This is a genomic window from Bartonella queenslandensis (assembly GCF_018155095.1).
In the GTDB taxonomy this organism is placed as follows: Bacteria; Pseudomonadota; Alphaproteobacteria; order Rhizobiales; family Rhizobiaceae; genus Bartonella; species Bartonella queenslandensis_B.
In genome coordinates this window covers 288,358-337,866 of record NZ_NAAI01000001.1, presented here as the reverse complement: position 1 = coordinate 337,866, position 49,509 = coordinate 288,358, and the positions used below count along the sequence as shown (strand labels likewise).

The 49,509-nt window shown below is 35.2% G+C and carries 39 protein-coding genes and 1 tRNA gene (1 of these 40 only partly in view); 19 read left to right on the top strand and 21 right to left on the bottom strand.

The window, feature by feature from the left end; all coding sequences use genetic code 11:
- Window positions 1–878 precede the first annotated feature (878 nt).
- The 3 genes from B5V81_RS01245 to B5V81_RS01235 all read right to left on the bottom strand — a co-directional run bounded on the left by B5V81_RS01245 (window position 879) and on the right by B5V81_RS01235 (window position 4,015).
- The gene (locus tag B5V81_RS01245; RefSeq protein WP_212111393.1) at window positions 879–1,184 is read right to left on the bottom strand and encodes a hypothetical protein; all 306 of its coding nucleotides are present in this window, start codon (window positions 1,182–1,184) and stop codon (window positions 879–881) included.
- A gap of 559 nt (window positions 1,185–1,743) precedes the next feature.
- Window positions 1,744–2,589: a hypothetical protein gene (locus B5V81_RS08705; RefSeq protein WP_244979318.1), complete on the bottom strand. Its 846-nt coding sequence runs from the start codon at window positions 2,587–2,589 to the stop codon at window positions 1,744–1,746.
- A 1,135-nt stretch (window positions 2,590–3,724) separates the two neighbouring features.
- Complete coding sequence (locus tag B5V81_RS01235; protein WP_212111391.1) at window positions 3,725–4,015, bottom strand: hypothetical protein; 291 nt, start codon at window positions 4,013–4,015, stop codon at window positions 3,725–3,727.
- Between the two features lie 246 nt (window positions 4,016–4,261).
- Between B5V81_RS01235 and B5V81_RS01230 the strand changes: the two genes are divergently transcribed.
- From B5V81_RS01230 to B5V81_RS01220, 5 genes are read left to right on the top strand one after another with little or no spacing between them, the layout of a single operon-like run.
- On the top strand, window positions 4,262–5,929 hold the full coding sequence (locus B5V81_RS01230) for a peptidase domain-containing ABC transporter (RefSeq protein ID WP_212111389.1): 1,668 nt from the start codon (window positions 4,262–4,264) through the stop codon (window positions 5,927–5,929).
- A complete protein-coding gene (locus B5V81_RS09025) occupies window positions 5,919–6,050 on the top strand; it encodes a hypothetical protein (RefSeq protein ID WP_280527995.1) in 132 nt (43 codons plus the stop codon). Before B5V81_RS01230 ends, B5V81_RS09025 begins: the two co-directional genes overlap by 11 nt.
- Before the next feature lie 12 nt (window positions 6,051–6,062).
- Window positions 6,063–7,244 (top strand): HlyD family type I secretion periplasmic adaptor subunit, encoded by a 1,182-nt coding sequence (locus B5V81_RS01225; protein ID WP_342356077.1) that lies wholly within the window; start codon window positions 6,063–6,065, stop codon window positions 7,242–7,244.
- Window positions 7,244–7,372 carry a hypothetical protein gene (locus B5V81_RS09020; protein WP_280527994.1) on the top strand — a complete coding sequence of 43 codons (129 nt, stop codon included), beginning with the start codon at window positions 7,244–7,246 and terminating at the stop codon, window positions 7,370–7,372. The genes B5V81_RS01225 and B5V81_RS09020 overlap by 1 nt, the downstream gene beginning before the upstream one ends.
- Window positions 7,324–7,707: a toxin-activating lysine-acyltransferase gene (locus B5V81_RS01220; protein ID WP_342356076.1), complete on the top strand. Its 384-nt coding sequence runs from the start codon at window positions 7,324–7,326 to the stop codon at window positions 7,705–7,707. The genes B5V81_RS09020 and B5V81_RS01220 overlap by 49 nt, the downstream gene beginning before the upstream one ends.
- A gap of 241 nt (window positions 7,708–7,948) precedes the next feature.
- On the opposite strand, the gene B5V81_RS01215 is transcribed toward B5V81_RS01220, so the two are convergent.
- Window positions 7,949–8,023 (bottom strand) — tRNA-Gln (locus B5V81_RS01215).
- A 1,324-nt stretch (window positions 8,024–9,347) separates the two neighbouring features.
- Between B5V81_RS01215 and B5V81_RS01210 the strand changes: the two genes are divergently transcribed.
- Window positions 9,348–9,950 carry a superoxide dismutase gene (locus B5V81_RS01210; protein ID WP_212111383.1) on the top strand — a complete coding sequence of 201 codons (603 nt, stop codon included), beginning with the start codon at window positions 9,348–9,350 and terminating at the stop codon, window positions 9,948–9,950.
- 81 nt (window positions 9,951–10,031) lie between these two features.
- Here B5V81_RS01210 and B5V81_RS01205 read toward each other — a convergent pair whose 3' ends face one another.
- On the bottom strand, window positions 10,032–12,125 hold the full coding sequence (locus B5V81_RS01205) for a S9 family peptidase (protein WP_212111382.1): 2,094 nt from the start codon (window positions 12,123–12,125) through the stop codon (window positions 10,032–10,034).
- An 849-nt stretch (window positions 12,126–12,974) separates the two neighbouring features.
- On the opposite strand from B5V81_RS01205, the gene B5V81_RS01200 reads away from it, so the two are divergent.
- Entirely contained in the window at window positions 12,975–13,412 is a 438-nt protein-coding gene (locus tag B5V81_RS01200) for a Ros/MucR family transcriptional regulator (protein ID WP_039760295.1), read from the top strand.
- A 108-nt stretch (window positions 13,413–13,520) separates the two neighbouring features.
- Here B5V81_RS01200 and B5V81_RS01195 read toward each other — a convergent pair whose 3' ends face one another.
- Complete coding sequence (locus B5V81_RS01195) at window positions 13,521–13,931, bottom strand: SufE family protein (RefSeq protein WP_212111381.1); 411 nt, start codon at window positions 13,929–13,931, stop codon at window positions 13,521–13,523.
- Window positions 13,932–14,124: 193 nt separating this feature from the next.
- Complete coding sequence (locus B5V81_RS01190; RefSeq protein WP_212111380.1) at window positions 14,125–14,424, bottom strand: DUF5330 domain-containing protein; 300 nt, start codon at window positions 14,422–14,424, stop codon at window positions 14,125–14,127.
- Window positions 14,425–15,535: 1,111 nt separating this feature from the next.
- Between B5V81_RS01190 and B5V81_RS01185 the strand changes: the two genes are divergently transcribed.
- Window positions 15,536–16,378 (top strand): peptidoglycan-binding domain-containing protein, encoded by an 843-nt coding sequence (locus B5V81_RS01185; protein WP_212111379.1) that lies wholly within the window; start codon window positions 15,536–15,538, stop codon window positions 16,376–16,378.
- A gap of 1,760 nt (window positions 16,379–18,138) precedes the next feature.
- On the opposite strand, the gene ppdK is transcribed toward B5V81_RS01185, so the two are convergent.
- The 3 genes from ppdK to B5V81_RS01170 form a co-directional block, all read right to left on the bottom strand.
- Entirely contained in the window at window positions 18,139–20,805 is a 2,667-nt protein-coding gene (gene ppdK / locus B5V81_RS01180; RefSeq protein ID WP_212111377.1) for a pyruvate, phosphate dikinase, read from the bottom strand.
- A gap of 178 nt (window positions 20,806–20,983) precedes the next feature.
- The gene (locus tag B5V81_RS01175) at window positions 20,984–21,640 is read right to left on the bottom strand and encodes a DsbA family protein (RefSeq protein ID WP_212111375.1); all 657 of its coding nucleotides are present in this window, start codon (window positions 21,638–21,640) and stop codon (window positions 20,984–20,986) included.
- A gap of 84 nt (window positions 21,641–21,724) precedes the next feature.
- Window positions 21,725–22,225: a DUF721 domain-containing protein gene (locus B5V81_RS01170; protein WP_212111373.1), complete on the bottom strand. Its 501-nt coding sequence runs from the start codon at window positions 22,223–22,225 to the stop codon at window positions 21,725–21,727.
- Between the two features lie 205 nt (window positions 22,226–22,430).
- On the opposite strand from B5V81_RS01170, the gene mutY reads away from it, so the two are divergent.
- Window positions 22,431–23,486: an A/G-specific adenine glycosylase gene (gene mutY, locus B5V81_RS01165; protein WP_212111371.1), complete on the top strand. Its 1,056-nt coding sequence runs from the start codon at window positions 22,431–22,433 to the stop codon at window positions 23,484–23,486.
- Window positions 23,487–24,239: 753 nt separating this feature from the next.
- On the opposite strand, the gene B5V81_RS01160 is transcribed toward mutY, so the two are convergent.
- Window positions 24,240–25,328 (bottom strand): site-specific DNA-methyltransferase, encoded by a 1,089-nt coding sequence (locus B5V81_RS01160; RefSeq protein WP_439330050.1) that lies wholly within the window; start codon window positions 25,326–25,328, stop codon window positions 24,240–24,242.
- Window positions 25,329–25,699: 371 nt separating this feature from the next.
- Here B5V81_RS01160 and B5V81_RS01155 point away from each other — a divergent pair, with 371 nt between their 5' ends.
- The 7 genes from B5V81_RS01155 (at window position 25,700) to B5V81_RS01125 (ending at window position 36,306) form a co-directional block, all read left to right on the top strand.
- The gene (locus B5V81_RS01155; RefSeq protein ID WP_212111369.1) at window positions 25,700–26,395 is read left to right on the top strand and encodes an HAD family hydrolase; all 696 of its coding nucleotides are present in this window, start codon (window positions 25,700–25,702) and stop codon (window positions 26,393–26,395) included.
- A gap of 1,935 nt (window positions 26,396–28,330) precedes the next feature.
- Window positions 28,331–28,687, top strand: a complete 357-nt coding sequence (locus tag B5V81_RS01150; RefSeq protein ID WP_212111368.1) for a hypothetical protein — start codon at window positions 28,331–28,333, stop codon at window positions 28,685–28,687.
- Between the two features lie 172 nt (window positions 28,688–28,859).
- On the top strand, window positions 28,860–29,222 hold the full coding sequence (locus tag B5V81_RS01145) for a hypothetical protein (RefSeq protein ID WP_212111367.1): 363 nt from the start codon (window positions 28,860–28,862) through the stop codon (window positions 29,220–29,222).
- 216 nt (window positions 29,223–29,438) lie between these two features.
- A complete protein-coding gene (locus tag B5V81_RS01140) occupies window positions 29,439–29,801 on the top strand; it encodes a hypothetical protein (protein ID WP_212111366.1) in 363 nt (120 codons plus the stop codon).
- Window positions 29,802–30,266: 465 nt separating this feature from the next.
- Complete coding sequence (thrC, locus tag B5V81_RS01135) at window positions 30,267–31,664, top strand: threonine synthase (protein WP_212111365.1); 1,398 nt, start codon at window positions 30,267–30,269, stop codon at window positions 31,662–31,664.
- Between the two features lie 83 nt (window positions 31,665–31,747).
- On the top strand, window positions 31,748–33,022 hold the full coding sequence (locus B5V81_RS01130) for a M16 family metallopeptidase (protein WP_212111363.1): 1,275 nt from the start codon (window positions 31,748–31,750) through the stop codon (window positions 33,020–33,022).
- 398 nt (window positions 33,023–33,420) lie between these two features.
- Window positions 33,421–36,306: an EAL domain-containing protein gene (locus B5V81_RS01125; RefSeq protein ID WP_212111361.1), complete on the top strand. Its 2,886-nt coding sequence runs from the start codon at window positions 33,421–33,423 to the stop codon at window positions 36,304–36,306.
- 397 nt (window positions 36,307–36,703) lie between these two features.
- Here the strand turns inward: B5V81_RS01125 and B5V81_RS01120 are convergent, their stop codons facing one another.
- On the bottom strand, window positions 36,704–37,288 hold the full coding sequence (locus B5V81_RS01120) for a YqgE/AlgH family protein (protein WP_212111359.1): 585 nt from the start codon (window positions 37,286–37,288) through the stop codon (window positions 36,704–36,706).
- 71 nt (window positions 37,289–37,359) lie between these two features.
- Between B5V81_RS01120 and B5V81_RS01115 the strand changes: the two genes are divergently transcribed.
- Window positions 37,360–38,238, top strand: a complete 879-nt coding sequence (locus B5V81_RS01115) for a protein-disulfide reductase DsbD domain-containing protein (RefSeq protein ID WP_212111357.1) — start codon at window positions 37,360–37,362, stop codon at window positions 38,236–38,238.
- A gap of 25 nt (window positions 38,239–38,263) precedes the next feature.
- Here the strand turns inward: B5V81_RS01115 and rnhA are convergent, their stop codons facing one another.
- The 4 genes from rnhA to B5V81_RS01095 form a co-directional block, all read right to left on the bottom strand.
- Window positions 38,264–38,731 carry a ribonuclease HI gene (gene rnhA, locus B5V81_RS01110; RefSeq protein ID WP_212111355.1) on the bottom strand — a complete coding sequence of 156 codons (468 nt, stop codon included), beginning with the start codon at window positions 38,729–38,731 and terminating at the stop codon, window positions 38,264–38,266.
- 5 nt (window positions 38,732–38,736) lie between these two features.
- Complete coding sequence (locus B5V81_RS01105; RefSeq protein WP_212111353.1) at window positions 38,737–39,696, bottom strand: homoserine kinase; 960 nt, start codon at window positions 39,694–39,696, stop codon at window positions 38,737–38,739.
- Window positions 39,696–40,751, bottom strand: coding sequence for a 4-hydroxy-3-methylbut-2-enyl diphosphate reductase (gene ispH / locus B5V81_RS01100; protein WP_212111352.1), 1,056 nt, complete (start codon window positions 40,749–40,751; stop codon window positions 39,696–39,698). Before ispH ends, B5V81_RS01105 begins: the two co-directional genes overlap by 1 nt.
- A 159-nt stretch (window positions 40,752–40,910) precedes the next feature.
- A complete protein-coding gene (locus B5V81_RS01095; protein ID WP_212111350.1) occupies window positions 40,911–41,846 on the bottom strand; it encodes a heme o synthase in 936 nt (311 codons plus the stop codon).
- A gap of 417 nt (window positions 41,847–42,263) precedes the next feature.
- Here B5V81_RS01095 and B5V81_RS01090 point away from each other — a divergent pair, with 417 nt between their 5' ends.
- Window positions 42,264–42,827, top strand: coding sequence for an invasion associated locus B family protein (locus tag B5V81_RS01090; RefSeq protein ID WP_212111348.1), 564 nt, complete (start codon window positions 42,264–42,266; stop codon window positions 42,825–42,827).
- 110 nt (window positions 42,828–42,937) lie between these two features.
- On the top strand, window positions 42,938–44,362 hold the full coding sequence (gene tldD, locus B5V81_RS01085) for a metalloprotease TldD (protein WP_212111341.1): 1,425 nt from the start codon (window positions 42,938–42,940) through the stop codon (window positions 44,360–44,362).
- Between the two features lie 548 nt (window positions 44,363–44,910).
- Here the strand turns inward: tldD and B5V81_RS01080 are convergent.
- The 5 genes from B5V81_RS01080 to ribB form a co-directional block, all read right to left on the bottom strand.
- Window positions 44,911–46,164 carry a class I SAM-dependent RNA methyltransferase gene (locus B5V81_RS01080; protein WP_212111339.1) on the bottom strand — a complete coding sequence of 418 codons (1,254 nt, stop codon included), beginning with the start codon at window positions 46,162–46,164 and terminating at the stop codon, window positions 44,911–44,913.
- Window positions 46,161–46,904: a TlyA family RNA methyltransferase gene (locus tag B5V81_RS01075; RefSeq protein ID WP_212111337.1), complete on the bottom strand. Its 744-nt coding sequence runs from the start codon at window positions 46,902–46,904 to the stop codon at window positions 46,161–46,163. Before B5V81_RS01075 ends, B5V81_RS01080 begins: the two co-directional genes overlap by 4 nt.
- 16 nt (window positions 46,905–46,920) lie before the next feature.
- On the bottom strand, window positions 46,921–48,828 hold the full coding sequence (gene dxs / locus B5V81_RS01070; RefSeq protein ID WP_212111335.1) for a 1-deoxy-D-xylulose-5-phosphate synthase: 1,908 nt from the start codon (window positions 48,826–48,828) through the stop codon (window positions 46,921–46,923).
- A gap of 249 nt (window positions 48,829–49,077) precedes the next feature.
- The gene (locus B5V81_RS01065) at window positions 49,078–49,332 is read right to left on the bottom strand and encodes an exodeoxyribonuclease VII small subunit (protein ID WP_212111333.1); all 255 of its coding nucleotides are present in this window, start codon (window positions 49,330–49,332) and stop codon (window positions 49,078–49,080) included.
- 7 nt (window positions 49,333–49,339) lie between these two features.
- Window positions 49,340–49,509 carry the final stretch of a 3,4-dihydroxy-2-butanone-4-phosphate synthase gene (gene ribB, locus B5V81_RS01060; RefSeq protein ID WP_212111331.1) on the bottom strand. 937 nt of this gene lie beyond the right edge of the window, so only the last 170 of its 1,107 coding nucleotides appear in the window; its start codon lies off the right edge, out of view; its stop codon occupies window positions 49,340–49,342.

Sequence of the window (49,509 nt, the reverse complement as noted above, 5' to 3'; positions counted from 1 at the left end):
TAACTAACCCTAATTTAATAGATTTTTTCCAATTAGGAAATTGTAGTTTAGAATAAAGTATATTTATAATTAAAAAAATGTTTGTTGCAAGTAATGCATTTTTAATATTAAACAAAATATCATTCATAATATTTTCCAATTAAATTAAGAATATCATACACATTATTATGATATATAAAAACTATTTATATAAAACTTAACTAAAGAAAATAAAATTAAAAATAAACTAAAAAATAAAATTATTCTTATTAATGACTTTTTTTTAATATTTTTTTCACTATATCCCTTAGAGACATAATACAATTCAAACAAAGATATAAATATGCTTAAACAACAAACTGCAAAAAATAATTCAGAAAAGATATTTAAAATATACATAACACATAAAATTTCTAATAACATATAATTATAATAAATTTATTAATAAAATATATTCTTCCAATATTTATAGACATATTTACTAATATATTTCTATAATATTAACATAAATTAAATATATATTAAAAAACTAATATATAATATATTTAAACGAAATATAAATAAAACAAAACGCCAAAAAGAACAAAAAAAACAAACCAAATATCTTAAGCGATCCCTTTATACTATTTTTCCAACTATCACCACTGTATCTATAAATTAATGTAAATAAAAATATAAAAATAAATGTTGAATACAACAAATCAAAAAAATTATTCATGAATAGTGAAATAGTATTATCACCAATATACATAATAAACATCCAAAATTAAAAATTTTACATAAAATATTATAATGATATATATCTATAAAATACACATTATAAACGAAATTAGACATATATTTAATGTATATGTCTAAAAAATTGATTTTAAAATATATTATTAAGAATTATTTACAAATCAAAAAAGGTGAATGCGACCACCACACTCCTGAAACTTTCTCACAAGCCCTATAATAATCCCTGCATTGGCGCCAAATTTATAACCTGTGTATCCACCCACTGCAGCGCCTGTAATCGTACCCCATATACCACCTCGCGAGCCCCTTAATCCTCCATACAGAGCTCCCGCAGCTCCTCCAAAGGCTCCTACCTCTGTCTTCTTTGTCATCGCAGCATGGAAATAATCCTTAACACCACATGCCGTAGATGAACTTGATGAATGTGAACTGCTGTGTGAATCATGTGATGAGCTTGAACTACCCATTTTAATCCTCTTTAGTATTTTAAAAAGTAATTATTAAAATACGTATCAGAGCGATAAAATTAAAATGGTTAGCATGCGGTTTAGACAACTATCAAATATAATTTTAAAAATAACAATAAAAATACTACGTAAACAATAAATACATTTTATTTACGCTATATTCATACAAAATTTATATTTTAATTGATAAATAATAAAATAATTATAATAATTTAATTCTATACTATTTTAAAATTCCCATATATTTAACTAATAAACTTCCAGAATAATATATTATAAAAAATATAATTGTTGATAATATTATTCTTTTTATACTCCAGTTCTCACCTTTAAATCTATTGAAAAAAAACATGAAAAATCCAAATGCAATTGCTGTCACTAAGGAGCTAATAAAAGTATACATAACAAAGAATCCAAAATAAAATATCTATTATCATAAACAAAAATATCCCTGAAATCAGTTTAGCCATAGCTTTAAAGTATGTTTACAATATTAACTGATCTCAGAAATATCTTTATAGCTATTTTCTAAATAAATTAAAAACAGTGTCCCTCCACTTTACGGATGGCATTGATTGTATTTATCGATAAAACCGGTAGCAGCTCCTGTTAGTCCGCCGCCTACTGCTCCACCGAGCGCACCAACAGGACCTGCCGCTGAACCACCTACTGCTCCTATCCCTCCCTTTATGGCAGCTGATTCAACGTAATCGCCTACTTGACAGCTCGGATTTGGATGACATTGATTATACTTATCTACAAAACCGTTAGCTGCTCCTGTTAGTCCGCCGCCTACTGCTCCAGTGAACGCACCAACAGGACCTGCCACTGAACCACCTAATGCTCCTCCTACTGCTCCTATCCCTCCCTTTATGGCCGATGCTTCAACGTAATCGCCTACTTCACAGCTCGGATTCGGATGAAATTGATTGTACTTATCTACCAAGGCATCACCAGCTCCTCCTATTCCGCCGCTTACTGCTCCACCGAGAAATCCAGCACCTGCACCTCCTGGTCTAGCAATAGAACCCCCCGCTGCACCAGCACCACCTCCTAATACTAATCCTACAATGCCGCCTTTACCCGCTTCTTGAGCATAAGCGTCTGTATTATGATCATCTTCTGGAAAAAGCCAACTTTGGGGGCGTGAACTACTACTTGAATCACCAGCTCCTCCTATTCCGCCTCCTACTGCTCCACTGACAAAGCCAGAACCGACACCTCCCGGCCCAGAAAAAAGACCTCCGACTGCACCTGCAATACCTCCTATTAATTCTCCTACGATGCCGCCTGCACCTGCTGCTTGCGAATGAGCGCCTGCACTACAATCATCTTCTTTTGGGAAAAGCCAACTTTGGGGACGTGAACTACTACTTGAATCATGTGAAGAGCTTGAACTACCCATTTTAATCCTCCTTAGTATTTTAAAAAGTAATTATTAAAAAACGTATCAGATCGATACAGTTAAAATAGTTATCACGCGGTTTAGACAACTGTCAAATATATTTTTTAAAAATAACAATAAAATACTGTATAAATAACAAATAAATTTTGTTTATACTATATTAATACAAAATATATATCTTAATTAAGAAATAATACTATTTATAATATTGATAATAATATTAAAATCTCTGTATAACTGTAATCGGTAAATATTTTTTAAAGTTCAATATTAAATAAATTATTATAAAACTCATATCAAAACATTATCATATAAAGATAATAAATAATCATTGTTCATATAAATAACGTATACAAATAAAAACTGTTATAGAAAGTAATATAACAAATATAATGAAAAAAAATGTTCTTAAAAAAATTTTTTTCACAATTTCTTTGTTACTATAACCTTTAAATTTATACTGTAAAAACATTGCATAGAAAAATATAAAGAAAGCACACGTAGAAGATAATAATTCTGCAACAATATGAATAACATTACTCATAAAAAATCCAAATTAAAAATATATAAAAAAATAAACATTAATATATATTATTTCATATAAAAATTAATAAATTAAAATAATATAAAAAACGAATTTATTCTTAATTAATGATTTAATTTTAATATTTTTTTCACATAACTTAGATACATAATACAGTTTAAATAAATATACTTAAAAAAAATGAAAAAATAATTCATAAAATATAGATAACAAATAAATTTTTCAAATTAATCTATAATTATAAATTAATAATAAATAATCATTTTTCATATAAATAACGTATATAAATGAAAAATGTCATAGAAAATAATATAACGAACAAAAATATTCTTAATAAAATTTTTTTCCAAATTTCTTTTTTACTATAACCTTTAGATTTATAATATGAAAACAATGTACAGAAAAATATAAATAAAGCACCTATAGAAAATAATAATTCTACAATAATACGAATAAGATCGTTCATAAAAAAAATCCAAATTAAATATATAATTTTGTAAAATTATGCACCTAAACCTTCCTGTCAAGCTTGTAGACACATAATTATGCCTACAAGCTTGTTCATTTTAGAAATATCTGCTGATTTTTATATTAGCGATAACATCCATAGGCTGTATTTCCTATACCTGTAGCAAATCCTACTGCAGAGCCAACTCCTCCTCCTAATGATAGACCTTCCGCAGCGCCTATTGGTCCTCCAACTGACCACCCCATAACTCCACCAATTACCACTCCCATATCATGTCCCCTATGTCCCATTGAAAATCCTGCAGAGAGATAATCTCCAACAGTACACCCAGGTCGTGATCCACTGCTTGAAAAATTCATTGATGTAAAATTAGACCAACTATTAGATATGCTAGACCCAAATGAACCAAACATATAATTCCTCCTTTAAAAAAACGTATCATATCGATACAATTTAAATTGGTTAGCATGCGGTTTAGACAATTGTCAAATATATTTTTTTAAATAACAATAAAATTACTGCGCAAACAATAAATACATTTTATTTATACTATATTCATACAAAATGTATATTTTTTATTAAAAAATAATACTATTTACAATACTGTTAAAATATGAGACACAAAGCCCTCTTTCTCTTAAACAAAATCATAAAATCAAATGAATCATTCACAAGAAAAACTAGTATCCTTCTCTTGGTTCACAAGTACAACAAAGAAATATATTTATTATGTTATTGAACTCAGTTGTGTTGCCATTGTTTTGCGTTTACTGGGCTTGGTAAACCCTTTTATTTTTCAAGCAATTATTGATCGTATTCTCCCCTTTCAGCGCATTGAAAGTCTCTATGCTATCGTTGTCTTGATGGTTGCTATCATGCTGTTTAGCACAGCTCTTAGCACTCTATCAGGTTACCTAGGCGCTTATTTAGCCAATCGGCTTACATTAGAATTTGGACGGCGCATTTACAGCCATCTGTTAAGTCTCTCTTTGCCTGTGTTACGTCATTGGCAAGTGGGAGAATTGTTCACACGTATTGGAGAGGTTGATACAATTCGCGGTTTTTTAACAGGAACGATTGCCACAACCGTACTGAATGTTCTCTTCGCCATTATTTACCTTGCTGCACTCTTTTCTATTAGTCCGAAACTTACCTTTATTGTTCTTATCATTTTACCTTTACAAATGGGCTCTTTGGCATTAGTTGGTCCCTTTTTGCGCCGCCAATTACGCCGTGCTTTCACCCTGCAAGCTGCCCATAAATCACGCCTTATTGAAAGTTTTACCAATCTTGAAGCCATCAAAGCGCATGTAAAAGAAGCTGCTCATACGATACGGATGCAAGAAACTTTAGCCCGCAGTCTGGATCAAAGCCTCACAACCAGTAAATTTCATCTCTTAAATGGGGCTTTAAGCCATATTTTTGGTGACCTTTTTATTATTTTTATTATCTTTTTTGGCGCTCAAGCAGTGTTGCAAAACCAGATTACGCTAGGGCAACTTATTGCCTTTCATCTTCTTGCTGGCAATGTTTCTGGTCCCATTTTAAGTCTTGCCTCTTTATGGGAAGAATGGCAGCATTTGAAAATTTCTCGTCTTCGTTTGGGTGATATTCTTAACGCACCTTCAGAATGGGAAAAGGAAAAGCCACCCCTTCAACTCACCACCAAGCCCCATCTTGAAGCTAAAGATATCTGTTTTTCTTATGGAGAAACGCCTATTATCAACCATATTGATATCTATTTACAACCTGGTAAGCCTATTATGTTGCTTGGTCCTTCAGGCTGTGGAAAATCAACCTTTGCTAAACTCCTTTGTGGTCTTTACCCTCCAACAAATGGACAGATATTGCTTAACAACCAATCTTTACAAAATTTTGATATCCGTAGTGTGCGCAAAACAATTGCGTATTTTCCCCAAAGTCCTTGCCTTTTTTCCGGAACCATTCTTGAGAATATGCTTCTTGCCAAACCAAATGCTACAGAGGATGAAATTAACGCTGCCCTTTATGCGAGTGCTTGTCATGATTTGATTGCTCAATTGCCTCAAGGGCTTCATACCCAAGTCGGTGAACAAGGGGGCTTTTTATCAGGTGGTCAACGCCAACGTTTAGCATTGGCTTGTTTTTTTCTCATCGAACCACAACTTCTTATCTTGGATGAACCTACTTCCGCATTGGATGATACGATCAGTACTCAAATTGTCGAAAATTTATATAAACTTTCGCAAGATCGTATTGTTCTCGTTATTACTCACAAACGCGATCTTTTTCCCAAGCATGCAACCGTATTAAATTTCTTTGATCTGGAGGCAAAAAATGGCAGATAAGGCTCCTCATTTGCGCCCTTTGTCACCAACGCTTCATATGGTGGTTGCTGTTTTTGTCGCCTTATTCCTCTTTATTGTCATTGGTAGTTTTATCTCAAAAACAGAGATTGTTGCACGGTGACAAGAGGCAGTTATTCCTACCTCCTATGTTCAACTCGTCCAAGCGCAAAATACAGGACGTATTGAAAAAATTCTTGTAAAAGAAGGACAGTTCGTTCATCAAGGTGATCTCCTTATTCAATTAGATCCCCGTGAAGCCTTAAATGAGCGTGCACGTGTCCAAGCCGATATCACACAGCAAAGCCTTCAAGCGCAAATTGCCGCCGCTATTTTAGCTGCCTTGAGTGAACGAGATCCTTTGGATAAAGATTTTGTAACCAAAGGGCTAGCTTATCTGAAAATCTCTTCCTCCTGCAACAAAACAGCGGAAATAGATGGGGAAAAACTCATCCATGCACCTCTTCAATCATTACAAGATAAAGTAAAAACACTGAAAGCTCAAGCTGACCGCGTTGCACGCAGTGGTGCTGTTCTATATGCGCAATTGGACAAATTACAAGATGATCAACAATTAAGCCAAGAAAAACTCAAAGCTGCCAAAAGCCTGATGGAAACAAAAGTCATCAGCAACTCTCTTTATTTAGAACGTCTCCATGACTTTAAAAATGTAGAACATGAAATTTTAGTCAATAAAAGACGCTTGGAAGAAAATAATGCTGAAATAGAAGCGCTCCACCAACAAAGACAAAGTCTTATTTCCGATGAAATCGCCAGCTATCGGCAACTTTCTCGTGAAACAGAACTCTCTTTGCAAGGCTTAAAAGCTAAACTTGACAGCAGCCAATATCGTCTTGACCACTTATCGCTTTATGCACCTATTGATGGACGCATTGACGATTTAAGTATCCACACTTTGGGTGGCTTTGTAGAAGCCGGTAAAACACTCATGCGTATTGTCCTAGGCACAGGCGAACTCATTGTTGAAGCATTTTTTGATAATCGAGATATTGGTTTTTTAGAAAAAGGCCAACGTGCTTACGTAAAATTTTCTGCCTTTCCACCTGAACGTTACGGTGTTGTCTACGGTACAGTTATGAATGTAGGTGCAACCGCGCGCCATGAGCAAGAAATTAATGGTGCTTATGCTGTTTTAATCAAAATCGACCAAGATCACATCACTTTTAATCATCAAAAGCTTAAATTTATCACTGGTATGACCGTGACAGCTGATGTCATTACTTCAAAAAGGCGCCTCATTTCTTATTTCTTTGAACCTATCACAAAAATTTTAGAACAATCTTTAAAGGAAAGATAATGTCTGTGAATGAAAATCCAGAAACATCTCTCATAGATCCCATTACAGCTTTGGGAGCTATGGTCGTTTTAATGCTTCAATCCCTCTACATCTCCGCTGGAGAATCTGGGATATTGAACGAAACTTAGGACCAGCTTTACAGACTGGACAATACAAGCTCTATAAAAATGAGCGTGGAGAATTTTGCGCCTTTACCACTTGGGCTTTTTTAGATGAAAAAAATCATCAATCTATGTTTGAAAAGGGAGAATTTTTGTCCAATGCTAATTGGAAGGGAGGAAAATACATGTGGTTCATTGATTATGTAGCACCCTATGGTCATGCTTCTCGTATTGTACGCGATATGCAGCGAAACATATTTCCTGATCAGCATTATTGTTATGCTGTACGACGTAATGAAGACGGCGGAATACGAAAAATCACCCGTTGGTATTGCTATAGAACACAAAAACCATCTGAGTAGCTTTTAGATACTAAGCGGGCATAAATCATTCATCCTCCTTTTATAAAGAAAAATCTCTAAAAATGATTATTTTTTACTATAGCTATAGTATAAAGAAAGCCTTAAGATATTTAAAGCTAATCCGCTACAAATGGGTATTTTTTAGCTCACCAGATTTGATATGAATGGCAACAGACCGTTAAAATTAACCCACTCTCAAGTCAAGCTGTCATTGCTCCACCTTCATTGACTTCACTAGAGCTGGCTGGGGTACCTGGATTCGAACCAGGGAATGCCGGTACCAAAAACCGGTGCCTTACCGCTTGGCTATACCCCAAAAAGATACGCTTTATAATTACTCTTGCACCTTATAGCGATTCCTGTGATTGGACGCAATATCTGAAAATCAAAGACCTTACTTTTTTATCACAAAAATCTCTAACCCTTGTACGATACTGCATCGATACAAATCCGTTAAAAAAACTTATAGACAGTTATTCTTCTCACACAAGTCACACCATTTATCCATCAATTATCTTTCTCTTTTATTGATTTTCTAAGAGCATAAAATGAAAATCCCGTAATTTACTCATGTATTTAATAAATGAGTATATGCTCTACTTTTTTTGATATATTTGCATCTTATCTTGTTTAATTAAAAAAGATGAGAAAACTTTGTGTGTTGATGATTTTTCTATCTTCTTAACTGTATTTTTTTTGGGATTCCTCAATATAAAATAATTTCCCCTTCCTTAAAGATAGGTTGCTTTGATAATGCACAACAAGCATGATAAGTTCCTTTACAGAAAATTCTATTTTTAATCAATATGTGTAAACATTCAATTGTAATAAATCTTACAAAATGTTTTTTAAAATCTGTGCCAAAATCAGCAATATCTGAAAAAGATAAATATTGATTTATGATAATGATTAATCAGTTTGCATGTCTGAGTAACAACCTCAAATATCGTAATTTTTTTTCATTTCAAATCTTTTTATATTGAACCAATCAAAGCCATTCCCTCGCCTATTACAAGCGGTGATGTGGGTAAAAAACTATAAAAGACTAAGGAGTACAATGCCTCTTATGACCCATATCAAAACAAAAGCTGTTTTAACATTGGGAACCAGTAAAATATATGATATTACCGCTGTACTCTTCTATAAACGTAAAGATGGTGATATCCAGTAGCTTTTACGTTTTAATACTCATGAATAGCGCTATGAAATGAGATCAAGCGCATTGATAAATGTTCCCTTTAAAATAACACTTACATATTCCGTTGCAAGCACTATAATACTCCCATATCAATATGGTTGGAGAAGTTTTGCAAAAATTAAAAACAGTTTGTATAATATTTGAAAGAAATATTTTCAGGTACAAGAACAAGGGGTAAGAGCTATCTCCGTTTTTTTTATTCAAAAGGTCGTGATATTTTTTTTACCTGTTCATAGATGTTCAAAATTTCTCAGAAGCAATATATTATAAATCAATAATGTTTTGATTGGTTAAGAGTGTACGCTTAAAAATATCTTTATGAAGAGATGGTCATAAAAATTAATTAACATAAATTAAGTATACAATATTTGCTTTTAGGTGCTGCAAATGGCAAATTAGGCTTTTAAAGTAAACTTAACAATTAGAATCGAGGAGATTTTAAATGGCTTTTGAATTGGCTGCATTGCCTTATGATTACGATGCTCTTTCGCCCTATATGTCACGCGAAACGCTTGAATATCATCATGATAAGCATCACCTCGCTTATCTTACCAATACCAACAACCTTATAAAAGATACTGGCTTGGAAAATGAAAGCCTTGAAGAGATTATTAAAAAAAGTTTTGGAAAAAATATTGGTTTGTTTAATAATGCAGCGCAATATTACAATCATAACCATTTTTGGCATTGGATGAAAAAAGATGGTGGTGGTCAAAAGCTGCCCGAAAAATTAGCAAAAGCTATCGAATCTGATCTAGGGGGCTATGACAAATTCCGTGCTGATTTTATTGCTACTGCTGGTGCCCAATTTGGTTCGGGATGGGCATGGGTTGCTGTTAAAGATGGTAAGCTTGAAATTATGAAAACGCCTAATGGTGAAAATCCCTTGGTTCAAAATGCTCAACCTATTTTAGGTGTAGATGTGTGGGAACATTCCTATTACATTGACTACCGCAATGCTCGTCCAAAGTATCTCGAAGCTTTCGTGGATCATTTGATCAATTGGGACTATGTTTTAAAACTTTATGAAGATTGCGGATTGTAAGCTGTCTAGATAATTCTTTAGTGAATATAAGTCCCTATAATCCAGTAAATTATAGGGACTTACAAATAGAGAGATTATAAATTAGAAAAAATCTTTTCCTGCTATCTTTAGTATATATGCGTAGATATAAGCGACTTCTTCTAACTTTGAAAAACGTCCAGCCGCACCAGCGTGTCCTGCATCCATATTAATACGCAATAAAATTGCATTATCATCTGTTTTTAACGCACGCAATTTTGCTACCCATTTTGCAGGTTCCCAGTAAGTTACACGGGGATCTGTTAATCCTGCTATCACAAGCATAGGAGGATATTTTTGCGCTTTGACGTTATCATAGGGAGAATAAGAAGCGATAAGATTATAATCTTCTTGTGATTCAAGAGGATTTCCCCATTCAGGCCATTCAGGGGGCGTTAAGGGTAAAGAAGCATCGAGCATCGTTGTTAAAACATCAACAAAAGGGACATTGGCTATAATTCCAGCAAAATCCTGTGGCGCTATATTGGCAATAGCTCCCATCAACATTCCTCCTGCAGAACCACCATGCGCAATAAGCCGATCATGAGCTGTAAATTTATTATTTACAAGATAACGCCCACAAGCAATAAAATCAGTAAATGTGTTATGTTTAAAAAGATGTTTTCCTTTCTCATACCATTCAACCCCTTTTTCTTTTCCTCCACGAATATGGGCAATAGCATAAATAAAACCTCTGTTTACCAGAGAGAGTACATTACTATTGAAACTGGCAGGAATAGAAATTCCATAAGCACCATAACCGTAAAGCAGACAAGGTGCACAACCATTGAGAGGTGTCGTTTTATGATAAATAAGTGAAATAGGAATTTTTTCACCATCCTCTGCAATGGCCATGATACGTCGCGTTATATATTCATCTTTATTATGACCAGAGGGAATTATTTGCGTCTTTAACAATATTCGTTTGCGACTTTTCATCTCATAATCAAATACTTGATCAGGCGTTGTCATAGATGAATAAGAAAAGCGAATGGACTGACTATTATATTCCGCTGCACCCTGTAAACCTAAAGAATAAGCCTCTTCATCAAAAGCAATGGAATGGATTTGTTTCGTCGCACGCTCCATAACTTTTATACGAGGAAGTCCTTCAAAGCGTTCGAGCCAAATAAGAAAATCTTGATACGCATCATGGGATAGGATCAAACAACCAAGCTGATGAGACACCAGTTCTGACCAATTTTCTGATTGCGGCGCTTCATACGGTGCAACCATAATTTTAAAGTCCTTTGCGTTATCTAAATTGGTCAGAATATAAAAGACATCACCACCTTCTGTAAGTGAATATTCAACACCTTTTTGCCGTTTGCGTACACATTGAGGGACGCTCATAGGTGCTTCAGCAGGAATTAACCAGATCTCTGACGTTTCATGATCATGAATATTAATATAAATAACATCATGAAGCTTAGAACCGCTTACATTTAAGAAAAAACCTGGATTATCTTCACGAAAAATAAGCTTATCCTGTGATTGATCCGTATTTAAGCGATGATAATAGAGCTCTGAAGGTCGGTGATTTTTATCCACTCTTGTATAGAAAAAACCTTCAGATTGAGCATCCCACACAATTTGTCCGGATGTGTCAGTTATGGTGTCCGTAAAATCAGATAATGTTTCTAAATGACGAATTTTAGCTGTATAGAATTCTGATCCTTTATCATCATAGGTCCATACAACATATCTATGATCAGGAGATTCTTGAACTGAACCAAAATTGAAATATTCTTTACCTTCAGCTAAAAGATCACCATTCAGGTAAACATGTCGTTCTCCACCATTCCTTGGTGTCCGGAAATAATGTGGTTGTTGCCCTCCGGTAACATAAGAAAATCCGTAAGCAAAAGGTCCATTTTTTATAGGAACTGAACTATCATTCTCTTGGATCCTACTTTTCATTTCAGTAAAAAGCAAATCCCTTAAAGGCTTTGTATCAGCCATTTGAGCCACTTGATAAGCATTTTCTTTTTCGAGATGATGTCGAATATTGGGATCAAGACAGTTAGGATTTTTAAAAACATCTTGCCAGTTAGATGCACGTAGCCAATGATAAGGATCATCACGAAAAATACCATGATATACTTCTTTATGAGTGATTCTAGATGCTTTGGGAGGAGTTGTAAAAGTGTGGGTCATACACAATCCTATATTAAAAATATGTTAATAGCTTTTTTTATATGTTAGAATCACAATTATTAATGCAAGTGTAAAAATATAAGTTCTACGCACTTGCAAAAATAGCGTCGTGATAATCGTTACCATTAATATCTTTCTATTCATTAGCTGTCATAGCTATTGTTTTCTAGGGATAGAATACCACTTTTATAATGGAGGTGATGAGTAAAACAATATGAGTTATGAGGGGAAGAGTTTGTTTTTTTGAAACAGTATAAATAATATAATTTTATAGCAAGGAGTAAATATATATAAAGTATCAACATTATATAATAAAAAATAAAAAAGTATTTTATGTCATTTTGATGAAGAGTTGTATATTATAAATAGTGAAATACTGTCATGTTTATAATATATTATGTTTTTTTGTTATTAAATTTAATAATTATAAACCATAAAATAAATTTTACATTTATATAAAACATGCTTAATAAATTATAAGTATTTAAAACAAAAATAATGTTATACATGTTTTATTTTTATAATTCGTAATTTTATTTTTACTTTTTCAAAAAATAAATAAAATTTTATATTATATTTTTTTATATTTGTGATATATTACATGTTAGTTATGTTATGTTATAGAATATAAAATATATTTTAGCATGTAGAATTTTGTTTTTCTTATTGTATATTATGACAAAAAAGAGGTATTTATTTGATTTTTTTGTGTTTTGGCAATTTTATAGAATAATTGAATTGACAAAAAAGATTTTTGTACAATATGAAACTCATGTGCATGAGATTTTATGAGTATATGCACTACGTCTCGATTTTAAATTACTCGATTTTGAATTAAAGGAAACAAGAATGGAACATCGTGCAGTCTTAGAGACTGAAAGCAATTTAGTTATTACATTGGTTGCTGATATTGTTGCTGCCTACGTGAGTAATAATTCTATTCGACCGACTGAAGTGCCAAGTTTAATTGCTGATGTCCATGCTGCTTTTCGTAAGGCGGGGAATCTAGAGTTAACAGAGGTCGAAGCTGAAAAACAAAGGCCTGCTGTTAATCCAAAGCGTTCAGTATTTCCTGACTATCTTATTTGTCTTGAAGATGGAAAGAAATTTAAATCTCTCAAACGTCATCTCATGACACATTATGGAATGTTGCCAGAGGAATATCGTGAAAAATGGCAATTAGATAGCTCTTATCCTATGGTAGCGCCTAATTATGCAAAAACACGATCAGCTTTAGCTAAAGAAATGGGACTTGGACGCAAAAGCAAACGGAAAAAGGTTAAATAATCATATTTTGCGAAAAAATAGTTTCTGTATGAATTGATATATAGAACTGCTTGTTAGAGTGCTATTTTCTGTAAAGTTTTTTGTGTGTCGTAATGTTTAGAAAGGGAATTATATATAGCTTTCGTTACGAATTCGTTTGATCATTGATTTCAAACCATTGGATCGTTGTGGTGTAAGATTCTCATTTAAACCAAGTTTTTCAAAGAGATCTTGCGCATCAGAGTTGCGAATTTCAGAGGCTTTTTTGCCTGAATAAAAAGCAAGAAGAATATAAATGAGTCCACGCACAATATGGGCATCGGAATCCCCTTGAAACGTTAATATTGGATCTTCTGAATTATTACGTGACGATAAAAGCCACACTTGGCTGACACAGCCGGGAACTTTGTGACTATCGTTTCGAGCACTTTCCGGAAAAGGTGGCAATTCATGACCAAGTTCAATGACATAACGATAACGATCTTCCCAATTATCCAAAAGCGAAAAGTTCTCTATAATATTATCGATTTTTTCCGCCATTATCTTAATCCTGTTTCCTTTTAATAATCATGTTGAATATATTTATTGATTTATTTTCCTAACATAATAAATATGAAGAATATTAAAAATTCTTATTTCAAGATAAAATTGTATGTTTCAAGATAAAATTGTATGATTTTGTAAGAATTCTTGTATTGCCTTTTTGTGAGAAGCATTAGGGGAAATCTTTATATTATTTTTTGTTTTCTAATATATGCCCTAAATATTCATAAGCAGCTCTTGCTCCGTAATATGCACGTTCGCCAAGTAAACTTAAAAAGGACTTTCCTACTTTGCAGGTTTCTCTATTACGGTCACAAAATGTTCCTAAGTCATTTAAAGCTTCCTTAAACGCAATAATCACATCACTGGTTATTGCCTCATTATTTTTTTGGTTGAAAGAATGGTTACTGCTTGGATTGGCTACAAAAAATGAAATAATGACAAAAACAAAAAACAAAAAAAATGATAACTTGATTAAAAAACGTATCATGGGCAATTAATGTACCGAAGTGGGAAATACAATAAAAGGAGCATTTTATACACTGCTTCTTTATAAAAAATGTATAAAACGAGTTTTTTATAAAATCGAATATTCATTTATTGGACCTATATCATCGGCTTTTTTATAAATATGCTACAATGCCGCTATATAAAATCGGATACATTGTCGATTTGGTAAAGAATTAACACCAAGATTATACAAAAAATAAGAGACATAGTCATTCATAAGGGATAGAGGTATACGCCCCACATTTGCAGCCTTTTATTCCACAAGAAAGTGTAGCGATAAGCTAAAGATTAAAAACATTGTCAATTTCTTTTCCATATTGTGTACATACTTATTTTAAATAATAATCCATCATTTTAAGCTTAGTTTAAAATGCTAAAGAAGAGTCAAACTCTGTTATTCTGACTCTCGTGTCGATATAATACTTTATATTGTCTATAAATTTTTATTGGCACCTTATGAAAACGATCAATATGTTAATAAAAATATTAAAAAAATAGATGCATCTCCTATGCTTCTATCTCAAGTCGAGATTTTTTCTATAACATTATAAACATCAATTTAGTTGATATTTAATAAAAATTATTGGATATGAATAGAAGAAATTTATGCCAAAATATGATACCATTAAGAGATAACCGTTCTTCCCAAACCGTTTACGGATAAGTAACTCTCTTTATGTAAACTATAAGGAGCGATGATGACTATCATCATTCTATCGTTATAGGAATCCATTCTCAACTCGACTTTTAATAACAGGCAAACATATGCGCCAAAAATGGAGAATAACGTAGCATTATTGTTTAGATGATTAGATGTGATAATGCACATTTGAAAATACTAACATGATCTTGAGTTTTAATCATTCGGTGTTTTCTTTGACATATTAAAGATTTGTAAACTATGAGATTAATAGAATTTGATAAGAGATCTTGTTGATTTATCAATTTGTAAATGGATATAATGAAACAGCTTGTTTTAGGAATTTGAAAGGAAAAAGCAATAATATAAATGTGCTTCTTTCTAGCTTGAAATAAGAAATAATTTACATTCGTTCTTTGTGAAAAATAAACGCAACTGAAAATCAAAAATAATGGCAACAAAGCGAAAGACGTCCCGAAAAAAAACTGTAAAACAGCGTAAATACCGTAATAGTATTGTTATCACTCTTCTTTTGATAATTTTTTATTTTATTTTTTGGAGTGCAAAAAATCTTTATTTTTATACACGAAAAAATACTTTATTTTTTGTTGGCTCTCTTCTTTTTATCATCAGTTTTTTATTTATTTCATTTAATGCTTTATTTTCACAAAAGACAACACATCAAAATATTTTAACTCAAATGAAGTTTTCTTCTACTCAAAGTATAGGAAAAAGCTCTAATTTATCCAAAAGAGAAACAAAATCACAAGAACTCTCTCGTGTAACTTCACTACATTCTCCAAGTCATCACCACACAAATTCACCTTTTTCCCCTCAATCAGAAAGTATGATAGAAAAGCAAAAAAAACTAGCAGAATTAGGACTTTATGATGGACCTTTAGATGGATTGGATGGGCCTAAAATGCGTCGTGCTATCGCTTTATGGAAACAACAAGCTACTCAAAAAAAACAAAACGATATTTTATCCAATCCCACAACAGATGAAATTGCGATATTAATTAAACAGAGCGAAATAGAAATAGAAAATAATACAACAACAAAAAATATAACAAATTCAAAAGAATCTGTTTTAAATCTTTCTGTTGAAGATATTTTACAGGTGCAAAAAGCTTTACATAATTTTGGTCATGAGGAAGTTCTTATTACAGGAATAGAAGATCAAAAGACGATAGAAGCCTTAAAACAGTTTCAAAAAATGTTTGATCTTCCTGTCACGGGAAAAATTAACCACACAATTTTAATGAAAATGCGTGAAATTGGTTTATTAAATTGAAGCTTAATCATAGCTACATTATAAAACAATCTCTTGACTTATCATGATAATTGATCGTCTTCTTGTTTAATGCCTACCCAAGTACAACAATATTCCTTCATCTTAAGCCTTTTTGTATTGAATCAATCAGAATGATTTTCTTACACATTACATATTGAACCATACAATTTGCTAGTAAGGAGATCACAACCAGTTACAGAAAAAAGAAATCATTGTAAGAAAGTAAACGCACTTGTTTTAAAACTTTTATTGCTTCTGATGATAAAGGGACACAAAATTCTGCTGTTGCATCACACTTTTTTCATATTCTCTAGCCAGAAATTATCCATATATTACTGTCAATTTGATTTTGTGAATATGACGCAAAGAATATGTACGAACACCTTTAAGAATAAGTAGATGAAAAGTTAGTTGTGTTATGTTTTTTGTTTCGCAAAGGGTTTCATAAAAAGCCGCCACATTTCTCCAATTCATTACTGGAAAATTTTGTGTTTTATGACGTTTTTTCTAAAAAAGCCAATGCTTTTGTTGTGCTTATAAATCAACCTTCAATCCTCATTCAACTGCATGTTTGAGATAAAGACTAAGTCGTACTTTCTCTGCTGTTGTCGCTTTTGTATGCCAAATGGGTGTAAACATATTGTCTATCTCTGTTTATATAATCTCTTAAAACAGGATGAGAGCTTAATTTGGACAAAATATAAAGCTTTAAGGAGAGAAAGCACTTCCCATCTTGACCATTTTCTTTTCATTCAGCTTTACGACTTTCAAAGATATCTAAAGCAGCGCTTTCTTTTATAAATAATGGCGATTACCTATTGCGTCATGCTTTCATTTATTACGTGTCTTTTTGAGCTCACGCCCTCCCCCCTTCTACGTAAAACAAAACACCCCAAACGAAATATACTTTACCATTCATGGGACTTTTTTTAGAGAAGCATCTCTCAAAGTACTCAAGCCCATTGCGCAACAATACTCGTAAATAATATCATAGCAGCCCTACTGTGTACTATCATCCTTACGCTTGTGAAGGAGCAAGCTTGCATCATTATATATTGTACCTACCTTCAATGTTGCGACAATTCTTAGCACTTGAAAGCATTCATAAGAAGAATTTTAATTCTTTTTTGAACGTTTTTTCCCACACGATAGCGCTGCTTGTAACATGTAAAAATTGGTTTTGATTGATTCATTATAAAAGAAGATGAAATAGAAAATCCTATGGTATTCAAATCTCTCATTCAGTATGAGAAATAAAAAATTATCATTATAAATTAATCTATTATATAATTTCAATCTTTCTTACATAAGCGTAAAGTTGGTAGTGCATAGTGAAGTTTATAAACTTTGAGAGAGTTTTACATAATCCCATTACACAAACATCAACGTGAAATGGATTATCCACTGATAAGATGTCTCTTTCGAACAGCACGACATGCAAAACAAATGCATTTATTTTAAGCATTCTGTTTTGCATGAGGCATTCCCCCCTGTTAAAAAGCAAACGTGTGAATTAACTATATAACAACACACTGCTTTCTATTAATAATCCTGCCAATACCGAAAGTATATTAATAATACACCTTTGTTTTATCTTGCTTTATATTTTCTCGCCTAAACCTCTCAAAAATACACTCTCTTGCGTGAGATACATTATAGTGCATTTTAAAAGTGCTTTTATTTTCTTTAAGGAAGGAAATAAAAGAGTGTACATAAAAATTTATTTCAATGGTAACGATACAATAAAAAATGTTAACCTGTTATATCCTTTTGGCTATTGCAGCCTGTGCTGCTGCTAAACGAGCAATTGGGATTCGAAAAGGAGAACATGAAACATAATCTAGGTTATTTTCTTCACATAAAGCAATAGAAACAGGATCACCTCCATGTTCACCACAAATTCCCAATTTGATTTTGGCACGCTTTGAGCGTCCACGCTGTGCAGCAATGGCAACCAGTTCTCCGACACCATCACGGTCAATAGATACGAAAGGATCGAGCTCTAAAAGACCTTTTTGAAAATAGGTTGCCAAAAAAGGAGCAGCATCATCACGGGAAATTCCAAAAGTGGTTTGTGTCAAATCGTTTGTCCCAAACGAAAAAAATTCTGCCGTTTCAGCAATTTCATCGGCTCTAAGCGCTGCTCTTGGAAGCTCAATCATCGTCCCAACCATATACTGAATAGTGCTTCCCTTTTCTTTCATCACTTCCTCAGCAACCTGATCAATACGCGCTTTTACAAAATCGAGTTCAGATTTAAGTGCAATAAGTGGCACCATAATTTCAAGCATAACAGGAGATCCAGACTTTTGAGCAGCTTCTACTGCTGCTTCAAAAATTGCTCGCGCTTGCATTTCGGCAATTTCAGGATAAGTAATGGCTAAACGGCATCCTCGTAATCCAAGCATAGGATTAAATTCGTGCAACTGCTGTGCACGTTCAGAAAGCACTTCAGTAGAAACTCCCATAGCTTTTGCGACATCAAGAATTTCTGCATCAGTTTTTGGTAAGAATTCATGGAGTGGCGGATCAAGCAAGCGAATGGTTACAGGCAAACCACACATAATTTCAAATAATTCGCTAAAATCTGAACGCTGCATTGGCAAAAGCTTGTCTAACGCTTTGCGACGTCCACTTTCATCATGACTTAAAATCATTTCACGCATAGCAACAATGCGTTCACCAGAAAAAAACATATGCTCTGTACGGCAAAGACCAATACCTTCAGCCCCAAAAGAACGCCCCATACGAGCATCAGATGGTGTCTCAGCATTGGCGCGAACCCTTATACGTCGCATTCCATCAGCCCATTCCATTAACTTTGCAAAGTCTCCGCACAACTCAGGCTGCAACATCGCAACCTTCCCTTTGAAAATTTCTCCACTTCCACCATCAATCGTGATAATATCGCCTTTTTGAAAACTTTCTCCTGAAGCAAGCAGCGTATTTGTATTATAATCAATCCGTACACTACCAGCACCAGAAATACATGGCTTTCCCATTCCCCGCGCCACAACAGCAGCGTGGCTTGTCATACCGCCACGCGTTGTTAAAATTCCTTCAGCAGCATGCATACCATGAATATCTTCTGGGCTTGTTTCTACACGGACCAAAATAACTTTGCGCCCTTCTGCCGATGCCGTTTCTGCCTCTTCTGAAGTAAAAACAATTTCACCCGTTGCGGCTCCAGGAGAAGCCGGTAAACCACGTCCTATAACCAAACGTTCTGCTTTTGGATCAAGTGTTGGGTGTAAAAGCTGGTCGAGTGATTTTGCATCAATCCGCATCACAGCCTCTTCACGACTTATTAACCCCTCCTCCACCATTTCAATTGCCATCTTGAGAGCCGCACGCGCCGTGCGTTTTCCTGAACGAGTCTGCAACATCCATAATTTACCTTTTTCAATGGTAAATTCGAGATCTTGCATATCCCGATAATGCTGCTCAAGTTTCTGCGCGATCTGACATAACTTCAAAAAAGCTTCAGGCATAATTTTTTCTAAAGACAGCTTATTTGAACCAGCAACAATACGCGCATTTTCTGTAATATTTTGAGGCGTTCGAATACCCGCCACAACATCTTCCCCTTGCGCATTAACTAAAAACTCACCGTAAAGTTCTTTTTTCCCTGTCGACGGATTGCGTGTAAAAGCAACACCTGTTGCCGAATCTTCTCCCATGTTACCAAAAACCATCGCTTGCACATTAACTGCCGTTCCCCAACTTTCAGGAATGCTATGTAAACGGCGATAAGTAACTGCACGTGCTGTCATCCAACTTGAAAAAACGGCTCCAATCGCTCCCCATAACTGTTGTTCAGGATCTTGCGGAAAAGGGGTTCCTAATTTTTCTTCAACATAGGCTTTATAAGAAATAATAATATTCTTCCAATCATCTGCTGTCACTTCTGTATCAATAGTGTAACCATTGCGTGCTTTTTCTTCATCAAGAATCTCTTCAAAATACGAATGGTCCAACCCCAAAACAACGTTAGAATACATTTGGATAAAACGCCGATAACTATCATAAGCAAAACGTTCATTATTGGCTTGTGAAGCAATTGCTTTTACAGTTTCATCATTCATGCCAAGATTCAGCACTGTATCCATCATCCCTGGCATAGAAGCTCGTGCCCCTGAACGAACAGAAAGCAAAAGTGGTCTTTGTTCATTCCCAAATTCACGTCCTGTTTGTTCAGCAACGCGTCTTAGTGCTTTCTTAACAGATTCCTGTAGCTCTTCTGGATATGATTTGTCATGGGCATAATAAAAATTACAAACTTCTGTTGTCAGAGTAAAGCCGGGGGGTACAGGCAAACCAAGATTACTCATTTCTGCCAAATTAGCGCCTTTACCTCCGAGAAGATTACGCTCGCTTGCACTTCCTTCTGCGCTACCATCTCCAAAACTATAAACCCATTTTTTCATTGTACAAATCCTCCCATATCAGCATCAAAACATCATTCAACCTAGGCTCATTTAAAAGCAATAATTTGATTCAAAATCAGCAAAACACAAAATATCGCTTCATCAATGCATAATAACAATGCTTCCAAAAGAGAAAGGACCACAGATCTCACTTATTCACCTTTTGGAAGATTAAAATTCAGTTTTTAAGATAACTATCAATTAAAGAAAAAAAGTCTTCCACTTTCATGGCACCTTCATATTTATCACCATTGATAAAGAAAGTAGGCGTTGCTGTGACACCAAGTTCTTTACCACGCTCAAATGATGCATTCACTTCATCTAAAATGGTTTGATTTTTCAGACAAGCCGTGAAACTTTCATCTGTAAAACCTGCCATTAAGCTAATTTTTTTCAACGGTGTCAGAGCATCTTTTCCCCAAACCCACTCATTTTGTTTTTGAAATAAAACTTCTATCAAAGGAAAATAGCGATCTTCTGGTGCACATCGTGCTAACATAAAACCAGCTGTTGCCCGAGGATCAAAAGCATAATCGCGGAAAATCATTTTCACTTTTCCTGTTTTGATATATTTTTTACGAATTTGAGGAAGGATATCATTATAAAAATGTGCACAATGCGTACATGTCAACGAAGCATACTCAACAATGATGACTGGAGCATCCGCCTCTCCTTCAAAGCGATCCTTTACTTTACCCGATTGAAGAAGCTCAGCCATATCCACTGTTGCAACGGGTTTGGCACCGCGCGCTAAAGCAACTGTTACACTGTTTTGTACAATCGTTATGAAGAGAAAAATTATCCCGAAAAATAAAAAAGAACGATATTTTACCATAAATAATACTTTTCTGTTTGTTATTAAACGAATAGGAATCCAATGCTTTCCCCTATATTAAAGAAAAATATCTAAAATATCTTGCTATTTATTATTTTTTTCCGAGAAAATGCAACAGCCAAGTTTATAAAGTGATTGGTATAAGCTTTTATCTTCAATTCCTTCAAGCATTTTTTCTACGCATTTTTTGTCTTGTTCACTCAATGCTGGCTTTAGAGAAACATGATTCATAAAAACCGATATATTCCTTTGTTCAATTTTGATGCGATCAATAGCAATATAGCCAAAAAATCCATTAATTCTATGAAGCAATTCCTCTGTTTCATGCATCAATTTTAATGCAGAAAATCCTTCACAGGCGACAACAAGTGTTGCTGGCTTAAAAACTTCATCTTGATCCGCGCGACGCTTCCAAATAATTTTAAGGGGCATTGTATGCTCACTAATATCATAGCCCGCAATTTGTGGCCAGTGTTCTATAAGTGCGACATTAAGCCCTGTCCGTTTGCGTAAAACTGGATCAAGTATTTTCAATACCGACTCAGAAAGAGAATAAAAAGCATGTTTTTTGAGTTGTTTTCTCATTTTTAGATCATTGTTCAACCGTTTACTCAATTACAATTATTTGCTCATTTGTTTCATCTAAAAATTATCGCCTTCCCAATTTATAAATAGAAATTCTCTCCTCACTAGAATCTGGTAATAAAAATAAAAGAGCAAAAAAATATGAATTACCAAATAAATATTTTTTTCTTTTGCATTTTACATCTCTCTATGCTTGAAAACAATCATGTATGAAATTTCTTCGCACCTCCTTTCTTGGTACGATCAAAATCACCGACATCTCCCATGGCGAATTACCCCTGAAGAACAAAAAAAAGGTACGCGTCCTGATCCTTATCACGTTTGGCTATCTGAAATCATGCTTCAGCAAACAACCGTTGAAACGGTTAAACCCTATTTTAAAAAATTTTTGAAACTTTGGCCTGATCTTTCTTCTTTAGCAAAAGCCTCACAAGATGACATCATGAAAGCGTGGGCTGGACTTGGTTATTATTCACGCGCACGTAATCTTAAAAAATGTGCAACACAGCTTGTTGAAAACTATGCAGGACAATTTCCACAATCTGTAAAAGCATTGCGAACTCTCGCTGGCATTGGAGATTATACGGCCGCAGCTATTGCCGCAATTGCTTTTAACCACCCCGTAGCAGTGGTTGATGGAAATGTCGAACGTGTGGTAGCACGCCTTTTTGCTATCACTTCAATATTATCAAAAGCCAAAGCTGAAATTAAAGAACAAACACAAAAAATTACCGCTTTAAATCGTCCGGGCGACTTTGCTCAAGCAATGATGGATTTAGGAGCAACAATTTGTACTCCACGCAAACCATCTTGTTATATCTGCCCTCTTCAAAATTTATGTAAAGCGGCAAAAATGCAACAAGCAGAATCTTTTCCAGTCAAAGCTCCTAAAAAAGAACGCCCTTCAAAAACAGGTATTGCTTTTGTAGTCCTTAATAAAAAGAGACAAATTTATTTGGAAAAACGACAAACGCAAAAACTCCTCGGCGGAATGACTCAAATTCCTAATAATATTGGCATAAACAATGAAAATGGGCTCAAAAACGCACCCTTTACTGCCAATTGGCAATTCAAAGGACAAATTACCCATGTTTTTACTCACTTTTCTCTAAAACTTGATGTTTATTATACTGACGATATTCATGAAATGAATTGTGAAAATGGTTGGTGGTGTAACATTCAACATCTTGCCGAAGAAGCGCTCCCTACAGTTATGAAAAAAGCCATCGCTATAGCACTGCCTCATTCTTTCAGATTTTAATAATATTCTCTATAAAATTTTTGCTCACAGAAACTTTGCTATTTCTAGCGACCATTTCTTCCTTTGTAAAAGAAAATTTTTTCTACAGATAAGAATGAAGAAGGGATAAAAAAGCTTAGAAATCTTAGATTTAAATTTCTGGATTTATCCTCTTTTCACTTAATGCAAGAAGCAAACTGACACACACCATCACACACTTTACAAGTCCCAATGCTGTCTAAAGCCCTTGGTTCTTGAGACAGTTTAGAAGAGGTACTTTTACTCCTTATCTTTAGCAATTTTTACTCACCCCCCACTTATGACACGCAAGAAAGTAATTTTGATTGATTCAATATAAAATAGGTTGGAAATGAGAAAATCCGACGATATTCGAGGGGGTCATTCAAGTTGAACAATTACAAATTATTTTTATTAAGCCAATATATTGCACGATATTGCGATATTGCACGCACATCCAGAGATGTAGATGTTCCCTCAAAAAAAACACTTAATTTTGAACTTCTGAATGATTTTTTTAATTTGGTTATTTCATCTTCATAAAAGCATATCGATTGATAATTTGATTATTTTAGAACTTAAATGAGAGATAGAATGAAACTTTTTCATTTTAATGTCTTCTACAAGAAAAATACTCGCTTGCCGCTTGCAAGCAAAATTAGCATGTTAACGCTTAAAAAGGCATAAATCGCCCGCATGTCTCTCTCAATTAAAGGCGGCGACACACGGTCAATAGAATGAAGCAATCATCTTAGTTCATAAAACACCCGTTTTTAACATTTGTGAACGTATGATCATTCTTAAATGATCTATGGATTTTAACCGTCCATTTTCCTCATAATACCAAAAGGTCCAACCGTTACAACTCTGCGAATCTTGAGCCTTTCTTCCCATTGCGTGAATTGAACCTGCTTCACCACCATGCATGATCGTACCATCAGCTCTTACAATAGCAGATACTTGTTTTTTGCGATCATAAAGAACTTCTCCAGGATAGAGCAAACCTGCTTCAAGCAAACTATTGAATGCTACACGTGGTTCTGCTTTTTTTCTGTCCAAAATCGCCAGTTCTGGGTGCGCTAAAGGTTTAACCGCCGCAATTCTCTCACATGCTGCATCAATGTAATCTTGCTCGCGTTCAATCCCAACAAAATCACGCCCTAAAAGCTTGGCAACAGCACCTGTTGTGCCCGAACCAAAAAACGGATCAAGAATAACATCACCTGGTTTACTAGAGGCCAGAATAATACGCGCTAATAACGCTTGTGGTTTTTGTGTCGGGTGTAATTTACGCCCTGAATCATCCTTTAAACGTTCAGCTCCAGTGCAGAGAGGAAAAAGCCAATCTGAACGCATTTGTAAGTCTTCATTTGCTGCTTTCAAAGCATCATAATTAAATGTGTACTTTTTATCTTTTTGATCTCGTACAGCCCAAATAAGCGTTTCATGGGCATTTTGAAAGCGTCGCCCTCGGAAATTAGGCATCGGATTATTTTTGCGCCAAATAATATCATTAAGCATCCAAAAACCTAAATCCTGTAAGGCCGTACCAACTCGAAAAATATTATGGTATGATCCGATAACCCAAAGCGTTCCGTTGGGTTTTAATACACGACGACATGCAAGCAACCATGCACGAGTAAAAGCATCATAAGCAGCAAAACTCTCAAACTGGTCCCATGCATCATCAACCGCATCAACAAGCGAATGATCTGGGCGGTATAGCGCACCCTCCAATTGCAAATTATAGGGAGGGTCCGCAAAAATCATATCAACGGAATGTTTTGGCAGTTTTTCTAAAACGGCAACACAATCTCCTTTAAAAATTTTATTGCGCCATGGCATCTGTGAAGGAGTACGAATGAAATCTTTTTGAAGCTGAATAACTGTCATGAAAAACCCAACAAAATGAACTGAATTTGCCCTATAATCAATCAAAATAGTTTATAGGCCCGCATTACCAATCCATATTTACAAAATAGAGTAAACGTATCGTTAAAGTTCTGCAAAATTGATATTCGTTTTTATTTTTTTTAAGTAAAAGAAACTTTCGTATGAATGAATCCTTATTTTTCTTTTTTAATGTACTGTTCCCATATCTTTTATTTCGAAAAAGAATTAAGAATCATTTTCAAAGCGTATTTTTATGAAATAAGATCCTCTTAATATTATTTTCACGAAAGTTGTCCATCTCGTAATATGTAAAGGAATATCTTATGCCTCAGATAGATCTTATTATTTTTGATTGTGACGGAGTCCTCGTCGACTCTGAATATCTTGCTGCAAAAATTGGATCTCAATTGCTCAGACAAACAGGATATAAAATATCACCCGAAGAATTGAGTGAGCGTTTTGCAGGACTCATCTTTCGCGATATCCTTAAACACGTTGAACAGGAAACAGAAAAACCAATTTCTGCTCAACTCATAGATCAGATGACCAATATTTTTCGTACAAAAATAAAAACTGAATTACGCGCTATTGATGATGTAAGAGAAGCTATAGAAGTTATTCAAACACGCTATCCCTACTGTATCTGCTCTAATGCAAAAAGCGTAGATATCAAAGAAATGCTCACCACTGTTGATCTCTATGACCTTTTTGAAGGTAAAATATTTTCAGCCCCTGAAGTTGGAACAAAAAAAACGAAACCTGCCCCTGATGTTTTTCTTTTTGCCGCACAACAATTACAAGTAGAGCCGCAAAATACTATTGTTATAGAAGATTCACTTCATGGTGTTCATGCCGCCATAGCCGCAGGTATGCGTGTCATCGGCTTTACAGGAGGATCACATAGCTATCTTGGCCATTCTAATGCACTTGCAGAAGCTGGTGCAGAAACAGTTATCGCAAAACATGCTCATTTAGGAGAAGTCTTAGAAGCAATGGCAGTATGGCGCGATTTATTGTAAAAAAAATCGTCTTGAATATATCAGTTTGTAAACTTTTGTAAGGAAGCATTTTTACCCAAATATTCTCCCCTTCTCGCTTTTATCCTTTTATAATAACTTCAATGAATGAGTGTTTCACAACACGGAGCGTGTTGTATCTCAATGTAAAGAAGAAAAATATGCTCTCTCGTCCAGAAACTATGTGTTTAGCCATTGCACATGCTTTTAAAAAAGCAAAAAAGAAGGGATACAGACTCATAGAAATACAACTTGGGGGAAATACAACTTTTGGGAAATTAAATCTACCGGTAAACTGCTTCTCTCTCTATAATCCAATATCCTAGTCCCAACATCAGCAGCCTATCCTGATAAATGACTAGATTTGGCAAAAAAAGGATATTATGCCTTGCTCAATAAGATGTAAATTACTATGCTAAAACCATACCCTCCTCAGCTCATTAAAAATATATTACTCAACATAGTGAAACTATATGCTATGTTCGTATTGACCATAGGGGAACACATTAAAGTTCTCGGAATCTATAGAATACAAGAGTTTATTGAAAACGATAAAAGTATCCTTGCTGAGTTATAAGGAATTGTACTTTCTCAATCTAAATCTCGTAAATTTGTTGAAGGTTTATTGGTATTGCTCCTTAAACAGTACTTTAATAGCATCAACGGATACAGCCTTTTTAAAATTACAAAAGACAAAAAAATAGATTCCCACTTATTATAGAATAACATTCCATACTAAACAATTTACATACAACATATTGGTTTATAATGATAATTTAGCATTATTCAGCATAAACAAAAAAATGAATATCGTAAAGTTCTCTTATTTCAAATCTGAATATGTCGAAACAAATAAAAAAAGCATAAAAACGCCTCTTAATGAATCATCTCAAGAACCAAGGACTTTAGTATTATTAAAAGTAAGTAAAACGTATGACTATACCATCTTTCTGCCTTTATAAATGTCAAAGATGCTGATGCTCTAAAAATTTTATATTATGGAATTTTATTATTCTATCACTCACATGTATCATTGAAAAATAGGCTTGAACACCTGACAGTTTTTTTAATTAGAACGTAAATATGAAACATATAAGAGTTGATGTTAAACAACGTAAGAGATACCAGCTGCTCAAAATTTTCCGAAAGTACCTAATAGAGTTTTTAAATAAGCAATGAAATCTGATTTTTTCAAAAGAAATCCAACTTTAGGAAAAACGCCCTTTCTAAAAAATAAAAGCAGTTTTTCAGCTAGGAAAGAAAAAAATATTGAAAAATATTCTCCCATGCTGCTCTTTTAGCACTCATAAATGTATCTGAATTGCTATTCTTCTATACATCGCTTTGTACCATAATAATATGCTGTTCACATTGGCGAGAAAAACGTTAATGATAATATCATTTATCTCTATCCAACTTGAGTTCTACTTTACACTATGAGAGAAATATCGATTTTTTATTATCTATACCATAAAAGTATATATAATTAAGCCTAGAACAAAAAGTAATATTATTATAATAAAATGAAAATAACTACTATATCGCCTAAAATCTCAGATCTTCCCTTCATCATAGTTTAATTGCTGAAATTCTATTCATAATACATCATAGTTTTCATGTTTTTTATTATAGAATTGATACTAAAAAATTTTATCAATTTTATTACCTCTAAATGTATTAAAAAATAATTTTATAAATATGATGCGATAACTACATAATATTATTTTATATATCATACATAATAAAACATTTTATGTAATTATTATTGTTACTTATTTACAATAATGTTTATAAAAAATTTATAGTTAAATTTTTAATATGTATTTTCAGTATTGACTAAAAATACATAATGAAATATGTGCTTTACTATAAAGTAAGTTATATAAACATATTGTATGTTTACTTGCGTATGTAAATAAAAATATTTGAGGTAAAGTTATGGTAAAAATATTTAAAAATTACGTATTAAGTGTTTTTATAGCGAGCACTTTTTTTCTTTCACAAACTGTAAATGTTAATGCAAACTATTTGAAAAACCATGCTCCAAAAGGGGAGTTTTCTGTTCCCCTAATGGAACAAGTAAAGAATGCAAAATCTGATGCAGTTTCTACAACTGCTTTCTATGTTCCATCGGTAAATTATAAAACAGAAAATGGGACAACCTTTGAAGGAAAAGTTGAAAAGGTCGTTGAACCCATAACTGTAGGAGTAGGACTATTGTTCGCTGGATATGCAATGAGTTTTATAGGATCACTAATAAGTTGGATAAAAGACATAGTATTGATGTTCAAATAATTTAATTTAGTGTAATTCTCTAGAATAATAGCTTCATTATGTATTAATAATTTATTTAAAATCATTACATAATGAAGCTACTCATACTACAAAAATATAAATGATATAGCTTATATCTAAAGTATAAATTTATGCATATATATCGAATAGTATAAAGTATTTGAGGTAAATTATGATTAAAATTTTAAAAAATCATATGTTAAGTATTTTTATTATGTCTGCCTTTTCTCTTTCTCATGTTGTAGATGTGCATGCAAACTATTGGCAAAATAGTACGCATCGTGAGAATATTTTTGTTTCTACAATAAAACAGAAAAGAAAGGGGGCAATCCGTACTGTTTCTCTCTATACACCAAGCCTTAATGGTGATGTGGAAAATGAAACTGCCATTGAAGGAAAATTTGAAAAGGTCGTTGAACCTGTTACAATAGGAACTTTTGGTATTGGGATGGCTCTTGGATATGCATCAAGTATGATAGGCATGTTTTTAGGATGGATAATAAGCAAAATAGTATCGTCTTTTAAATCTCATTAAAATTAAAAGTTCATCAGAATAAGATCTTCTCGTATGCAACATCAACTATGGATATATTCTATGTTTACCCATAGTTTATGACAAAAAACGAATGAATTATCACATTAAAAATGAAAAAAGCTTTAAATGCTTCTGTTTCCTCAATGTGTACTAATTCTGCTGATGTATCTATTCGATTCAAATTAAAATAGAAGTAAAAAGTATTGGTGATAAATTATGACTAAAGGATTGAAAACTTACGTATTAAATATTTTAATAGTGATTTCTTTTTTACTTTCACAAGTGATAAATGTCCATGCTAATCATTTGAAAAATGATGCTCAATGGGAAACTATTTCTCTCATCGAACAAGAAAAGAAAAACGCTGTCAATATAGCTGCTCTTTATGTACCCAATTTCACACATGGAGCAAAAAATGAATCCGCCATTGAAGGAAAATTTGAGAAAGTTTTTGAACCGATTACTCTAGGTTTTTTTTCTACAATGGGAGCTTTGGGTTTTGGATTCTTGACCGGATCTGTTATGGCCATATTTAGCGGGATAATTGGATGGGCAATCGGAAAAATTAAAGGAAAATAATTCAAAGATACTCTATTTTTTTCTATTTTAAATAGGAATACTTTACAGCCTGCCTTACATCATGTGGCAGGCTGTTTTTATGTTTTCTATAACTAATCTTTAGATCACCCTACGGTATAGCACAAATCTAATGCTTAATTTCTATACAAAATGATAAATTAAACAAAGTTTATTCAATAAATACTATTATATTTATTTGATTTTATTATTCAGAAAGCTACATGAGTGAAAACATACTATAAAATTTAAGAAAATGAATAATAGAGAGAAAATTCTCAACTGTAACAGATTTTCTATGAACATTTGACGTTTATATCTCAAAAATAACAATGCTTAAGACTATTTTTCCATTATTGAGTCAAAAAGAAGAAAATAAGATTCTATCCATTTAATAATTTAAATATTATAAAAAACATGAAATAAATAACTTCATCAACTTTCCAGAAATAAAGAAGGATAAAACTTATGCAATATATCAGCACGAGAGGTGAATCTCCTGCTTTAAGCTTTACGGAAACAATCATGACAGGGCTGGCAAGTGATGGCGGACTTTATCTTCCAGATAAATTTCCACAATTATCATTTGATGCGTTACGTGCACTTCGTGGTCAATCTTATACAACAATTGCTAAAACTATTCTATGGCCCTTTGTAAATAATGAGATCGAGTACACAGCTTTTGAAGATATGATTGCTGAATCTTATATAACCTTCCACCATCCAGCAGTCTGTCCGTTACGACAAACTGGAACAGACGAATTTATCCTTGAACTCTTTCATGGGCCTACTTTAGCTTTTAAAGATGTCGCAATGCAATTTCTTTCTCGGCTAATGGATTATGTTTTGACTAAAAAAAATAGATTTGCAACGATTATTGCTGCAACATCAGGTGATACAGGAGGCGCTGCGATACAAGCTTGCGCTGGAAAAGAACACTCAGATATTTTTATTTTATTTCCTAAAGGACGTGTATCACCTATTCAACAACGACAAATGACAACTAATCAAAGTACAAATGTTCATGCCATTGCCATTGAAGGAAATTTTGATGATTGCCAAGCTCTTGTCAAAGCAATGTTTAATGATCATCATTTTCGCAAAAAAAGAGCTCTTTCAGGTGTTAATTCTATAAATTGGGCGCGTATTATGGCGCAAATTGTTTACTATTTTTCATCTGCACTTTCTTTAGGGGCTCCTGATAGAGCTGTTTCATTTACTGTTCCTACTGGAAATTTTGGTGATATTTTTGCAGGTTATGTTGCTGCTCGTATGGGGTTGCCCATTGCTCAACTGGTTATTGCAACAAATGATAATGACATCCTTGCACGTACATTGACCAGCGGCACTTACGAAACACAACCTATCGTTCATACAACTTCACCTTCTATGGATATTCAAGTCTCTTCTAATTTTGAACGTTTACTCTTTGAAAGTGGTAATCGTGATCCAATGTGGATTCGCAATGCAATGGAAAATTTGAAAAAAATGGGATCTTTCACTCTTAATGAAAAACAGCTCAAAAATATTCGTTCCCTCTTTTCTGCTGGAAAAAGTAACATGGCTGAAACAGCACAAACAATTAATCGTGTCTATAAAGAAAGTGGATACCTTGTCGATCCACATACAGCCGTCGCCCTTAAGGTAGCGCGCGAAAATAAAAAACCGCATATTCCAATGATCGTCCTTGCCACGGCTCATCCAGCTAAATTTCCTGATACAATTAAAAATGCTTGTGGACTTCATGCCCCATGGCCATCTCATCTCAATGATATCATGGAAGGTGAAGAACACTTCATAAGTCTTGCTAATGATGAAAAAATAGTCAAAGATTATATTTCTTTAAAATCGCGTGCATCTTATTAAAGTTAGCTGCATTAATTTAAGTCAAAAATATTCTAATACCCTTAACAATGAGGTATTTAGCTTGTTAATGGAGTCATAAATACATGGATGTAGATGTCTGTCGTCTTAGTAATGGTTTGACTATCGCCACACATACAATGGAACAGATTGATAGTGTCGCACTCGGAATATGGGTTAAAGTGGGCTCACGCAATGAAACCTTCACACAGCATGGTATTGCCCATCTGCTTGAACATATGGCCTTTAAAGGAACCGAAAACCGTAGCGCTTTTCAAATTGCAACTGATATTGAAGATGTTGGTGGTGAAATCAATGCCACAACCAGTATTGAAACAACAGCTTACTTTGCACGTGTCCTTAAAAGCGATATCCCGCTTGCTATCGACATTTTAGCTGATATTTTGATGCATTCAAAATTTGACGAAGACGAACTAGAACGAGAAAAACAAGTCATTTTTCAGGAAATTGGTGCCGCCCATGACACGCCTGATGATATTGTTTTTGATCACTTTACAGAAACAGCCTTTCGCCATCAATCCCTTGGTCGTTCTATTTTAGGAACAGCTAAAACTATTCAATCATTTACATCTTCTGATCTTCATGATTTCATCAATAAGCAATATAGTGCAGATCGTATGATTGTCGTTGCGGCAGGAGCTGTAAAACACGAAAGTTTTCTAAAAGAAGTTGAAAGTCGTCTTGGCACTTTTCGCTCCCATTCAACTGCCTCTCTTACTCATCTTGCAAATTATGTCGGCGGCGACTTTCGTGAATATCGCGATTTAATGGATACACAAATTGTTCTAGGGTTTGAAGGACGCGCTTATCACGCGCGTGATTTTTATGCGACACAAATTCTTTCAATCATTCTTGGTGGGGGAATGTCCTCACGTCTTTTTCAAGAAGTAAGAGAAAAACGTGGATTATGCTATTCTATTTATGCTTTTCATTGGGGGTTTTCAGATACTGGGCTTTTTGGTGTTCATGCCGCTACTGGACAAGAAGGACTCAAAGAGCTTCTGCCCGTAATTCTTGATGAACTTTCCAAAGCAAGCAAAAATATTCAAGCCAATGAACTCCAACGAGCACAAACACAATATCGTGCTAACCTCATAATGTCACAGGAGAATCCTTCTAGTCAAGCACATCTCATTGCTCGCCAAATACTTCTTTACGGTCGCCCCATTCCAATGTCAGAAACAATTGAACGACTCAATCTCATCACACCCAAAAGATTAAAGGATTTAGCGCATCGTCTTTTTACAAGTTCCACGCCCACACTCACTGCTGTCGGACCTGTAGGCCCCCTCATGAATTTTGATGATTTAACGTCAACTCTTTCATGTAAGCTAAAGTAAAAGACTACTTTTCTAAAGAATCATTATAATGAACATCAATGTATTTTATCTTATCATAAAATTCACCACTAAAACTCTTCTCATTAAATAAGTTTTGGAAATATTGGATAAAGAAGCGTACAAAACTATCTAATTTCTTCTTCATGTGATAGAGATTCTAGTGAGTAAAGATATATTCGTGAAATTTAGAAATTCATAATTTAACTTTGCCCTTTTAAAATATAAAATTCCATCCGCTTCAAGTTTCATTGAAGAAAATGGGTAAGTGGTTTATTTGTATATAAAATCAGAGACAATGATAACAAGTTATTATGTAAATAAATTATAATAAGGTAGACGTTTTTTCCCAAAAATCTAAATGAAAATTAAACACCCTAGAATATTGAGAGTGGGACATTGTGAAGAGCTTGCGTAAAATAATTGACATCATTTTCATTATCGTCGTTAGTTCTTTTGTCCATCTTACATCAGCACACGCTATTGAGCCCGTTAAGATTTCTTCTCAGGATGCTGCACTTGATCTCTCAAAAGCAATTGAAATTCACCATACAAACAATTCTATTTTTCAAACAAGTACAGCGCCAGGACCAGATGGTATTGTATGGCGTATTGAAGTACAGGCAAAAAATGAAAATTTTTCCGGAAACTGGGCAGTTTTTTCTCTTGCAAATCCAACAGATGAACAAGTCGATCGTCTTATCGTTGCACCCCATTATCGCATGGCGCATTCTGGATTTTTTTGGCCAGACCTTGGATCAACACGGATTCAATCTATAACACCAAGTGAAGGTTTTTCTCTCGATCGTCAACCTAGTACGAACTCTGATATCTTTCATATTACTCTCAATCCCGGTGCTGTTGTTACATTTGTGGCAGAACTTAATTCTGAAAATCTACCGCAAATCTATTTATGGCAACCTGAAGCTTATAAGGACGCTATTAATTCTTATACGCTTTATCATGGTATTCTTCTTGGAATATCAGGTCTCTTAGCACTTTTGTTAACCGTTCTCTTCGTTGTCCGTGGGACAGGGCTGTTTCCTGCAACAGCCGCTGTTGCTTGGGCCGTGCTTTTTTATATTGGTATTGACTTCAACTTTTTAAATAAATTTTTTGCGGTTACACTCACAACACAACCAATCTGGCGTGCCGGTACAGAAGTAGCGCTTGCCGCAACACTTTTCATTTTTCTTTTTACCTACCTCAATCTTAATCGCTGGCATTATCATTTTAGTTATGGTGCTATCGCTTGGATTATTGCCTTTTGCAGTTTAGGAGCCTTTGCTATTTATGATCCAATCAGAGCTGCAGGAATTGCTCGTCTATCATTTGGCCTTACCGCTGTGCTAGGTATACCGTTAATCATCTATTTTTCAATCCGAAGTTATGACCGCGCCATTATGCTTATCCCAACATGGTTGCTGATTAGCTTTTGGTGTGTGGGAGCCTATACCTGCATAGAAGGACATTTAAATAATGAGATTATCCAACCAGCATTAGCGGGAGGATTAGTGCTTATTGTTCTTCTCATTAGCTTTACGGTCTTGCAACAAACTTTTTCTAATGATGCTTTCCATGAAGGAATATTTTCCGACCTTGAACAACAAGTCCTCGCAGCGAAAGGAGCTGGGAATATTATTTGGGATTGGAATGTTGAGCGTGATCGTATTGTTGTGCATCCAAACATGAGAACCCTTTTTGGTACTGAAATACACAACCTTAATGGGACTATGCGTAACTGGATTTCAGCCTTGCATTATGATGATCGTGAACGCTTTCAAGCCGTATTGGATATCATTCTTAAAAATAAAAAAGGGCGTATTGATCAAATTTTTCGGCTTTCTTCTGGCGGTGGTTATTATCATTGGTTTTCTCTTCGTGCACGTCCAGCTATGCAAAAAGATGGGAAAATCACACGTGTCATTGGAACCATCGTCAATATCACGAATCATAAAAAATCTGAAGAACGTTTATTGCATGATGCAATCCACGACAGCTTAACTGGTCTTCCTAACCAACAAATTTTCTTTGATAGGTTGCAAAATTATACCTCTTTGGCAAAAGCAAATATTAAAATTAGACCAACCGTCTTTATGATTGATTTTGACAATTTTCGTCAAATTAATCGTAAATTAGGCATAGCTGTTGGGGATACTGTACTCCTTATAATCGCTCGTCGTTTAAATCGTCTTATTAACTTTCAAGATACCTTATCGCGTCTTTCAGCAGACCGTTTTGCAATTATTTTACTTAGTGAAACTGAACCAGAAAAAATTGCAGCATTTGCAGATCATTTGCACAAAACAATTTCAGCACCTATTTCATTGTCAGAAAACAAAATAATCCTTTCGACGTCTATCGGATTGGTTACATGGAGTGAAAGTCGATCAACAGCTAAAGATATTTTTAATGATAGTGAATTAGCGATGATTCGTGCAAAACAAATGGGGGGGAATCATATTGAACCTTTTCGTCCTAATTTTCGCACTTTGGGTCTCGAACAGAATACTCTTGGGAAAGATATCCATTATGCCATCAAACGTCATGAGATGAAAATTCTCTACCATCCTATTCTTAATTTATCAGACGGGCATATTATTGGTTTTGAAACAATTGTAGAATGGCATCATCCAACTTATGGGAAATTAAATATCTCTGATTTCATAAAGATCGTAGAAAACGAACAAATCGTTATGGATTTGTCACAATTTATCATCGATAATGCCATTATTGATCTTATAAATGTACAAGAAAAATTTTTCCAACAGTCTTTCTTTATTTCAATTAATTTACCAAGCGCAGAGATGATTCATCCTCGTTTTATCAGTCAATTGCGTGCCGCATTGCTTCGCCATCCACTCCACAAAGGGCGCTTGATGATTGAAATATCTGAATTTGTTCTAAGAAACAATCCTGAACAATCAGTCCACTTTCTCGAACAAATTAAAACACTTGGAATGAACCTCGCGCTCGACAATTTTGGAACAGGTTATTCGTCACTGACCTATCTCGTGCGTTATCCGTTTGATATGGTTAAACTTGATCGTTCACTGATTTCAATCGACTCTCTCAAGAAAAAACTCGTTCTCAAGTCTATCATTAATATGGCAACAGATCTTAACTTACAAATTATCGCAGAAGGTGTTGAAAATGAAAAAGAAGCAATGTTCCTCCGTCAAGAAGGCTGTAAATATGTTCAAAGCACACTTGTAACGAAACCACTTGCCATAAAAGAATTAATTACTCTCGTTCAAAGCCATTTCCCTTATAAACCAAAATACTAATTTATAACGATAATTTAGCGTTATCCAACTTGAATTAATGCTCTGAACACCATGAGATTCTTTTATTTCAAAATCTCTCTCATGTTGAATTAATCAGAACCATTCACTTGTGCGTCACAAGCAGAGAAAACCTAGGTGGAGAAAAGGGATAAAAATACCTTTTCATGAATCGTCTTAAGTGCCAAGAGCTGTCATAATTATTGGAGGCTGGAAAATATAGCGATGGGCGCTTAGCTTGTTACTTTACAAGCGTACAGATGGGGGCTCAACGGATTTACCGTAATGCCACTCACAAGTGCCATCGCGAAATGGGATTAGACACATTGAGGGATGTTTCTTTAAAATAAAAACAGAGGGGATAGAATAACGTGTAGAGTTAAAAAACTCAGAAAAAACTCTACGCGTGTCCCATTTCAGAAGCAAGATAGAGCGGATCAATCCCCATGCGTGTTAAACTTTTATCATATTTGCGACTTAAATCACTTTCAAAAAGAAAACTAGGTGATGTAGAACTGATTAACCAACCGTTTGTAGAAATTTCTGCCTCAAGTTGCCCTGCTTTCCACCCAGCATAACCTAATGCTACCAGTGCATGTTGCGGGCCTTGCTCACAACTGATCGCTTTTAAAATATCAATTGTCGCCGTAAAACAGACCTTATCTGCAATAAAAACAGTTTCTTCACAAGCATAATCATCTGAATGAAGGACAAAGCCCCGCGAAGGATCAACAGGACCACCATAGCGAACTGGAAATTGCTTTATTGGTTCAGAAAGATGTTTTTTTTGTCGACTGTCTATTATACCAAGGTGAAGTAAAAGTTCTGGAAAGTCAATATGATGCAATTGATTGAGAATAATGCCCATAGCACCAGCATCAGAATGCGCGCAAATATAAATAACAGAACGAATAAAACGTCTGTCACTCATCCCAGGCATTGCTATGAGTAATTGTCCACCCAAAAAGCCATTACACTGCTGCATTAATCTGTTATTCTCCATAATTTACATGATAAAATTTTGTCTCTTTAGTACACTAGGAAAATAAAACTCCAATGAAAATAAGTCTCATGGTTACAAAATTACAAAATATCGCAACATCCTTTTATAAAAAGCTTTTCGTTACTTTAAGCTTAACATTTATAATTTTAGAATTATTTAATATTCCTGTAAATGCTCAAGCAAAACAAAAACTCCAGCTTTTCTCAACCTCTTGGCATGAATCAGAGGGTGGTCGTATCCGATTAGCAATCACTGAACCTTCTCTTTCTGGAATGAGAGAAGGCTTTATTGAAATTGTGCTTAAACCAGGATGGAAAACGTACTGGCGTAATCCAGGTAATTCAGGAATGGCACCCTTTTTTAATTTCAACCAACAGGTCTCTTATGAAATCTTTTATCCTACTCCTCAGCTTTTTGAAACAGAAAATGATTGGTCATTAGGCTATAAAGATAAAGTGATATTGCCTTTTAATCTATTTTCTTCAAGAAAAAATTTAAGCGGTGCTTTCACTCTTGGATTATGCCATAAAATCTGCCTTCCATTGACTGTTAACTTTGATTTTTCACCATCTTCTCTTAAAAACAAATCTCTTCCTACTTCCTTGTTAAAAGATGCCCAAGATTCTTTGCCGCGCATGACGCAAAATGCCCTAAAAATAAGCGCTGAAAAAAATAATAATACCCTCCTTATAAAAATGCAAAATAACAACAAAACCAAGCCTTACTCTCTCTTTTTAGATGGAGGAGAAATGCAAATTGGAGCAGCAAAAAAAATCAGTGATAATGCAGAATATACACTCTTTAGCGCTCCACTCTATTTCGTACCAGAAAAAAACAATCAAAAAATTTTTTATACAGTTTCTTTTAAAGATCACGCCTTAAGTGGAACATTTATATTCCATAGACAGTCATCCCCTCCTGCTATCCCATGATAAGAGAAAAAAACTCAAACAACAATTATGTTGGAAAACGGCCATTTTCGCGATATTCAGCAATTGCTTTGCGAGCAAGAGCATCGGCGCGTTCATTCTCTGGATGACCCGCATGCCCTTTTACCCAATGCCATCTGACTGTATGACAAGAACAAGATTCCTCAAGAGCTTGCCATAGCTCCATATTTTTCACAGGACTTTTTGATGCAGTGCGCCAATTATTCTTTTTCCAACCTTCAATCCACTTCGATATACCATTACGTACATAAACTGAGTCTGTATAAATATCGACTAAACAGGGCTCCTTAAGTGCCTTTAGTGCACAAATTGCCGCCATGAGTTCCATTTGATTGTTTGTTGTATGAGCATTACCACCATAAAGCTCACGTTCATGGCCATTCCAGCGTAAAATTGCTCCCCAGCCTCCAACTCCAGGGTTTCCTGAGCAAGCACCATCTGTATAAATTTCAACGACTTTTTGTTGTCTTGCCATAAAATTTAAAAACCTAATTCGCTTAGAGAATTTACGTTACTGAAAAAACAAAGCTTGTGCCAATATTCCCATGGATCTTTCTTAATAACAAAGCTATTGGGCGGTGTATTAAACCAATCGTAAAGACGTGTGAGTAAAAAACGTAAAGACGCACCACGAGCCAATAAAATAATCTTGTCCAATTCTAAAGGAACCAATGGTCTTATTTTTTGATAATTTTCTAGCAACTTACGTGCTTTTGTAAGATTATAGGAATGACCAGGCTCAAAGCACCAAGCATTTAAACAAATCGCTAAATCATAAGAAAAGAAGTCATTACATGCAAAATAGAAATCTATCATACCAGAAAGGCGATGATTCACAAAAAAGACATTATCATTAAATAAATCTGCATGAATAATGCCTGTTGGTAAATTTAATGGCCAATTTTTTTGTAAAAAAAACAATTCCGACTCAATTTTTTCTCCAAATTCTTTTAACAATGCATCTTCTGTGATTTGACAACGTTGCCATAATAGCTGCCAGTCCATAATAGAAAGCGTATTTTTACGACTGAGTGTAAAATCCTGTCCTGCTAAATGCAATTGTGCTAACCCTGTACCTACTTCACCACAATGACCTATATCGGGCTGTCGGATCCACTCTCCTTCCAGAAAGGTAATAATAGCAGCTGGGCGCCCTGCTAATTCACTAATCATCATTCCATCATTTTGGATAACCGGTTGGGGACAAAGAATTCCACGCTGTCCTAAATGCTGCATCAAGCGACAAAAAAAAGGTAAATCATCTTTTGAAATACGCTTTTCATAAAGTGTTAAAATAAACCGCCCTTGTGTTGTCTCCAGCATAAAATTAGAATTTTCAATCCCTTCCTCTATCCCTTGATAAGATAAAAGTGACCCTATTGCGTAACGTGTTAAAAACGCTTTTAAATCATCTGGATGAATATCTGTATAAACGGCCATTATTCTGCTTTCGTTGTAGACATGTCTGTATTCTGATTTTCATTTTTTGCATTATTTGCTTGACCATTCACAAATGCCATATCTTGAGACGTTAAAATGACGTCACGTAATTCGCGACTCACTAAAAATCTTTCCGTTTCCACCACTGTTTCAGCTAATTCTATTGTCACATCATAACGCTCACGAAACGCAGCAATAATTTCATCAATAATAACTTCAGGAGCCGAAGCTCCTGCTGAAAGACTAACAACAGAAAGAGCTTTTAGGTTTTCAAAATTAATTTCATCAGCGCGTTGAACTAAAATAGCTTGCCGTGCACCAGACTTTTCAGCAACTTCTACCAAACGTCGCGAATTAGAAGAATTTGGTGCTCCAACAATCAAAAACAAATCACTTCCCTTTGCTGCTGCCTTCACTGCGTCTTGCCGATTCGTTGTAGCATAGCAAATTGACTCAGCTGCTGGAGCTGCTAATGTAGGAAAACGTTGTTGTAATACATCAAGAATTCCTGCTGTGTCTTCAACAGAAAGTGTCGTTTGTGTAACAAACCCTAATTTATCTGGATCACTTGGTTGATAATGCAAAGCATCTTCTATCGTTTCAATGAGCGTCACAGCCCCATCTTCAAGCTGTCCCATGGTTCCTATAACCTCAGGATGACCAGCATGACCAATCAATATAACATGGCGACCATGACGTTGATGCCGTATCGCTTGTTTATGAACTTTCGAGACCAACGGACATGTTGCATCAAGATAAAACAAATTATAACGTCGAGCCTCTTCTGAGACAGATTTTGGTACACCATGGGCAGAAAAAACAACCGGTTGATTGCGATGTTCTTCTGGAATCTCATCAAGTTCTTCAACAAAAACGGCTCCTCTTTGCTGTAATCCCTCAACCACGTAGCGATTGTGTACAATTTCATGACGAACATACACTGGAGCACTATATTTTTTTAATGCAAGTAGAACAATCTGGATAGCACGATCAACCCCTGCACAAAATCCACGTGGACCACAAAGACGTATCGTTAAGGGGGGAAGTCCAGACATAAATCATCCTTAATCTCTACAGTTTTATAATATTCAAATATTATACATGAATACGCAATGTAAAAAAAACGCGCAATATTATCTTTTACATAAGAAAACATTCTACAGCATTTTCTTGAAGAAAAGCTCTTTTAAAATTTAATTTTTCATTCTATTTGCCTAAAGGTCGATAAAATACTGAACAAGAGATTCAATCAAAAGAACGCCAAAGATAGCGGCCAAATAAAGCAACGAAAAGAAAAAGGTTTTTTTGGCCATCAAAATAGTTTCACTATGTGTATCCGCTTTCCACAAACGATAGGCAAAATAAATAAAAATAAGACCTAAAATTGTTGAAAAGATGCCATAAAAAATTCCACCAAGACCAGTAAAGTAAGGAGCAGCGGCACATAATACCATCAAAATGGTATAGAATAAGATCTGTTTTTTTGTTGAGTATTCGCCTCGTACATTAGGCATCATAGGGATACCCGCAGCCTCATAATCAAGAGATGAAAAGAGAGAAAGAGCCCAAAAATGAGGAGGTGTCCACATAAAAATGATTAAAAATAATAAAAAACTATCAAAACTTACAGTCCCAGTTGTTACAGCCCATCCAATCATTGGTGGAAAAGCCCCAGAAGCCCCCCCAATAACAATATTTTGTGGGGTGATACGCTTTAACCAAATTGTATAGATAACGACATAAAAGAAAATCGTAAACGCAAGAAAAAATGCCGAAAACCAATTAATGAAGCTCCCCATGACCAATACTGAAAGCATAGAAAGAACCATGCCAAAAATAAATGCCTTTCGGGAGCTGATTTTACCCATGGGAATGGGACGCTTTTTGGTCCGTTCCATAACAGCATCGATGTCAGCATCATACCACATGTTCAATGCTCCCGCACCCCCACCGCCAGCAGCAATACATAAAACGGCTAAAAAACCATACCACGGATTGATGGAAACAGGAGACGCCACTAAACCAACTAGTGCTGTAAAGACCACAAGTGACATAACACGCGGCTTTAATAATGTAATATAATCACTGATACTGGATTTTGGTGGCGTTGATTTACCATTTGCAACCGATAACTCTCCTGAAACAGACATTCCACTCAACACCCTTTTTCATTTCTGTCATTCACAAACAAATATTATTTGGCAAATATTATTTGGCAAACATTATCTAACATACGGAATGACCAATTAAGACCACTGCTATTTTTGAGAAAATATGGCATACCCTTCTTGTACGCATTTCCTAAAAAATAGATATAAATATTTGCAATAAAAATACATTTTTTCAATCAACATTTTCTCTTACATTACAAATGTATCATATAAAGTGTATCCTACCAAACAGCATAAAGCCATCCTGAAAACTTATCTCCTATAAAATGCTCCTTTTTCTCATTTTCCTTTATTTATTACATAGAGATGAATATATTTTGGTAAATACTGGTTTTGTGTTATAGTTTTTATGTGAGAAATTCATTTTTTATGCACAATCTATGCATGATTGTGTAGATGCTGAGTTGGATAGGATTTTCTGTGATACTTTATAAATTACTCAAAAAAGTTTTTTTTATTGGTGCTGTTCTTCACCCACTTTATAGCAGTTCTATTAATTACGCTTTTGCACAAACACCCTATGCGCAAAATGTCCCTCCTCCACAAACCTATGGTGCATGGACAAAAGTTTGTGCTCTTCCACCAGGGACACCGAATATGCAGTGTGAAGTTGTACAAAACGTCCATACACAAGGCCGTCATGATATTACCTTGCGTGTTACATTTTATAAACTGCCTCAAAAGCAAGGTGCTTTAATGCGTGTTTTTGTTCCGATTCGTGTTGAATTGCGTCCTGGCGTTGGAATTAAAATTGACGATAAAAATATGGGTAGGATGGAATATCGTCGTTGTCTTGGTGATAATTGTGTTGCTGAAGCTTTTCTTAAGGAAGACATATTACAACTCTTTTTAAAAGGAAAAATGGCAACCTATTTTATCTTTACGACCCCTGAGCAAGGAATTGGAGGACTGGTTGACCTTCATGGTCTTGGTGACGCCTATGCAACCTTGCCCACATGAATGAAATCAACACAAACGAGATGATTAAAATCTCCTCATATATTTTAAAAGATTCTTAAATTATATTAATAAAAATCTTCTAAGCCCCCAATAAAAATAGGATAATTTTTATGAAATCGCTCATTGATCATTTTGATATTGCTTCCTCTAAAGTGCAATCACTTGTACAGGAAACGCTTCATCATGCTGATGATGGCGAACTTTACCTCGAGTATACAGAAAGCGAAGCCCTTTTATTTGATAACGGACAACTTAAAAACGGCTCTTTCCATCAAGATATGGGGTTTGGTATGCGTGTCGTTGCTGGAGAGGCGACTGGATATGCACATTCTAGTGAATTATCCGCTGCTGCACTCAAACATGCTTGTGAAGCAGCTAAAACTGTTACCTATAATAATCATGCCGGACCTTATAGTGTAGCTCCTCAACAAACAAATAAGAGGCTTTATCAACCACATAATCCCCTTGAGGCTCCATCATTTGAAGAAAAAAGTGCTCTTTTGCAAAAAATTGATGCTTATTTACGAGCAAAAAATGATAAATTGCATCAAGTAACTGTTTCTCTTTCTGGCTCACTACAACATATCGAAATTTTACGGGCTGATGGATATTTGGTTCGTGATATTCGTCCCCTTGTACGCCTTTCTATATCTGTGGTTGCGGCTGAAGGCAATCGACGTGAAAATGGTTTTTATGGATGTGGGGGACGACAAGCATTTAACCAATTTATTCGTGAAGATCATTGGAAACAAGCCGCGGATGAAGCCTTACGTATGGCTTTAACAAATTTAGAAGCAGAAGCAGCACCTGCAGGAACATTTGATGTTGTCTTAGCCAATGGATGGCCTGGCGTTATGCTCCATGAAGCCGTAGGTCATGGTTTAGAAGGTGACTTTAATCGCAAAAAAACATCCGCTTTTGCTGAACTTTTAGGACAACAAGTTGCGGCAAAAGGTGTTACAGTTGTTGATGATGGAACAATTCCTCATTGCCGAGGCTCACTCACGATCGATGATGAGGGAACCCCTTCAGGATATAATGTTCTCATTGAAGATGGGAAACTCGTTGGTTTTATGCAAGATAGGCTTAATGCACGGCTTATGGGAAGTAAATCAACTGGAAATGGACGACGTGAATCCTATGCTTACGCCCCAATGCCACGTATGACGAATACAATCATGCTAGGAGGCGATAAAACACCTGAAGAAATCCTTTCTTCCCTTAAAAGTGGTATCTACGCTGTTTCATTTGGTGGAGGACAAGTTGATATTACTTCTGGTAAATTCGTCTTTGAATGTACTGAAGCATACCGAGTAGAAAATGGTAAAATTGGTGCACCGATAAAAGGTGCAACCCTTATTGGAAATGGACCGGAGGCTATGAAACGTATCACAATGATTGGAAATGATAGTAAACTGGATAACGGTATTGGTATGTGCGGAAAAGCAGGGCAAAATGTTCCTGTTGGTGTTGGACAACCTCATTTGCGAATCAATAATATGACAATTGGTGGAACCGCGCTTACAAAAGAATAACCGTTCTCATTCCTTCCCAGTATTTCTCCCTTCTCATCTATTAAAACGATTTATGAGGGAGGATTTTACATAATATATTGATTTATAAAGATAATCTAGCGTTATTCAACTTGAATTAGAACCCTTGAATACTGTGGAATTCTCTTACTTTAAATCTGTGTATGTTGTATCAATAAAACCATTGATTTGTATATTACAAGTAAAGGGAGTTGTGTGGGATGAAACTGTACAAAAAACATGCCTCTTATGAACCATCTCAAATGCCAAAGTCTGTCACGATATTGGGTAATGGCACATATAGTGGTGATGCCGGCTTTCAGATACACCCTCAAACATACTTTCTTTGTAATACGTTAGTCTTTTGTGTGGGGTAACACTGTCTGTTTCATAATAAAAAAGTTTAAAGTAAAAACACTGTCTACATGCAGTGCTCTTAAATTCAAATGAGAAAAAGGTTATTATTGTGATAAATTCTAGAGAGATTTTTATAATAATCCCCAAGTAGACTTTTTTAAAAAAAACTTTATAATGTTAAAAAGACTTTTAAGCTAAAGTTTCCAGCTCTTCTTCTTTTTATTTTTGCTCAAAACAGCAACAACTTCAACATGGGGTGACCATAAAAATTGATCAATTGGTGTGATCTTTTCTATTGTATATCCCCCTGCAACAAGAAGAGATAAATCACGCGCAAATGTAGCAGGATTACACGAAATTGCCACAACATGTGATACTGTTGCCTTCGCCAGTTCACGAACTTGTCCCTCTGCACCGGCACGAGGAGGATCAAAAACAACAGATTCAAAACATTCAAGTTCCTTCACAGCGAGTGGATGACGAAAAAGATCGCGTTTTTCACAAGTTACTGTTTTTAAACCAGTTGTAAAACGGGCTGCTGAACTCAAATTTTCTAATGCTTTCTCATCATTTTCTACTGCATGCACATTCATCTTTTTAGCCATACGCAAAGCAAATGTTCCTACCCCTGAAAATAAATCAAGAGCATTCTTTGCTTTTTTTAAATGAGTCAAAATAATGTTACCCATGATATTTTCAGCTTCACAGGTTGCTTGAAGAAAACCACCAGAAGGAAATTCAACCCGGACATCACCAAAGTAAATTACTGGTTTTTCTCGTTCAATCAAAACTTCACCGTCAACAGACAAACGTGTAATCCCATATGAAAGAGCTGCTTTGATCATTTTCTGACGAAGTGACTCATGGGGTACACTGCAACCACTTAAAGTGACATCTACACCATTTTGAACGCGTGTTATTGTAACATGAAACCGTTTAACAGAGCTGCTTAGAAAAGAACAGAGCTCTCTGATATTACGCAACTGAGAAATAAGCTCTGGACAGCTTACTGGACATTCCTCAAGAGCTATAATCTCATGAGAGAGATAACGGTTAAAACCAACTTTCTGACCTTGTGGGGTCATGGATGCTGTTAAAGTCATCCGTCGTCGACTATAGGGTTGGCATTCTATTAAAGGTGCAACAACACTATTAACTCCATATTTTTTAAGTGCATTAACAACCAATTGTCGTTTCCATACGCGATAAGCATCAGCACGCCAATGTTGAAGAGTGCAGCCTCCACATTCTCCAAAATGCTGACAAAGCGCATCAACACGTTCTGGTGATTTTTCTTTTAATGCTATATATGTTGCATATTTTCCACGAACAGTAACTTCAGCACATTCTCCTGGCAAAGTAAAAGGAACATAAACAAAGCCGTACGATGTCTTGGAAGTACCATAACCATTTGCTCCAATATGGTCGATTATAACATTATCACTCACTGTTGCTTTTCTCCGAATAATAAATATTCTACATTGCCATCACCACCTGTAATAGGGGAAGAAAGTAAACCTTTTGCACGCCACCCCGTTTGAGTATCTAGCCAAATAAAAAGCTCCTCAGCAATTTCTTTAGCTCTTGATGGATCTAATATCCCTCCCTTACCAAGGTGCTTACGGCCAACCTCAAACTGAGGTTTTACCAATAAAACAGCCTGAGCCCCCTTCTTGGCTAACGATAAAACGGGAAGCAATGCAAGTTTGAGAGAAATAAAGCTAACGTCTGACACAATAAGATCAATTTCCCGCCCGCCTAAATGTTCCTGTTGAAAATCTCTAACATTTAAACCCTCTAATAACGTTACAGCACTGTTGCCCGATAAACGTGTATCAAATTGATGATGTCCAACATCAACAGCAATGACATGGGCTGCCCCACGCTCCAAGAGAACTTGTGTAAAACCACCTGTTGATGCGCCAACATCAATGGCTGTCACTTTATCCGTTACAATCGGAAATGTATCAAGTGCTGCAATCAATTTCAATGCTGCCCGCGAAACATAATTCTGCGCTGGATCACAAACGACAATCTCTGCATTATCAAAAAAGGTTTGCCCCGCTTTTAAAGCGATTTCACCATTAACTTTAACTGTTTGGCGCATGACAGCATCACGCGCACGGGAACGTGTCGTAAAAAAGTTTTTTTCCACTAAAAGAATATCGAGCCTTTTTCTGGAAGCCATCTTATACTCGAATTTTCTATTCCATTCGAATCTCGCGCCCCATGGCCGTTAAAACCGTGTTGACAATACCCATCGCATCAAGCCCAATCGTTGAGAGAACTTTTTCTGGTGAACCATGATTTAAATATTCATCAGGAAGTTTTAGGGTACGAACTTTCAAACCATGCTCTAAGAGCCCTTCTTGTGCTAAAAATTGTAATAAATGCGCTCCAAATCCGCCGATTGCACCTTCTTCAATTGTCACTAATACTTCATGCTCACGTGCTAAACGACGCATCAAGTCCTTATCCAAAGGTTTTGCAAACCGTGCATCGGCAACCGTTATCGATAACCCCTCTGCTCCCAACAAATCAGCAGCTCGCAATACTTCTGACATCCGCGTTCCAAAACAAACCAGAGCGATCCTATTTCCTTCACGCAGAACACGTCCTTTTCCAATCTCTAATAACTCACCACGTTTTGGTAAATCTATACCAATACCTTCACCACGTGGATAACGAAAAGAAATGGGCCCCTGATCATAAGCTGCTGCTGTACGCACCATATGCATCAGTTCAAGTTCATCTGAAGGCGCCATAACAACAAACTCAGGAAGAGTGGCCAAAAAAACAATATCAAAACTGCCAGCGTGCGTTGCACCATCTGCCCCCACAAAACCTGCTCTATCAATGGCAAAACGCACCGGTAATTTTTGAATTGATACATCATGAATAATTTGATCATAAGCACGCTGTAAAAAAGTAGAATAAATTGCAACAAAAGGCTTATATCCTTCACAAGCAAGTCCTGCCGCAAAAGTTACGGCATGTTGCTCAGCAATACCAACATCAAACATTTTTTCAGGAAATTTTTCTGCAAAAGAATCAAGTCCTGTCCCTGTTGGCATCGCTGCCGTTATGCCAACAATCTTATCATCATGGCATGCTTCTTCTATTAAAGCTTTAGAAAATACCCTGGTATAGGGTAAAATATTACTTGATGTCTTAACCTGTTTTCCTGTCGTGACATCAAAACGATTAACACCATGATATTTATCGGACGAGGCTTCTGCAGGTGGATATCCCTTTCCCTTATGGGTTACAACATGCACCAAAACAGGACCATGAGGATATTCACGAACATTTTTTAAAACAGGTAATAAATGCCCAAGATTGTGCCCATCTATAGGGCCAACATAATAAAAGCCAAGCTCATCAAATAACGTTCCCCCAACCAAAAGGCCACGCGCAAACTCCTCTGAACGACGTGCCTTATCCCAAAAAAACTTTGGCAATTTTTCGCTCAACATTTTTACACGTTCACGTAAATGACGATAAGAAGGACGAGATACTAACCGTGCAAGATGTGCACTCATAGAACCTGTAGGCGGTGCGATAGACATATCATTATCATTCAGAACAACAATCAAGCGCGCATTCAAAGCACCAGCGTTATTCATTGCTTCATAAGCCATACCTGCAGACATTGCACCATCACCAATGACAGCAATGACTTTGCGTTTTGTCTCTGCTTTCAAAGCACTTGCCACCGCCATGCCAAGCCCTGCCGAAATAGAAGTCGATGAGTGCCCCGCCCCAAATGGATCATACACACTTTCTAAGCGTTTTGTAAAACCTGATAGCCCGCCCTCTTGACGTAATGTGCGAATTTTTTCTCTACGCCCCGTTAAAATTTTGTGCGGATAGGTTTGATGACCAACATCCCAAATAATCCTATCCTCTGGTGTATCAAAAATATAATGTAATGCAACTGTAAGCTCAACAACACCAAGTCCCGCCCCAAGATGACCACCTGTTACAGAAACCGCATCAATTGTTTCGGTCCGCAACTCATTAGCCAACTGTACCAGATCAGACTCAGGTAATGCCCTCAAATCTTGTGGAAAATAAATACGATCAAGCAATGGCGTTAAAACCCGAGACAAAAAAATTCCTTCCTATTATCTTAACTCACGAGAAAGCCGTGATAAAAACATATCTCCTCTACTCTTTTATTGAGAGTTTTACACCTTTTTTATTGAAAAATGCTTTTCTCTCTTATCTCTTTAAGAGGATTGATGATTTTTTCCATTTTTAGCTTATTTTATAAAAAAAAACGATAAAATTTTTTGTTCATAAAATAAGGTTATTGCATCTCCTCGTCCCACAATAAATACCCCAAAAAATATTTAATATTATTGAGCATCAAGGGGTTCTACTCCTTCTGGAGAACCTTCCTGCGAAAGCTGAATTTTTTCAACTTTTGCTTCAGCAGCCTTCAAGAGTTTTTCACAATGTTTTTTAAGCGCTTCACCACGTTCATAAATATCAATGGATTGTTCTAAAGGCACATCGCCACGTTCTAAATTTTCAACAATAACTTCAAGTTGCTTAAGCGCTTGCTCAAAGGTTAAAGCCGTAATATCCCCCTCTTGAATCTCTTTTTTCATATGAACCTCAAAAAATATCTGTTCTAGATATACGAATTCCAAAACCTTCTAAACCTGCATAATGATGCTCTTTAGAAGCATAAATAATAACAGAGCCTATTCCTAAATATTTTAAAATTTGTGATCCTAAACCAATTTTGCGCCATTCTTCTTCGCGCTCAATTGCCTGCGCATGCT

What these genes read in the sequence shown, in the direction of transcription:
- B5V81_RS01245 (WP_212111393.1), bottom strand. Translation starts at nt 1,184, where the DNA reads ATGGGTAGTTCAAGCTCATCACATGATTCACACAGCAGTTCACATTCA.
- B5V81_RS08705 (WP_244979318.1), bottom strand. Translation starts at nt 2,589, where the DNA reads ATGGGTAGTTCAAGCTCTTCACATGATTCAAGTAGTAGTTCACGTCCC.
- B5V81_RS01235 (WP_212111391.1), bottom strand. Translation starts at nt 4,015, where the DNA reads ATGTTTGGTTCATTTGGGTCTAGCATATCTAATAGTTGGTCTAATTTT.
- B5V81_RS01230 (WP_212111389.1), top strand. Translation starts at nt 4,262, where the DNA reads ATGAATCATTCACAAGAAAAACTAGTATCCTTCTCTTGGTTCACAAGT.
- B5V81_RS09025 (WP_280527995.1), top strand. Translation starts at nt 5,919, where the DNA reads ATGGCAGATAAGGCTCCTCATTTGCGCCCTTTGTCACCAACGCTTCAT.
- B5V81_RS09020 (WP_280527994.1), top strand. Translation starts at nt 7,244, where the DNA reads ATGTCTGTGAATGAAAATCCAGAAACATCTCTCATAGATCCCATTACA.
- B5V81_RS01210 (WP_212111383.1), top strand. Translation starts at nt 9,348, where the DNA reads ATGGCTTTTGAATTGGCTGCATTGCCTTATGATTACGATGCTCTTTCG.
- B5V81_RS01205 (WP_212111382.1), bottom strand. Translation starts at nt 12,125, where the DNA reads ATGACCCACACTTTTACAACTCCTCCCAAAGCATCTAGAATCACTCAT.
- B5V81_RS01200 (WP_039760295.1), top strand. Translation starts at nt 12,975, where the DNA reads ATGGAACATCGTGCAGTCTTAGAGACTGAAAGCAATTTAGTTATTACA.
- B5V81_RS01195 (WP_212111381.1), bottom strand. Translation starts at nt 13,931, where the DNA reads ATGGCGGAAAAAATCGATAATATTATAGAGAACTTTTCGCTTTTGGAT.
- B5V81_RS01190 (WP_212111380.1), bottom strand. Translation starts at nt 14,424, where the DNA reads ATGATACGTTTTTTAATCAAGTTATCATTTTTTTTGTTTTTTGTTTTT.
- B5V81_RS01185 (WP_212111379.1), top strand. Translation starts at nt 15,536, where the DNA reads ATGGCAACAAAGCGAAAGACGTCCCGAAAAAAAACTGTAAAACAGCGT.
- ppdK (WP_212111377.1), bottom strand. Translation starts at nt 20,805, where the DNA reads ATGAAAAAATGGGTTTATAGTTTTGGAGATGGTAGCGCAGAAGGAAGT.
- B5V81_RS01175 (WP_212111375.1), bottom strand. Translation starts at nt 21,640, where the DNA reads ATGGTAAAATATCGTTCTTTTTTATTTTTCGGGATAATTTTTCTCTTC.
- B5V81_RS01170 (WP_212111373.1), bottom strand. Translation starts at nt 22,225, where the DNA reads ATGAGAAAACAACTCAAAAAACATGCTTTTTATTCTCTTTCTGAGTCG.
- mutY (WP_212111371.1), top strand. Translation starts at nt 22,431, where the DNA reads ATGTATGAAATTTCTTCGCACCTCCTTTCTTGGTACGATCAAAATCAC.
- B5V81_RS01160 (WP_439330050.1), bottom strand. Translation starts at nt 25,328, where the DNA reads ATGCCATGGCGCAATAAAATTTTTAAAGGAGATTGTGTTGCCGTTTTA.
- B5V81_RS01155 (WP_212111369.1), top strand. Translation starts at nt 25,700, where the DNA reads ATGCCTCAGATAGATCTTATTATTTTTGATTGTGACGGAGTCCTCGTC.
- B5V81_RS01150 (WP_212111368.1), top strand. Translation starts at nt 28,331, where the DNA reads ATGGTAAAAATATTTAAAAATTACGTATTAAGTGTTTTTATAGCGAGC.
- B5V81_RS01145 (WP_212111367.1), top strand. Translation starts at nt 28,860, where the DNA reads ATGATTAAAATTTTAAAAAATCATATGTTAAGTATTTTTATTATGTCT.
- B5V81_RS01140 (WP_212111366.1), top strand. Translation starts at nt 29,439, where the DNA reads ATGACTAAAGGATTGAAAACTTACGTATTAAATATTTTAATAGTGATT.
- thrC (WP_212111365.1), top strand. Translation starts at nt 30,267, where the DNA reads ATGCAATATATCAGCACGAGAGGTGAATCTCCTGCTTTAAGCTTTACG.
- B5V81_RS01130 (WP_212111363.1), top strand. Translation starts at nt 31,748, where the DNA reads ATGGATGTAGATGTCTGTCGTCTTAGTAATGGTTTGACTATCGCCACA.
- B5V81_RS01120 (WP_212111359.1), bottom strand. Translation starts at nt 37,288, where the DNA reads ATGCAGCAGTGTAATGGCTTTTTGGGTGGACAATTACTCATAGCAATG.
- B5V81_RS01115 (WP_212111357.1), top strand. Translation starts at nt 37,360, where the DNA reads ATGAAAATAAGTCTCATGGTTACAAAATTACAAAATATCGCAACATCC.
- rnhA (WP_212111355.1), bottom strand. Translation starts at nt 38,731, where the DNA reads ATGGCAAGACAACAAAAAGTCGTTGAAATTTATACAGATGGTGCTTGC.
- B5V81_RS01105 (WP_212111353.1), bottom strand. Translation starts at nt 39,696, where the DNA reads ATGGCCGTTTATACAGATATTCATCCAGATGATTTAAAAGCGTTTTTA.
- ispH (WP_212111352.1), bottom strand. Translation starts at nt 40,751, where the DNA reads ATGTCTGGACTTCCCCCCTTAACGATACGTCTTTGTGGTCCACGTGGA.
- B5V81_RS01095 (WP_212111350.1), bottom strand. Translation starts at nt 41,846, where the DNA reads ATGTCTGTTTCAGGAGAGTTATCGGTTGCAAATGGTAAATCAACGCCA.
- B5V81_RS01090 (WP_212111348.1), top strand. Translation starts at nt 42,264, where the DNA reads ATGCTGAGTTGGATAGGATTTTCTGTGATACTTTATAAATTACTCAAA.
- tldD (WP_212111341.1), top strand. Translation starts at nt 42,938, where the DNA reads ATGAAATCGCTCATTGATCATTTTGATATTGCTTCCTCTAAAGTGCAA.
- B5V81_RS01075 (WP_212111337.1), bottom strand. Translation starts at nt 46,904, where the DNA reads ATGGCTTCCAGAAAAAGGCTCGATATTCTTTTAGTGGAAAAAAACTTT.
- B5V81_RS01065 (WP_212111333.1), bottom strand. Translation starts at nt 49,332, where the DNA reads ATGAAAAAAGAGATTCAAGAGGGGGATATTACGGCTTTAACCTTTGAG.